Below are 57049 nucleotides of genomic sequence, written 5' to 3' on the forward strand. Positions count from 1 at the left end.
GTCGGACGCGAAGATCAGCAGGCTGCCGAGCAGGTAGAGCACGCCGACCACGAAGAGCCCGGGCCGGCCCAGCCACGGCCGGAGCCGGCGGTCCGCACCGAGGAACGACTCGACGAGCACGATCGGCGCGCAGATGGTCAGCACGATGTGGTTGCCCACGTAGTCGAACGCCTGCCGGAGGCTGAAGTCGAGCCCCGGCACCAGCGTCGCCTCGGCGGCAGCGCGGGTGTCGGCGTACTGGGTGTCGTCGAGGTAGTCAGGGTTGAACAGCGACTGGTCGACCAGCCCGGCTTGGAGTACCCCGAACGCGCCGGCGAGTAGCACGATCGTCGGCCACCCCGCGCCGAGGTGCCGGGCGGTCTCCCGGATCAGGATCGCCGCGCCGCCGTACATCGGGCCCAGGAAGATCAGCACCGGGAGGAAGTCGTCGATGGCGAAGCCACCCCACGAGCACTCGGCCGCCCACGGCGCGAGCAGCAGCAACGCGACCACCGGCAGGAGCCGGCGGCGCAGCGGCAGCCGGCCAGCGGCGACGGGGCGGCGGCGGCGGGATGCTCGGCGGTGACGGGGTCCGGTTCGGTCGGCATCGGCGCTCCTCGGCGGCGTCTCGGGGGTCACCCGCACCGTGCACGGGCCACCCGGTCACCCGATACGGCCATCGGCCGACGACCGGTGCGACCAAAGTCGTTGAGTACTGTGGTGCCGACGTCGACCCCGGGGAGCGTGGAGATGCAGCCCACCGTCACGGCCGACCTCGCGGCCCGACCCGTCGAGGTCGAGCGTCCGCTGCTCAGCTACCGCGACGAGGCGACCGGCGAGCGCGTCGACCTGACCGCCCAGCAGGTCGGTCGGTGGGCGGCGCGCAGCGCGAGCCTGCTGCGGGACGGCTGCGGGCTGGGCCCCGGCAGCCGCGTAGCGGTGCTGCTGCCTCCGCACTGGCGTACCGCCGTGGTGTTGTTGGGCGCGTGGGCTTGCGGCCTGGCGGTGTCGTTCCGGCCGCGCGCCACCGCGGGCCTGGCGGTGCTCGAACCCGGCGGCGACCGTCCGTTCGACGCGGTCTTCGTGACCCCCGAACGGCAGGACGACTGGCTGGAGGACGTGCCGGACGCGACGCACCGCTACCTCGTCGGCACCCGGCCGGGTCGCCTCGCCGACGTGCCTTTGGGCTGGCTGGACTGGTCCGCCGAGGTGCTCCGCCACGGCGACGCCACGCCCGACCACACCGCCATCCGCCCGTCGGACCCGGCCTCCGCGGACGGCACCACCTACGGCCAGTGGGGCGCGCTCGCCCAGGAGTTCGCCACGATGCTGGACCTGCGCGCCGGTGACCGACTGCTGGTGGACGCCGCCGAGACCGAGCAGCCGCTGAAGTGGCTGCTCGCGCCGCTCTCGGCCGGCGCGTCAGTGGTGATCAGCGCCAACCTCGACCCGGCACAGCGGGACGCCATCGTCGCCGCCGAACGGGTGACCCGCGTTCTCTGAACGCTCGACATCCTCGCGCCCGACGTCGTCCTCCTCGGCAACGGCGGCGGCGTCGAACCAGGCCGTCCCGCGGCCCATCCCGGCGCTGACAAGGTGGCCCGCCTGTCGGCGGGCGGGTGGGACAAGGTCCCGGGGCTCACCTCGCTGCGGCCGGCGCAGGTCAACGGCTACCCGGCGTTCATCGTCCACCTCGACGGCGAGCTGGGTACCGTCGTGGCCGTCCGCATCGACGATGGCCTCGTCGCCGGGATCTACGCCGTGCGCAATCCCGCGAAGCTGTCACACATGGAGCGGGAGACCGTCCTGAGCCGCTGACCCCTCGTCGCCCGGTCGCCCAGCGTCGCGGCTGTCTCTACCTTTGGAGTTGATGACGTAGACGATTCAGCGCCGTCGGGCCCACGGCGGGCGTGGCGCGCACGCCGAGGTGTGGTCCGCCGCCAGCGCGCACCGGCCGCGTCCGTGCGGCAGCGGCCGGTCGCAGAAGACCCAGTGTCGTACGCCCTGTTGGTCCTCGGCCGAGACGGTGACCCCGCCGGGCTCGACGTGGGCGCTGAGCCGGGCCAGCACCCGGGTGGCGGTCCGGGCGAAGATCCGGGCCCGGAGCAGGTCAGGTGCGGTCACCGGCAGGTGGATCACCCAGCGCTCGGTCATCGGAAACGGTGGCTCGCCGACTGGGCGCTCTGCCAGGCGCGCAGTGTGTTCTTGATCCGTACGTTCTCCTCCTGCACCGCGACCAGGGCGGTCTGCGCGACGGCAAGTTCGTCGGCCACTCGGTGTAGGAACGCGCGGATCTCGACCGGGTCGAGGCCGCGCCGGCGGACGTTGAAGCACCGCTCCCGGATCTGCCACGGGCGCAGGTTGCGGGGTACTTCGCTCGGCGGCTGTGCTTCCTTGTGCCGGCTCACCAGCCGGTAGATCAGATTTGGCACGAGGTGACCGCCCTTCGTCGGGTCGCCAAGGTGGAAGGGGCGGTCTCCGCCGGTTGCGGGCGGCGGAGACCACCCCGCTCTGCCACCGCAGCCTGGATCGGCGGTACGGCAGCAGGGCCGTTTGTCTGTTGCTGGTGCTGGCACGACTGACCGGGGGTGCCAGCCGTGCCAGCGGTGGTGGATGCCCAACCGGGAGGCCGGCTGCCTACCAGGCGATCCGTTGCCGGGTATCCGTGGAAGCAACCTACAATGCAAAGCATGATAAGTGCAAGTACTGAGCATGCTAAGCAGGCGAAGCCTTGGCCGACGGCGTGTGGGCGTGGGAAGATCTTGGGGCCTACCAGGAGTTGCCATGCCCCGAATCTCAGACCGTCAGCGCATAGCCCAGGACATCCGCGACAAGATCGCGTCCGGGGAGTACGGATCCGGAGCGAAGTTGCCTTCGCTGCGGGAGATGTCTGCGCACTACGGTGTTTCCGCCGAGCCGGTTCGATCCGCGCTACTGATCCTGCAGGCTGAGGGCCTGGTCGAAGGCCACCAAGGCAAGGGCGTGTACGTGACTGGGGCTCGGCCGGCGACCGACTAGCTGACGTTCAACTGCCGACCGGATATCAACGTCTGCTTTCTGCACGGCAGCGATCGACCTCCGATCGCTTGCTGTGTATGGCCGGCTCCAGCCACGACCCCCGCTGGGGGATGCGGTTTCAGCCTGTCGGCTGCTGCCAGCCGGTGTCGGCCAGCGTCAACGAACAGGTGCCGGGCGTCGTCGCTTGAAATTCGGGTCCGGCCCGCATCAAGGCTCGCGCTGCCTTCTTGCTGCCTCACGTGATCGGTCCAGGACCGCGAGTTCGTCGTCGCCTGCGCCGAGTTCCCGTCCCTCTCCTGGCTGGCATCTTCCCAGATCGAGGCTCTGCAGGGGCTCCAGGACCTACTGCGTGAAGTGATCGCGGACATGCAGGAGCAGGGCGAGGCGGTGCCGCAGCCGTTCGCGGAGCGAAGCTACTCAGGCAAGTCGATCTCCGTGTCGGGGAGAGCCTGCATCGCGAACTCGCCATCGAGGCCGCCGAGACCGGGATGAGCCTCAACCAGTACGTCCTCCGCAAGCTCCGCGCCGCCTGAGCAGTCGGACAGCCTCACGGTGTTCCCGTGCCGGCGTAAGGCGCGGTTGATCAACTAACTGTTCACCCCTACAGCGTCCGTCTCTCACCCGGTTTGGCTGGCGAGTTCGCCCAGAGCCGGCAGGGTCAACCAACGGCCGCGCCGCCGGCGTGCCACAGCACCTGTGGACCGGAGCGCTGGCATGGCCCCCACCGCTCGGCCCAGCGGTATCGTGGCGGGTTCCTCCGCGTCGGTGGCGTCCACGTTGACCCATCAACAAGGAGAGACCCCGCCATGACGCACGAGAGACGTGCGCGTAGGAAGCGAACACGCGGAATTTTGTCCGCGGTGGCGCTCATCCTGATCGCCGGACCGGCAACCGCCCTCAACCCCACGCTCGCGGACGCGCAGGCGACCCCGACCAGCGGTAACACCCCACTGATCAACCTCACCAACGGACAGAACGTCGAGGGCAAGCTCCCCGTCGTCGTCGAGCCGGTCACCGAGAACGACTCGGTCACCACCCTCGCGGTCGACGGCGACCGGATCGACGCCGACAAGACCGCCGGCACCGCCCACATTGCCTTCGAGATGGGTGGCAACGGCACCGAGGCCCGCTACCGCAACTACCTCACCGTGAACGACCACACCGCCGAGGCGGACCGGGTCTATCTGCCGGACATTCCAGGCGGGCAGGTCGGCACCCTCGACTTCCCGGGCGACTGGCTGCGCGTCGGCGTGAACACCGTCGCCGTCCACGCCGGAGCGGCCTGGGTCGACACGACCACCAAGACCGCCGTCGGCTACGAGGAGCTGCCGAACGGTGAGGGTGGTCGCTGCCCCAACTACGACGACTACGCGCTGAGCAGCATCAGCCTCAGCCTGCTCGGCGTGGTCGCCGACGGCGAGCAGAACCTGTTCAGCTACAGCTTCGGTGACGGCACCTGCGGCAGCTCAGCGAAGCTGCTCAACCAGGACCTGACCTTCGTGATCTCCGGTGAGCCGGGCGGCACCTCCGGTCTGCGCACCGACCTCGACACCACCAAGCTCAGCAACGGTACGCACACCGTCAGCGCGACGACCCTGTCCGGCGCGAAGACGAGTGTGACGGTCGACGTCAACAACGCACCGGCCGGCGCGGCGGTCGTCACGCCCGGCGACGGCGCTCGCGTACGCGGCACCCAGCCGGTCATCGCCGCGCTCGCATCGGGCGGCAAGGACCGGGTCGAGTCGCTGGCGATCGACGACAAGCCCGCCGAGAACGCGGAGACCCTGGCCGCCGGGACCGCCACCCTCGGCCTCACCGTCGAGGCCGGCAACTCGATCGAGGCGCGGTACCAGAACTACGCGCTGGTCAACGGCCACCGGGTCGACCTCGGCGGGGACTACGGCGCCACCGGCGCGGAGAACGTCACGCTGGCGTTCCCCAACCGGTTCCTGCACCTCGGCGACAACGTGGTCGAGATCCGCACCGGCGACTACAACGGCACGGCGAGCGGGGCGACCTGCGCCAACCACGACGACTTCAAGCTCACCCGGGCCGCGACGAGCCTGACGCTGAGCACGGCGGGCACTGTGACGGCCGGCAGCACGTTCATCGTCACCACCAGCGGAACGACGGTGACGAAGGCGGAGACGACCGCCGCCTCCCTGGCGTTGGGCGACGGCACCTGCGGGCCCAACAAGGAGGCCGAGCTGCACTTCACCATCGCGGACGCGCCGACGACGCGGACCGTCGACACCCTGGCCGCCGGCGGCGACGCGCACCTGAAGATGTTCGTCGGGGGCAACGGCAGCGACAACGGGTACGACAACAAGGTGCTGGTCAACGGCATCCCGCTGGAGATCGGCATGTGGGAGAAGGAGGTCGCCGACCTCAGCTTCCCGAACGAGTGGCTGGTGCCGGGTGTCAACGCGGTCGAGTTCGTGGCGGGCAACGACCGTGGCAGCGCCAAGCCGGGCGGCTGCGACAACTTCGACGACTTCACGCTGCGGGACGTCCAGTTGCTCCCGGCCGGTGCGAAGGCGACGCAGCTGACCCGGTCGATCGCGCAGACGACCGTCACCATCGGTTCGGCCAGCTACCCGGCCGGTTCCCAGGTGACCACGTACGTCGGTGACGGCACCTGTGGCAGCAGCTTCAACGGGGTGCTGACCAAGATGATGATGTTCGACGTCACCGCGCCGGACGGCTCGGCGTTGCCGGCGTTGGGCAGGCGCGCGGACGTCGACACGACGACGATCGCGGACGGCGCCCACACCATCACGGCGGTCGTCGGGGACAAGACGTCGACGCGACGCTTCACCAGCGACAACACCGCCCCGGAGATCGAGAGCAGCGTCCCGGCCGCCGGTCAGCGGCTGACCTCGACGGTTGCGCTCAACGTCAAGATCAAGGACGCCACCGGGTTGGCCGGTACGCCAGTCCTCATGCTGGACGGCGCGGCCGTCAAGCAGGGTGACCAGATCGGCCACGGCCTGCCCGCCGGGGAGCACACGATCGCGGTGACGGCGACCGACGCGCTCGGCAACACCGCCACCCGTGAGGTGCGGTTCAGCAGCGCGAGCATCCCGGACGTCCCGACCGAGCTGAACTCGACCGTCAAGGGCACCGACCCGCTCTCCGCCGAGCTGTCCGCCCGGATTCCCGGCGCGGAGGGTGTCGGGTTGACCGCCACCTTCACCAAGGCCGACGTGGTCCTGCCGACCGCTGGCTACCAGGGCGAGGCGGCCGACGTGCCGACCACGCTCGACGTCCAGCACGACAAGGCCGTCAACGTCGCCTCGCTGCGTCCCCTCGACGGCGCGACGGTCGACAGCGCCTCCGGGCGCGGTGTGGTCTTCCAGCGGTACGACCTGCCGCTGGCCGCGACCAAGCAGGAGCCGACGCTGCGCTGGTCGGGCACCATCGACCCGGCCCGGATCGTGGCGCTGCGGGTCTGGGACCCGGCGGCGAAGCAGTGGGTCGTGCTGACCAGCTCCCGTGGCCAGGCCGGGCAGGACACCGTCCTGACCGCCCAGCTGGAGGCCGGCTACCGCGACGGTGGTGTCGTGCACGTGCTGGTCACCGGTGAGGACCCGTTCGCCGACGACCTGTCCCCGCGCGACTCGACGGCGCAGAACGACAAGGACCGCTTCGAGGACCCCGCGTCGTACGACTTCTCGCTGGCCCACTTCACCGACACCCAGTACGTCACCGAGGGTGCGGCCGGGGGCACGTACGACGACTTCGACGGCAACGCCGAGCCGTCGGACGTCGAGACGGTCGAGGAGCAGGCGATCTGGTCTGCCGCGTACCGCGACCAGGTGCAGTGGATCGCCGACAACGCGGACAGCCGCAAGATTGCGTACACGGCCCACACCGGCGACATCATCGAGAACGACTACTACGACCCGCTGGCGAAGAACCCGGACGGTTCGTTGAAGCGGCCCGGGCTGCACGAGCAGGTGGAGAAGGAACTCGCCGTCGCCTCCGGCTTCCAGAAGATCCTCGACGACAACGGTGTCGTCAACCAGGTCATCGCCGGCAACCACGACGACCAGTTGGGCGCCGAGACCGGCCCGACGTCCCGGTTCAGCCGGACCTTCAGCGCCGACCGGTACTACGGGACGGCGAAGTCCTGGCCGAAGGGCACCGAATACCACGCGTGGGACGAGGTGACCAACGCCGACGGCTCCGTCACGCCCGGCAAGGACAACCAGAACAACTACCTGCTCTTCTCCGCCGGTGGACTGGACTTCGTCGCGGTCGGCCTGTCGTACGGGGTGACGCCGGCCGAGGCCAAGTGGGCTGACTCGATCTTCAAGCGGTACAAGGACCGCAACGGGATCCTGCTCTCCCACGACTACCTGAAGCCGTCGGCCAACCCCGACGGTCGCGGCGCGGACTTCTCCGCACCGGACGGCTCGCCGCTGTTCAAGCAGGTCGTGGAGACCAACCCGAACGTCTTCCTGGTCCTCGCCGGTCACGAGCACGGCGTCGGCACCAACCTGAAGTCGAAGATCGGCGTCACGGTCAGCCACGACGTCGTCGAGCTGCTCGCGGACTACCAGTTCTACACGGTCACCGCCGCCGAACTGTGGCCGCAGCAGGTCGCCGCGGACGGGACCATCGACGTCAACGGGGACGGCACCCCGGACCACAAGGCCACCGACCGGTTGCAGTTCGGCGCGAGCTTCCTGCGCCTGCTGCAGTTCGACGTGGACCGGGCCGAGATGCACATCGACACGTACTCGCCGTTCCTGAAGAACTTCGGGGCGACCGAGTACGACATCCGCCAGGACGGCAGCCAGACCAAGCCGCGCTACAACGGCTCGGAGGACAACCTGACGCTGCCGGTGGACCTCAGCACCCGCAAGACGTCGTTCACCACCGACTCGCTCGCCGCGTACGTGCCGTCCGGCACGATCGGCACCGACGAGGTGACCTCGAACGGGGTGGCCACGACGACCTGGGACAAGCTCCTGCCGGGCACCTCGTACGGCTGGATCGTCTCCGCGAGGAGCGCCGACGGCGGCGAGGCGGTGGCCCAGCCGGCGGTGTTCACGACCGCCAAGCAGGTACCGACGATGACCGTCACCGCCGCTCCCACCGCCTGGGGCACCGCGGCGACGGTGACCGTCAAGGTCGCGGCCGGCAGCACGCCGGTCACCGGCGCGGTGGAGTTGCGCGAGGGTACGACCGTCCGTGGCTCGGCCGCCGTCACCAACGGGGCCGCGACGTTCACCCTCCCGGTGGGCCTGGCGGGCGGCCAGCACACGTTGACCGCGTCGTACCCGGGCAGCGACCAGCTCACCCCGGTCGAGGCCAGCGCCACCCTGACGGTGAACCTGCCGGCGGAGTGGAACCCGTCGACGGTCTACAACGACGGGGACCGCGCCACCTACCAGGGCCGGGTCTTCCGGGCCTCCTGGTACACGAAGAACCAGAAGCCGGGCACCGACCCCAACGGCGCGTGGCAGGAACTCGCCATGACCGAGGACGGCACCTCGATCTGGACCGCGTCGCGGATCTTCAACTCCGGTGACTTCGCCATGTACGACGGCAAGAAGTGGCGGGCCCAGTGGTACACCCGCAACCAGAAGCCGGGTGACCGCAACGGCCCTTGGGAGGAGATCGCGCCCACCCCGCCGGACAACAGCCCGGCGGCCTGGACGCTCACCAAGGTCTACAACGCCGGTGACCGGGTGTCCTTCAAGGGCCACGTGTACGAGGCCAAGTGGTGGACCCGGGGCCAGGAGCCGGGTGACAAGAACGGCCCCTGGAAGCTGATCAAGTAATCAGGTTCGCGTTACGCCGGCCCGGGATCGCATCGGTCCCGGGCCGGTCCCACTCCGGCCCGGCGCCCAGTGAACACTGCGGCCCGGGCCTTGACCGGCTCCGGCCTCGGTGATTGATCGACTCGGTGTTCAGGAAGGCGCGACATCGACGTGCCTCGGATGCCACGACCCTCAGCGAACGGAGTCGATCAGGGCCGGACGGGTGCGTCACTCGTCCGGTGGAGGCCATCCGTTCCACCCGCTCTCACGTTTTTCCTGCTCCTACGCTTCGCCGAAGGCAGGCGCGGCCGGGGTGCCGGCCACTTTCGACACCGGCGGAGGGCAGATGGCATCGAGGCGTACCCGTCGGACTGTTCTTGCGGCGGTGGCCGGTGGGCTGTTCGCCCTCGCGGTGGTCGCGCCCGGCCCGGCGGCGGCGCCACTGCCCCGCGCGGCCCAGGCCGACGGCGACGTGACCCCCGTGTCGAGCGAGCCGCGCCCACCGCAACTCCCGGCGGACTTCCGAGGGGCCGGCCGGTACATCGTGCGGGACCTCGGCATCGACGTGCCGTTCAGCTGGCAGGGCCGTGACGGCAACAGCCAGATGATCGCCGGCGGCCCGGACCACCCGATCTGGTTCACGAACCTGATCTACGAGAACACGCTCTACACGCTCACCTACAAGTGGCCGAACATCCCACTGTTCCCGCCACGCGAGTGCAGCAAGATCCCGGGGTTCTTCAACCGCCAGATCTTCAACGACAAGCTGAAGACGTCTCGTTTCGTCGGGCCGGAGATCCTGCAGGGGGAGAAGGACCGGCACGTCGACCACTGGCGGGTGGGTGTCGTCGGCGGGTCCACAGTGCCGGGGGAGTTCTTCCGGTTCCCGATCGCGCTCGGCGACATCTACGTCGACCAGCGCGACCCGACCCGGTGGTGGCAGGTGTTGCAGTTCGGTCTGCAGAACCTCTTCGACCCCGAGCTGGACGAGTGGTTCACGATGGACACCTTCGAGCACCGCCCCGGTCAGGTGACCCTCCCCGATCGCTGCCCGCCCCCCACGTCCTGACCGGCCGGGCGAGTTGACCAAGAGGTTTGCGTCACCGATCGGCCCGTCGATGACGCAAACCTGTTGAGCACCGCGCGGTCTGGGTGGGGTCAGAGGGCGAAGAGGAGTGCGGCGTTCAGGAGGACGACGACGGCGGTGGCGAAGTGGATGCCGAAGGCGACGGCCTTCGTGCCGCCGTTGCGTAGCACGATGAGGGTGTCACCCAGCGGGACGAGCGCGACGATCAGCATGTACCACGCGACCGCGTCGGCGGTGGTGAAGGCGATCAGGGCGAGGCCGAGCAACCCGAAGGTGAGGTCCTTCAACCCCTTGACCGTCAGGTAGGCGGTGTCGCCATCCGGCTGGGCCGGAACGCCGTACCCCGCAGCGGCGGCCCGGGGCGCCAGCAGGAACCGCGCACCGATGAAGACGACGAAGAGGCTGAGTACGACGGCGAGCCCGTAGGCGAGGGGTGTCAGCACGGATCTGCTCCAATTCCTAGCGCTGCTAGATATATGAGCGACGCTAGCAGATCATCGATAGGAACGCTAGCGGTGCTAGGGTCGCTGTCATGTCGACGCAGGCACGCCGAGAGCGCGAGCGGGCTGATCGGGAACGGGCCATCGTGGCCGCAGCACGCGACCTGGCCCTGGCCGAAGGCTGGGACGCGGTGACCACCCGCCGGCTCGCCGCCGAGATCGAGTACAGCCAGCCCGTCCTCTACAGCCACTTCAAGGGCAAGGACGCCATCATGGCGGCGGTCGCCGTCGAGGGCTTCGCCGACCTGGCAACCGCCCTGGTCTCGGCTCGGGCCTCCGCCGCCGACCCCCGGCAGGCGGTCGCCGACGTGGCAGCCGCGTACGTCGGGTTCGCCCAGCAGCGTCCCGCGATCTACGACGCCATGTTCACCCTCGCCGTGGACCTGCCGTTCGCCAGCCAGGACGTCCCGACCGATCTGGCCCGGGGCTTCGCCGAGTTGGCCGCGACGGTGCGCCCGTTCGCGGGGGACAGCGACCTGGAGGCCATCACCGAGACGTTCTGGGCCGGCCTGCACGGGCTGGTCACACTGATGCGCAGCGGCCGGCTCCGCCGCGCCGACCACGACCGCCGGCTCGCGGTCCTGGTGGACCGCTTCTCCCGGTGAGTGTTGCTGACTACCTGAAGCGCGCTGCGCAGGGCCGCCGGCCAACGTTGCCGGTGGCCGCCGACCACGCCGAACGGCCGATTCGTCTACGACATCAGCTCGATAGTGAGCGCGGAGTGGCCGCTGCGCGGGATCAGTCGACGGTCGGGAGCTTCGGGCCGAGGACGTCGTCGGCGTCGACGATCGTGTACGCGTACCCCTGTTCGGCGAGGAAGCGCTGCCGGTGTGCCGCGTACTCGGTGTCGATCGTGTCCCGGGACACCACGGTGTAGAAGTGCGCCTGCCGGCCGTCGGCCTTCGGCCGGAGCACCCGCCCCAACCGCTGCGCCTCCTCCTGGCGCGACCCGAACGTGCCCGACACCTGGATCGCCACCGCCGCCTCGGGCAGGTCGATGGAGAAGTTGCCGACCTTGGAGATCACCAGTGTGCGCAGCGAGCCGGACCGGAACGCGTCGAACAGCCGCTCCCGCTCCTTGTTGGTGGTCGAACCCTGGATGATCGGCGCGTCCAGATATTCGCCGAGCTGGTGCAACTGGTCGATGTACGCGCCGATCACCAGCACCTGGTCCTCGGGGTGCCGCTCCACGAGCGCGCGAACCACGGGCAGCTTCGTGCGCGCGGTCGCCGCCATCCGGTAACGCTCCTCGGCCTCCGCCGTCGCGTACGACATGCGCTCCGCGTCGGTCAGGGTCACCCGGACCTCGGTGCACTCGGCCGGGGCGATCCAGCCCTGCGACTCGATGTCCTTCCACGGCGCGTCGTACCGCTTCGGGCCGATCAGGCTGAACACGTCACCCTCGCGGCCGTCCTCGCGTACCAGAGTCGCCGTCAGGCCCAGCCGACGGCGGGCCTGGAGGTCCGCGGTGAACCGGAAGATCGGCGCGGGCAGCAGGTGCACCTCGTCGTAGACGACCAGGCCCCAGTCGCGGGCCCCGAACAGGTCCAGGTGGGTGAACGCGCCACCGCGACGCGAGGTGAGCACCTGGTACGTGGCGATGGTGACCGGGCGGATCTCCTTGCGCTCGCCCGAGTACTCGCCGATCTCCTCCTCGGTCAGCGAGGTGCGGGCGATCAGCTCCCGCTTCCACTGCCGGCCGGCCACCGTGTTGGTGACCAGGATCAGCGTGGTCGCCTTCGCCTCGGCCATCGCCGCCGCGCCGACCAGGGTCTTGCCGGCGCCACACGGCAGCACCACCACGCCCGACCCGCCGGCCCAGAACGCCTCCACGGCCTCCCGCTGGTACGACCGCAGCGTCCACGGCCTGCGCCCGTCCTTGCCGGCCTCGGCCAGCTCGATCGGGTGCGCCTCACCGTCGACGTAGCCGGCCAGATCCTCCGCCGGCCAGCCCAGCTTGAGCAACGCCTGCTTGAGCCGGCCACGCTCGGACGGGTGCACCCGGATGGTGTCGTCGTCGATCTTGTCGCCGAGCATCCCGGCGAGCTTCTTGCTCTTCGCCACCTCGATCAGCACCAGCCGGTCCAGCGCGCGCAGCACCAGCCCGTACGCCGGGTCGTTGGCGAGCTGGAGCCGGCCGTACCGGTCCATCGTCTCGGCCACGTCCACCAGCAGCGCGTGCGGCACCGGGTAGCGGGAGTACTTCAGCAGCGAGTCGACCACACCCTCGGCGTCGTGCCCCGCCGCGCGGGCGTTCCACAGCCCCAGCGGCGTCAGCCGGTACGTGTGCACGTGCTCCGGCGAGCGCTCCAACTCGGCGAAGGGCGCGATCGCCATCCGGCAGGCCTGCGCGTCGGGGTGGTCGATCTCCAGCAGCAGGGTCTTGTCCGACTGCACGATCAGTGGTCCACCGCTCACGCCAGCGTCCTCTCCTCGGTTGGTCTTCGGCCCGGGCGGGTGCATTCCCGCAGATGGCCGACCATCCAGTGTTGCACGGGGCGGGATGTCCGAAGAAAGATGCTCACCGGGTGCAACCGTGACGGCACTCACGAACGTCTAGCAAAGGGACGACGGCCTGGGAGGTGCCTCGAAGCGTTTGTGGAGCACCTCCCGGCTTGTCGTCCTGCTGGTGGTCGTGCTGGTCGGTTCCGGTGCGTGCACGTTCGATCCGCAGTCCGGTGGGAGTGGTGGCGGGGGAGCCGCCCCAGCCGGCGCGGCGGGACAGGCAACGGGGGCGAGCGGCCCGCCCGGGCCGGACCAGCACGGCCGCGACACGGCGGCGAATCGGGGGTTTAACCCCTGTCCGACCGGTCCAACGAGTGTCACCCTGGGAGTCCAGGACCAGACCGGGCGGGGAGGCTGGGCATGACGGTCGACCGTGACGTGATCGCGGAACACGAGCAGGCACCACCCGACGAGGTGTCGCGAGCGACGGTGATCGCGTACGCCGTCGCGGCGACACTCCTCCTCGGGTGGTTCCTCTTCGGCTGGCTGGTGCTGCGGCAGGGCTTCGTCGACTCGGTCGGGGAGTCCGCCGGTGCCGGCTTCGCGCTACTTCTGATCATCTCGGTGGTCGGCACCGTGCGCCGGAGTCGCAGCCGCAGTCGCCGCTGACCGACAACGCCCGCGGTGGCGCTGGTGTCAGCCGGCCCGAGCCGGTCAGTCCGCCACCACCGCCGCGGTGATCCGGTGCAGCGCGAACGTGTGCAGCATCTCGGTCCGTTCGTCCTCGGCGCGCAGATAGCCGGCGCCGATCGAGACCGGCTTGACCAGGCGGGACGCGGTCGCCCCGTGAGCGTCGACGTAACCGACCCAGACCAGCGCCTTGTCCCGCACCGCCTGCTGGAGCACCGCCAGGGCCTCGCTGTGCGTGTGCGCCGGCACCGGGCCGCCGCCCAGCCCCGCCGCACCGCCACGCACCACCGCCGGTGCCCGTCGGGCCGCCCGCGCCGCCGCGTCACCCCGCCGGATGTGCTCCACCACACCGAGCAGCCGTGGCATGGGCAGCTTCGGGGTGGCCAACGGGTCGAGCGTCCGGGTGGTCACCGACCCCCGAGCCGGGGCCCGGCGGATCCGTGGCCGGGCCAGCACGGTGCTGCCGCTGCCGTCCTCCTGCACCGGGGCGTACCCGGCGTCGCGCAGCGCACCCAGCAGCCGACCGACCTGGTACTGCGTACACAGCACCGTCGGCGCGAGCCGTCGCAGCGCCAACGACTCCAGCCGACGGTCCGCCAGCACCTCGCTGAGCAGGGCCTCGTCGTCGCTGCGCAGGTACGCCCCGGCCAGGCCGACCCGCAGCCCACCGTGTTTACGGGCCACGTCGTCCACCAAGTAGGTGAGGCCCTGCGGCACCGGAGTACGTGACCGTCGCCGGAACACGTCGTGCAGGTCGTCGGCCGTGTAGCCGGAATCCAGCGCGCGCCGCACGCTCGCCGTGGTCACCCGGTGCACGCTGGCCCCGCCGGCCGACTCGAGTTCGGTCATCGCCTCCAACTCGGCGGAGAGCGCCGGTTCGGGTGGCCCGGGCACCACCACGGTCAGGTCGGCCTGCACCAGGAAGTGGTCGACCGGGGCGGGCAGCAGCGCGTCCAACGCCCGGGCGGTACTGGACGGGTCGCCGCTCTCGACGTCAGCGTGCACGCCCAGCGGGTCCTCGTCGCCCCGCTCGCCGGCCGACGTCAGGTCACCGAGCAGCAGCCGACCGTACGAGGTGAGCGCCCCCAACCCGGTGACGCCCAACTGCGCGGCCTCGGCCAGCACCTCCCGGTGCGCGGCGTCCCGGCCCCGGCTGCGTCGTGGCGCCCGCCAGTCGAGCAGGTCCTGCACCTCGTCGGGGGTGGGCGCGGTCGCCGACTCCAGGTCGGCGAGTACGCCGAGCACGGCCCGCCGGACGGCGGGCACACCCGCCCGTTCGGCCTCGGAGGAGAGCGCGGTGATCGGTCGGTCCCGGTCGTCCCGGCGGCCGACCAGCCCCACCTGCCGAGTCATGGTCAACCAGGCGCGGGCCAACTGCTCCCAGCGTTGGGCCAGTGAGCCGGCCCGCCACACCTCGTACCCGCCGGTCGGCAGCACCTGCTGATCAGCCCCGTACCGGCCGGTGGCCGCACCCGGGATCTCCAACTCGCCGAGGAGCCCCGCCGCGTACGCCACCTCCAGCAGCAACGCGGTCGTCGGTTCGTCCAGCCCGGCGGTGCGCGCCAGCCGCCGCAGGTCCCGTACGCCGATGCCGCCCGAGCGCAGCACCGGCGCGGGCTCGTCAGCGAGCTGCTCCAACAGCCCTTCGGTGTGCCGGACCACCTCCATCGTCTGCCCGGCGCCGGCCGAGTCGACGGCCTTCGGTTCGCGTGGCGCGCCGGCAACCGGCGGTGGGCTGGTGCGCAGTGGGCCGAGGGGGCCGCTGTCGCGCCGCAGCAGCAGACCGACCTCGCGGGGCAGCTCCACCGTGCCGCTGGCCGTCGCCGAGCCGGTCGTCACGGGGACCAGCAGCCGGCTGTCGACCAGCCAGCGCACCGGGGAGCCGGCCGGGGCGCCACCGTTTGTCGGGTCGGAGAGGACCGGGTCCTCCGCGCCGAGTGGTGGCGCCTGCAACGCGCCCGGAGGCACGCTGCCCACCGGGGGGCCGGCAGCCAGGCGGTCCAGGATCGCCCGGGCCGAGGGCGGGGCGGCGAGCAGCGTCCGGCGCAGTTTCGCCGGGTCCGCGCAGAGCGCGGCCGTACGGGGGTCCAGCTCCTCGGCCGGCCGGCCGAGCCCAGCGGGGTACGGGGCGACTTCGTCGACGGCGGGCACCACCTCGAGCGCGTGCTCCGGGCCGTACAGCAGAAAGAGCGCACGCAGTCGACCCACGGCGGCCCGGACGGCGGTCGGAGCCGGCGGGTGCGGCCCGGAGGTCGCCATGGCCAGCACGGCGTCGGTGGCCGTGGTGCCGTCGTCCGGGTTCCGGGTGAGGCGGGCGGCGTCGAGGATCTGGAGGGTGAACTGGTCCAGCCCGTCCAGCGCGCGAGCCACCGAGACCCGGGACTGGGCCCGGATGGCCAGGGCGGAGATGTCGGCTGGCACGGGCACGACGAGGTCGGGCCGCAGCTGCAGGAGTGCGGCCAGTGACTCGTCGGGCAGCGACCGCAGGTGGTCGGCGAGTGAGGTGGTCATCGTCTTTCCACGCTAGCCCGGCACCGGGCTTCCGCGCCCCTCGGACGTTCGGCCGGACGGGAGTCGCCGGGTACGTTTCTCGGCATGCCCGCACTGACCGTCGGATTCGATCTCGACATGACCCTGGTCGACTCCCGCCCCGGCATCGCCGCGACCTTCCGGGCGTTGACCGCGCGGACGGGCGTGCCGGTGGACGCCGAGCTGGCGGTGTCCCGGCTCGGGCCGCCGCTGCGCACCGAGCTGGCGCACTGGTTCCCGCCGGGGCAGCTCGAGTCGGCCGTAGGCGAGTACCGCGAGCTGTACCCGGCGTACGCGATCACCCCGACGGTCCCGATGCCCGGTGCGCGCGAGGCGATCGACGCGGTCCGTGCGCGAGGCGGCCGTGTGCTGGTCGTCACCGCCAAGATGGGCCGTCTGGCCCGGCTGCACCTGGACCACCTCGGTCTTCTGGTCGACGAGCTGGCTGGTGACCTGTTCGCCGAGCAGAAGGCCACCGCCCTGCGCGAGCACGGCGCCACCCACTACGTCGGTGACCATGTCGCGGACATGGTGGCAGCGGGGGTGGCCGGGGTGCCCGGTATCGGCGTAGCGAGCGGCCCCTGCTCCCGGGAAGAGCTGCTCACGGCCGGCGCGAGCGTGGTGCTCGACGATCTTCGCGGATTCCCAGGGGCGCTCGACGGCATGATCCAGCTAGCCTTGGAGCAGTAGCGGCTCAAGTGAAGCAGGGGTTTTCAGGTGCCTACGGGTCGAGTGAAGTGGTACGACACGGCCAAGGGATACGGCTTCGTCACGAGTGACGAGGGCGGCGACGTGTTCCTGCCCAAGGGGGCGCTGCCGGCGGGTGTCACCGACCTCAAGGGTGGCCAGCGGGTCGACTTCAGCGTGGTGGACAGCCGCCGGGGCGCGCAGGCCATGGGCGTCAAGCTGTTGGACGCGCCGCCGTCGATGGCGGAGTTGCGCCGCCGACCGGCCGAGGAGTTGCACGGCCTCGTCGAGGACATGATCAAGGTGCTGGAGGCCAAGGTCCAGCCTGACCTGCGCCGGGGCCGGTACCCGGACAAGAAGACCGCGCAGAAGATCGCTCAGCTGGTCCACGCGGTCGCGCGCGAGCTGGAGGTCTGAGGCACCAGGCCGGCGGTGGCGGCCCGGTCGAGCAGTGCCGCCACCGCGGCGAAACCGGCCTCACCCAGGTCGGCGGTGAACTCGTTGACGTAGAGGCCGATGTGCCGGTCCACCACGTCGAGCTCCATTTCCTGGGCGTGCGCCAACACGTACTCCCGGCTGGCCGCCGGGTCCGCCCAGGCCTGCCGGACGGACTCGCGGACCCAGCCGGCCGCGGCCTCCGGGTCGACGGCGCCGCGACGGGCCAGGATCGCCCCGAGCGGAATGGGTAGGCCGGTGTCGGCCTCCCACCACTCGCCGAGGTCGACCAGCGCGGTCAGGCCGTGCCGGTGGTAGGTGAACCGGGCCTCGTGGATGACCAGCCCAGCGTCGTAACGGCCAGCCGCGATGCCCGGCATGATCTCGTGGAACGGGACCACCTCGATCCGGGCCGGCGGCTGTCCGGCCGACCAGAGTCGGAACAGCAGGTACGCGGTGGTCCGGTCGCCCGGCACCGCCACCGTGGCGCCGGTCAGGTCGGTGCGGTCGCCCCGGGTGAGCACTAGTGGGCCACAGCCGCGACCGAGCGCGCCACCGCAGGGCAGCAGGTGGTAGTCGTCGAGCAGCCAGGGCAGCGCCGCGAAGCTCACCTTGACCAGGTCGAAGGCGCCCTTCTCGGCCGCCGTGTTGGTCACGTCCACGTCCGCGTAGGTCACCTCGACCGGCGGCGCGCCGGGCACCCGACCGTGCACCAGCGCGTGGAAGACGAACGTGTCGTTGGGGCAGGGCGAGATCGCCAGGGAGAGCGCCACGTCCCTCACGGTAGCCCTGCCCCCGCGTCGCGGCCCGTGCCCACCCCCGCCCACTGTGATCCATGACAGCTTGGGGGCTGGCCTGGCCTGGTCGGGCCTGGCCTGGCCTGGTCGGTCGGGTCGGCGGCGAAGGCGGTCGACGACGCCAGCGGGGCACGTGCCTCAGGCGTCCTTTGGAGCTGATGTCGTAAACGAATCGCGTCGGGCGAGATGAGGGTCGTCGCGGTGATGCCTCAAACGCAGGCGGCCGGATGCTGGTCGGCGGATGCCGCAACACGATGGTGATGCCGCAAACGATTCAGCTCCAAAGGGGCGTTGGGAGATGCCGTCCACCGGCTCGAGAACTTTTCCACAGGGTTATCCACAGCTCTGGCGTGGCTGTTGATAGAGCCTCGACCAGCCGGGAGCATCGACCTGTGACCGAGGCGACCGAGCGCATGGATGGGGCCGGCGAGACTGATCTCGGCCGGGCTCTGCGAGCTTTGCGCCGTCGTGCCGATCTCAGCCAGCGGGAGCTGGCCGAGAGGTCGGGAGTGCCGCAGCCGACGCTGGCACGGATCGAGTCGGGGCGCGCAGTGGATCCCCGGTTCAGGACGGTGGAGCGTCTCGTCCGGGCGGCGGGCGGGGAGTTGACCGTCGCGGTGCCGTCGTCAGCCATCGCCATCGTCGAGCCGACGACGGTTCCGCACGACGACATGCGGGACGATGCCGGGCGGCGGTACCCGGCTCACCTGGACGTCTGGCCCGTCCACGAGCCTCGCGACTGGCCGGGTGCCTGGTGGGCGGAGTGGTACCGGTTGCCGCCCGAGCGGTATCCACTACCTCTGCCGCCGGCCGCGTACGAGCTGAACCGGCGCTATCGCGACAACCGGCGGTGGGCTGCCGAGGTCCGCCGGACTGCAGAGGTACGTCGCGTGCACGGTGGCGACCTGCCGGTCACCTGCTGGCGGTACGTCGCCGAGCTTCCCGATGGGAAGCTGGTCGGAGAACTGCGGGCCCATGAGCGGAGCCCGTTCCTGGAGCACGGCGAGTGGCTTCCCGACGACCCGGAGCGGGAGATGGTGCTCGACGGCGTGCTCGTTGATGCTCGGTACCGGCGGTTGGGGCTCGGGCGTCGGCTGGTCACGGCCCTGCTCACCGACATGCGTGAGGCGGGTGTCGAGGACGTGGCCGCGCTCGCCGAGGGTGCGGGCATCGACCTGCTGTTGGCGTGCGGCTTCGAGATCGAGGCCCGCCGGCCCGCCGCACTCCGGTCGGGCCGTCCGCGGCGGCAGAGCTACAAGTGAGCCGGCGGCCGGCTCAGCGCAGCGCTGGCGCTGCCGTGGTCAGGGCGGCGAGGGCCTCGCGCAGCCGCCAGGCGTCGCGGTCGCGCGGGCCGATCGGGTTGGAGATGGTCCGCAGCTCGGCGAAGGGCACCCCGGCCTGGGCGGCGGCGACTGCCACCCCGTACCCCTCCATGGCCTCGGCCACCGCCTCCGGATGCCGTCGGCGCAGCTCCCGGGTGCTGGCTTCGGTGCCGGTGACCGTGCTGACGGTGAGCACCGGCCCGGTCGTCGCCGCCGGGAGGGCGGCCTGCAGGGCCGCCAGCAGGCTCGGGTCGGTCGGCACCGCGCCGCCGACACCGAGCATCGCCGGCGGCATGCCCAACTCGTCGACGGGGATGAACCCGTCCGGTGACTCGGCGCCCAGATCGGCGGCGATGCTGGCGGTGCCGAGCACTGTGTCGCCGACCTTCACCCGCCCGGTGAAGCCGCCGGCCACGCCGGCGCTGACCACCGCACGGTACGGGCGGCCGGCGGCCTCGGCCAGCGCCAGCAGCCGGGCGGTGGCGGCACCGGCGACGGCCGGGCCCACGCCGACCGGCGTGACGGTGACGGTCCTCTCGGTCAGGCCGGCGCGGACCGCGTCCGCCTCGGCGGGTACCGCCGTCACCACCAGCAGACCGGTCATGAGACCGAGCCGGGGGACTCGCGGCGGGTCTCGTCGTCCGCTCCGCCACCCGGGCCGCCGACCGCCGAGGACGGACGGTAGATGTGGTAGCCCGGAGGGGCCAGGCTCGGGTCGTCGTACCGTGGCGAGCCGGCCTGGGCCTGGGCCGGGGCCGGCGAGGTGGGCGCGACATCCCCGGGCCCGTCGGCCGGCTCGTCCTCGGTCAGCTCGTCGTCGCCGAGCGGCCGGCCGGCCAGCTTCTCGCCACGCAGCCGGGCGGAGACCAGCACGCCCCGGACCGCGGCCAGGACGCCGACCCCGGCGGCCACCGCGATGCCCATCCGCCCGTCGAACGGGACCAGCCCCAACCCTCCGCCGGCGACGAAGGCGAGCATCAGCACCGTCTCCGAATGGGCGAACGAACTCGCCCGCAGCCGCTCCGGGATGCGCTCCTGGATCGAGGCGTCCACGGCCAGTTTCGCTATCCCGCTGACCAGGGCCGCGACGAGGCAGAGCAGGGCGACCATCACCAGCGAGAACTGGATGACGGCGAGCACCGCCACGCCAGCCACGATGATCATGCTGCTGGACTGGATCGCGGTCGGCCGGTGGATGCGCAGACGGGTGCCGATGGCGGTGGCCAGGAACGTGCCGACCGCGAGCGCACCGCCGACCACTCCCAACGCCCACTCGGCGCCCAGATCGCGGCCGAACGCCACAGTGGTCAGGTCGCCCTTCTTTATCGCGAAGGCGAGGAAGAGCAGCAGGAAGCCGTACACCGCGCGGAGCGTCGCGGCGCCGATCAGCGTGGCGATCACCAGCCGGCCAGCCGGGCGACCCCGGCCCAGGGGCCGGTCACCACGGTGGCGGCCCAGCGCGCGTATTGGCCGGGGAACCCGCTCCGGTGGCTCCGAGTCGGCCTTCGGTGGCAGACGCAGGGAGATCACCATGCCGACCAGGAAGATCACCGACGCGACGCGCAGCGGCCACTGCGGCCCGAACCAGAACGCGGCCAACCCGATCGGAGCGACCAGCGCGCCCGCGACCGTGCCGTAGACGCTGGCCCGGGCACCCACCTGGGACAGACCGAGGCCCTCCGGCAACAACCGGGGTACGGCTGCGGAACGGGCCACGCCGTACGCCCGGGACAGCGCGAGCACCCCGAACGCAGCGGGGTAGAGCCCGAAGCCGTGGATGTAGTCGGAGATCAACCAGGCCAGGAAGGCGCGGCCCAGCATCGTGGCGGCCAGCGCGTACCGCCGGCCGTGCCGGAAGTGGTCCAGCAGCGGGCCCACCACGGGGGCGAGCATGGCGAACGGCACCATGGTCACCAGCAGGTAGATCGCGACCTTGCTGCGGGCCTCGCCCAGCGGCACGTTGAAGAAGATCGTCCCGGCCAGGCCGATGGCGATCAGGGTGTCACCGGCGCAGGAGAGCGCGTGCAGGTCGAACAGGCGCACCATGCCGACCTCGCCACCGGCGCCCCGGGCCCGGACCCGACCGGCGCGGCGGGTCACCCAGCGGCCGCTGCCCACCGAACCGCGGAACAGCAGCCGAACGGCGCGGATGCCGGTGCCGACGGTCCGCCCGAGGACGGATCGCCCGGAGCGGGAGTACGACGGCATGTGCACCATCCTCGCCCATCTGATCCAGGTACGCCGCACCACTGCGGGGAAAGGTTCCCCGGGAGTCCCTGTCACCCCTGCGGGGCGCATGGGGAACAATGGTGAGGTGACCAGGCCCGCCTCCACCCGTGCCGCCCGTCTCGACCAGGTCTGTGCCGCCGCCGTCGAGGTGGCGCGTGCTGGCATCACCGAGGTCGACGCCGACGATGTCGGCGACCACCTGCAGGTTGTCGCCGAAGGTGAACGGTTGGTCACCCACTACTTCGAATGCCGCCTGGCCGGCTACCGCGGTTGGCGGTGGGCGGTCACCGTCACCCGGGTGTCGCGCAGCAAGACCGTGACCATCTGCGAGACGGTGTTGTTGCCCGGGCCCGACGCGCTGCTCGCGCCCGGCTGGCTGCCCTGGCAGGAACGGCTCAAGCCGGGGGACCTGGGTCCGGGTGATCTGCTGCCGACCTCGCCGGACGACGACCGGCTGGTCCCCGGTTACCTGCTCTCCGACGACCCGGCGGTCGAGGAGACCGCGTGGGAGTTGGGCCTGGGGCGGGCGCGCGTGCTGTCCCGCGAGGGCCGCATGGAGGCGGCGCAGCGCTGGTACGACGGCGACCACGGCCCCGCCGCGCCGATCTCCACCGCCGCGCCGGCCGCCGCCCGCTGCGGCACCTGCGGTTTCTACCTGCCGCTGGCGGGTGCGATGCGGCAGGCCTTCGGGGCGTGCGGCAACTTCTACGCCCCGGACGACGGCCGGGTGGTGAGCGCCGACCACGGTTGCGGTGCGCACTCCGAGACGCTGATCGAGGCGGCCGAGACCGCTGTCGAAGAGCTACCCACGGTGTACGACGACAGCGCCGTGGAGGCCATGTCGGTCAGCCGTGCCCCGGGCTCGGTGGAGACCGCCGAGCCGGCGGAGCCGTACGGGCACCCCTGATCGTTCTGGGTGCTCGGGCGGGGTCAGCTCGCCCGGCGTCGGCGTCGGTTGGCGTCGTGCCGCATCATCACGGCGAGCCCCGGGAAGCCCCACAGGAAACCGGCGAGGCAGGTCCACAGCCAGTTCTGGTGACCGTGGTCGGTCAGCCAACCCCGGAAGAAGATCAGCAGGATCAGCCCGGCCAGCGCCCACGCGATCAGACCGGCGAGGGCGAACGGCACCATCGGCGGGTCCAGTGGTGCGGGCCGCGGTGGCTGCTCGTTCGGCATCTGCCAAGCGTACGCGACCGACTTCCCCTGCCCGTCGCTGATCTGGGACGATGCGCGCGACAACCGGAAGATCACCTGCGAGGACCTGATGGCAGTAGCGCCGCCCGAGAACGGCACACCTCCCAACCCCGCTCACCCGCGTAACGGCTTCGACCGGTTCTTCGAGATCTCCGCCCGTGGCTCGACGATGAGCCGCGAGGTACGCGGTGGCCTGGCGACCTTCTTCACGATGGCGTACATCGTGGTGCTCAACCCGCTGATCCTGGGTGGTGCCGTCGACGGTGACGGCAAGACCCTCCCGATTCCCGCGCTGGCTGCCGCGACCGCGCTGGTCGCCGGCCTGATGACCATCCTGATGGGTGTTGTCGGCCGGTTCCCGTTGGCGCTCGCCGCTGGTCTGGGCGTGAACGCGCTGGTCGCGTACGAGATCGCTCCCGAGATGACCTGGGCCGACGCGATGGGCCTGGTGGTGATCGAGGGTGTGATCATCGCGGTGCTGGTGTTGACCGGTCTGCGGACCGCGGTGTTCCGCGCGGTGCCGACCCAGATGAAGACCGCGATCGGGGTCGGCATCGGTCTGTTCCTGACCATCATCGGCCTGGTGGACGCCGGCTTCGTCCGGCGGATCCCGGACGACGCCAACACCACCGTCCCGGTCGGTCTGGGGATCGGCGGCAAGCTGGTGAGCTGGCCGATGCTGGTCTTCGTGGTGGGCCTGCTGATCACCCTGGTACTGGTGGTCCGCCGGGTGCGGGGCGCGATCCTGATCGGCATCCTCGCCTCGACGGTGCTGGCGGTGATCGTGGAGGCGATCGGCAACATCGGCCCGTCGTTCGTCGACGGTCAACCCAACCCGAAGGGTTGGTCGCTGAACGTGCCGGAGCTGCCGAAGACGGTGGTGGACCTCCCCGACCTGTCGCTGCTCGGCAAGTTCAACGTGCTCGACTCGTGGGGTCGAGCCGGCTGGCTGGTCGTGTTGATGTTCGTCTTCACGCTGTTGATCACGGACTTCTTCGACACCATGGGCACGATGGTGGCCGTCGGCCAGGAGGGTGGTCTGCTCGACGAGAAGGGCACCCCGCCGCGGACCAAGGAGATCCTGCTCGTCGACTCGATCGCCGCGGCGGCCGGTGGCGCGGCCAGCACGTCCAGCAACACGTCGTACATCGAGAGTGCCGCCGGTGTCGCGGAGGGCGCCCGGACCGGTGTGGCCAACCTGGTCACCGGCGTGTTGTTCCTGCTGGCGATGTTCCTGGCGCCACTGGTGGTGATCGTGCCGTTCGAGGCGGCCTCGACGGCCCTGGTGGTGGTCGGTTTCCTGATGATGACCGCGGTGCGGACGATCGACTGGTCCGACTACGAGATCGCCATTCCGGCGTTCCTCACCATCGTGCTGATGCCGTTCACCTACTCGATCTCGAACGGGATCGGCGCCGGTCTGATCACCTTCGTGGTGGTCAAGCTGGCCAAGGGCAAGGCCCGGGAGATCCACCCGCTGCTGTACGGGGTGGCCGCGCTGTTCGTGCTGTACTTCCTGCGCGGACCGATCGAGTCCCTGGTGCTGTGACGCCCGTCCGGGCGGGGAGTCGAACAGGATTCCCCGCCCGGACGGCATCAACGTCCTCGTGAGCCCGGTCATAAGAGATGTCGTTAGCCAGGCTCATTAGTTAAGCTAACTAACGTGATGGAGCGGACGGTGACGGCGGAACGCGTGCCACCGGCGCAACTGGCTCCCCAGTTGCGTGATGCGATCACCCGACTCAACCGACGGGTCCGCCAGGCCCGACCGGTCGGCGACCTGACAGTCACCCAGGTCTCCGCGCTCACCAGCCTCCGGCTGGCCGGCGCGCTGACGCCCAGGGAGCTCGCCGACGTGGAGCGGGTGCAGCCACCGACGATGACCAAGATCGTCGGGAAGTTGGAGGACCGCGGCCTCGTGCGGCGGACACCCCACCCGACCGACGGCCGGCAGGTCATCCTCGCGGCGACCGAAGGGGGGCAGGCCGTGCTCGACCAGTTCGAGCGGGCCCGCGACGAATGGCTGGCCCACCGGCTGGCCGCGCTCGACGAGGACGAACGGGAAACCCTGCAGAGGGCCGCCCAGATTCTCCAGCAGCTCGCTCGCGCCTGAGCCGCACCCGCGCCACCGGGTCCGCGCCGTCACCTGTCGATGACGCGTACGTCCCGGAGGAGGCGCACCAAGAGTGCAGGCCAAGCTGAGCACGATGTTCCAGTCCTTACAGGTCCGCAACTACCGCCTCTTCGCATCCGGGCAGCTGATCAAGCTGATCGGCGTCTGGATGATGTTCATCGCCCAGGACTGGCTCGTCCTCGAGCTCTCCGACAACTCGGCGACCGCGCTCGGTGTGGTCACCGCGTGTCAGTTCACCCCGGTGCTCCTGCTCACGCTGCTCTCCGGCCGGCTCGCCGACCGGTACGACAAGCGGGTGCTGCTCTTCGCCGCCAACACGTTCTGGAGTGTGCTGGCGCTCGGCATGTCCGTGCTGGTCCTCACCGACCTGGTGCAGCTCTGGCACGTCTTCGCCTTCGCCGCGCTGCTCGGCACGGCCAACGCCGTCGAGACCCCGGTCCGGCAGGCGTTCGTCTCCGAACTCGTCGGCACGCCGCTGCTGCCCAACGCGCTGTCGCTGAACGCCGCCGTGTTCAACTCCGCCCGGATCGTCGGCCCGGCCGTCGCCGGCCTGGCCATCGCCGCGTTCGACGTGGGCCCGGTGTTCCTCTTCACCGCCCTCAGCTCCGTAGCGCCCCTGGTCAACGTCGTCCGGATGCGGACGGCCGAGCTGCACCGCGACGCCCTGCTGCCGCGCGACGAGCGGGCGTCCGCACGGGTCGTCGACGGGCTGCGGTACGTGTGGCGGCGCCCCGACCTGCTGCTGCCGATGGCGGTCATGTCGGTGATCGGCATGTCGCTGTTCAACTTCCAGCTCACCCTGGCCGCCCTGGCGAAGACCGTCTTCAACACCGGTGCTGCCTCCTTCGGCCTGTTCAGCACCGCGCTGGCCGTCGGTGCGCTCGGCGGCGCGCTCAGCGGCACCGGTCGGCGGAGCCGCCCGTCGGTCTGGCTGGTGCTGGGCGCGGCGATCGCCTGCGCCAGCTTCGGCACCCTGGTTGGCCTCGCCTCGGCGTACTGGCTGGTAGTCGCCCTGCTGGTGCCGACCGGCTTCTGCATGGTCTTCTTCGCCCAGGCCGCAAACCAGCGCATCCAGATGGGCGTGGACGCGGCCTTCCGGGGTCGGGTGATGGCCCTGTGGGTGCTGGTGTTCCTGGGAACCAACCCGGTCGGCGCGCCGCTGATCGGCTGGGTCGCGGAGACCTACGGCGCCGGTGCCAGCATCTGGATGGGCGGGCTGATCTCGTTGTCCGCCGCGTTGATCGCCCTCACCTGGCAGCTGCGCCGCTCCGGTGCCCGGGTGCGCTTCCGGGTGCTGCCGATGCCCCGCTTCTACGTCACGTCCACCGACTGCTGACGTCTGCGGAAGCGGTTCCGCGCCATCCGCGCCGTCTTCAGCGGATGGCGCGGATGCGCGCAAACCGCTGGCGGGGGGGCACGATGGGGCTTAGCGTCGATGTGTGGGAGTCGGACGTGCGCTCATGCTGGCCCTGGCGCTCCTCGCCGTGGCCAGTCTTCCGGCGGCATTCGCACTGCTCTTCTGCTATGACGAGATCCTCGACCGGGTGGTCTGCGGCTGGTCCGAGTGGCGTGAACGTCGGCGGGAGAAACGAACGATCGCGCGCCTCGACCGGGCCGTCGAGGCCGACGCGTTGACCCGGGACATCGACCTCAGCGCCTTCGACCGCACCGACCGTCGGCCCCTGGAGCAACTCGCCGCAGACCTGCGGCGCCTGGGCGGTCAGCGGCTCGGTGGTGCCGGCCGGCCGATGGTCTGGCACAGCGCGTTGCTCCAGGCGTACGACGATCGGCTTCGTCTCGCCTGTCGAGCCCTCGGCATCACCGAGCATCTCGGTGAGTTGGACGGCGTCGACCAGGAGATCGAGCGGGTCCGGGTGGAGGGTGTGCTGCACGCCGCCGGGCTCAGCCTGCCGGCGGCGAGGGCCGGGCACTGGCAGCGGCACCGCTGAGTGTGCGGCTCTTCGTCGCGGTCTATCCCCGTCCCGAGTCGGTCGACCACCTGGGGGCGCAGGTCGCGCGGCTACGGGTCGCCGCGGCGGCCGCCGCCGGTGTCAACGTCCGGCTCGCCGAACCGGCCCACCTGCATGTCACTCTGGCCTTCCTCGGCGAGGTGGAGGCCGCTCGACTGGTCGAGGTGGAGAGTGCGCTCGGGCTGGCTGTGGAGCGGTTCCGCGACGGCCGCGATGCCTCGCCCCGGCTGAGCCCCGGCGGCGGTGGACGGTTCGGCCAGGGCCGGTCCACGGTGCTCTGGGTGGGCCTCCGGGGCGAGGTCGAGGCACTGCACGTGCTGGCCCGGCTGATCCGGGCCCGGCTGCGGCACGCCCGGCTGCCGTGCGACGACAAGCCGTTCCGCCCGCACCTGACCGTCGCTCGGCCCGCCGATCGGATGGACCCGGCCGACGTCGAGGCCGACCGGGCCGACCTCGACGACTACCAGGGCCCGGAGTGGTTGGTCACCGAGGTGCTGCTGATGCGCAGCCACCTCGACTCCCGACCCTCGCGCTACGACCGGCTCGCCGCCTGGCCGCTCTGACCGCGGCCCCGCTGGCCTGACGAGCCAGAAGACCGTTTCGATCCCCGGTCCGGACGTGGTTGGGCAGCGGTGAAGCCCGTCCGTCTCGCGTTGGGCAGCGGTGAAGCCCGTCCGTCTCGCGTTGACGGGTGGTGGACCACCACCCGTCAGCGCGAAGCGTCAGGAGGACTCGCGCGCCGCCGGGCCGCTGCCGAAGAGCACGTCGTCCCAGCTCGGCAACCGCTTACGCGGCTTGCCGTTCGCGTCGGTGGACTCGCCGCCGCCGGCCGCCGCAGCGCCCGTCCGGCGAGGCCGCAGCACCGCGAGCGACGGCACGGCCGGCACCTCCTTGGGCGCGTCCGAGTCGTCGTCGAAGGCCGACCCCTGGCCGCCGCCGAGCAGCGCGGCAGCACCCCCGGCGACCGGCCGCTGCCGAGGCGCGTCCGACCCGGCAAGAGCAGCCGGAGTGCGCGGCTCCAGCCCACGGCCGGACGAGCCGCCGAGTGGACGGTCCAGTGAGGCGAGCAGCGCATCGCGGCCAGCACGGATCGGATCCCGGCCGGGACGCGGGTGTTCGGACGCCGCCGGCAGCCCGTGCCCGCCACGGCTCGGCTCACCCCGCGACGGACCGGGCAGGGCATGCCCGCCCCGCTCCGGCGCAGGCTCCTGGCCGAGGATCGGCGTGGGCCGTTCGGCGCACAGATATTGCGCCATGTCGTCGTGCGGGGCCACCGACTGCCGGGTCTTGTCCAGATCCCAGATGGCCTGCGCCGTGGCCTTGCCGGACGGCCAGGTGGCGATGATCCGCCAGGTGCCGTCGTCACGCCGGTACGCGTCCCAGGAGATCTTCTCGGTGTCGATCCCGTGCTGGCTCAACCGGCCGTTGACCACCTCGGCGAGCGGGGTGGGCTTCTCCGCTCCCTTGAGCCGCGTGCGGCGGGCGTGCTGCGCGAGCATCGCCCGCTCCTGCAACACCGGGCCGGCATACCGCAGCACCCGGTCGACCGGCACGCCGGCGATCCGGGCGACGTCCTCAGCGGACTCACCGGAGCGGATGCGGGCCTGGATGTCCCGAGGGGACAGTGAGGGAACCGGGTCGGCCGCGGTCGGTGCCGACACGAGCGGCGGCGTGCCCGGCTCGGCGTGCAACGCGCCGGAGATCCGTTCGTCGATCGGCAGCGCGAGCAACCGCCCGACCTCGTCGGCGAGAACCAGGGCATGGCCGTCCTCGGAGAGGGCGACGAAGCGTACTGGGCGCATTGCGTTGCCTCCGTCCCGCTTCGCTGGCCGCACGCCACGAGTCGGCCACCCAGGCGTCTCCGACCACCGTACGCGCATCTGCCTCGGGGTGGGGGAAGCGACACCCCGCATGTCGTGACTGAGCTGCGGCGATGATCACGGTCGGTGTCCGTGGAGGCCCCGACGGACACCGACCGTGACGAAGCTCAGAGTCGCTCGACCACGTAGTCGATGGACGCGGTCAGCGCCTCGACATCGGCCGGCTCGACCGCCGGGAACAACGCCACCCGGAGCTGGTTGCGGCCGAGCTTGCGGTACGGCTCGGTGTCCACGATGCCGTTGGCGCGCAGCGTCTTCGCGATGGCCGTGGCGTCCACCCCGTCGGCGAAGTCGATCGTGGCGACCACGTTGGAGCGCAGTGCCGGGTCGGTGACGAACGGGGTGGCCACCGTGGAACGCTCCGCCCAGCCGTACACCGTGGCGGCGCTCTCGGCGGTGCGCTTGGCCGCCCACGCCAGACCACCCTGCGCGTTCATCCAGTCGGTCTGCTCGGCCGCCAGGAAGATGGTGGCCAGCGCCGGGGTGTTGTAGGTCTGCTCCAGCCGCGAGTTGTCGATCGCGGTGACCAGATCGAGGAAGGCGGGAATGTAGCGCCCGGACGCCTTGATCTCGGCGGCCCGGTCCAGCGCGGCCGGCGACATCAGAGCCAACCAGAGGCCACCGTCGGAGCCGAAACACTTCTGCGGGGCGAAGTAGTAGACGTCGGTCTCACCGACGTTGACCTCCAGACCACCCGCGCCGGAGGTCGCGTCGACCAGCAGCAACGCGCCCTCGTCCGCGCCGGCCACCCGGTTGATCGGAACTGCCACGCCGGTCGAGGTCTCGTTCTGCGGCGTCGCGTACGCGTCCACGCCCGACTCGGCGACCAGGGCCGGCGCGCTGCCCGCGGCGGCCTTGCGGACGGTCGGCTCGCCCAGGAACGGCGCGTCGGTGACCGACTTGGCGAACTTGGCGCCGAACTCGCCGAAGCTGGCGAACTGGGCCCGGTCGCGGATCAGGCCGAAGGTGGCGACCTCCCAGAACGCGGTGGTGCCACCGTTGCCGATGACGACCTCGTAGCCCTCGGGCAGCGAGAAGAACTCGGCAATGCCGGAGCGCAGCCGGGCCACCTGGTCACGGACCGTCTTCTGGCGGTGCGAGGTGCCCAGGAAGCTGGTCGCGACCTCGGCGAGAGCGGACACCGCCGCCGGACGGACCTTGGACGGGCCGCAGCCGAAGCGTCCGTCGGCGGGCTTGATCTCATCGGGAATCCGGATGATCGGTGCGTCAGCCACGGTCTTGAAAATCCTTCCACAAGGGCGAGGGCGGGCCCGGCGACACTGCCGGCCCTCATCCTCGCACCCGGACCCATCAGTGGACGCCGGGCCCCTGCGCGCAGCTCTGAGGCCTTCGCCACACCTCGACGGCACCTGCCCGGCTCGTGTTAGGAAGGGGCCCCTCCTATACGCCAGGCGTTAAGAAGGGGCCCTTCCTTACCGCTCAGACTCCGTGCGGAACGGCGCCCCAACCCTCGACCTCGGACGGCTTGCGGGTCTCCGGGCCGACGTAGCGGGCGGACGGGCGTACCAGCCGCTGCAGGCGCTTCTGCTCCAGGATGTGCGCGCTCCAACCGCCCATCCGCGCGCAGGTGAACATCGAGGTGAACATGTGCGCCGGCACCTCGGCGAAGTCCAGCACCACGGCCGACCAGAACTCGACGTTGGTGGCCAGCACCCGGTCCGGGCGGCGGGCCTGCAACTCGGCGAGGGCGGCCTTCTCCAGCGCCTCGGCGATCTCGAAGCGCGGCGCGCCCAGCTCCTTGGCCGTGCGCCGGAGCACGCGGGCGCGCGGGTCCTCGGCCCGGTAGACACGGTGGCCGAAGCCCATCAACCGCTCACCGCGATCGAGGACGCCCTTGACGTAGCCCTCCGCGTCGCCGCTGCGCTCCACCGCTTCCAACATGCTGAGCACCCGGGACGGGGCCCCGCCGTGCAGCGGACCGGAGAGGGCGCCGATGCCCGACGAGATGCAGGCAGCTGCGTCCGCCCCGGTGGAGGCGACGATGCGAGCGGTGAAGGTGGAGGCGTTCAGGCCGTGCTCGGCGGCCGAGATGAAGTACGCGTCGACGGCCTTGACGTGCCGCGGGTCGGGTTCGCCGCGCCAGCGCTTCATGAACCGCTCGACGATGGTCTGCGCCTTGTCGATCTCCTTCTGCGGCACCGCCGGCAGGCCGAGGCCCCGGGCGGACTGGGCGACGAACGAGAGCGCGGTCACCGAGACCCGGGCGAGGTCCTCACGGGCCTGCTCGTCGGAGATGTCCAACAGTTGGCTGAGCCCCCAGTACGGGGCCAGCATGGCGACCGCGGACTGCACGTCGACGCGGATGTCACCGGAGTGCACCGGCACCGGGAACGGCTCCGCCGGCGGCAGTCCCGGCCCGAACCGGCCGTCGACCAGCAGCGCCCAGACGTTGCCGAACGACACCTGGCCGATCAGATCCTCGATGTCGACCCCGCGATAGCGCAGCGCACCACCCTCACGGTCAGGTTCGGCGATCTCGGTCTCGAAGGCGACGACGCCCTCCAGTCCGGGTTTGAAATCGGCCATGTCGCTCTCCTGGATCTGGTCGGTGCGCCCGAACAGCTCATCCGGCCCGGTCGGCCGAGCGCCTTAGGCGACCCTCAGGGATGTGTTCGGAACATACTGCCTGCTGAGTAAGGGATACGCGACCCGCTGCGACTGTGCTGCACGCGACATCCCCGGGCGCGCATTCTCCGCCCCACTCGGTGAGACTGGGCAGTGCGGGCTGGCCAGCGTGGGAGGGCGCTGGGCGGCGTGCCGAGAAGGAGTGGGGACGTGACGGGTGACACACCCGCCCCGGCTGCGATGCGTAACGAATACGCCGCAGACGTGGGCCTGACCGAGGCTGACCTGGCCGCCGACTGGCACAGCCAGTTCGACAGGTGGTTTACCGACGCGGTGGCCTTCGGGCTGCCCGAACCGAACGCGATGGTGGTGGGCACCGCGGACCCGGCCGGCCGGCCGAGCGGCCGGACGGTGTTGCTGAAGGGGTACGACCCGGAGGGCTTCGTCTTCTTCACCAACCACCTGTCACGCAAGGGTGTCGAGACGTCCGCCAACCCGTACGCCAGCCTGGTCTTTCCGTGGTTTCCGATGCAGCGTCAGGTGGTGGTCGCCGGGCGGGTCGCGCCGGTCGACCGTGCGACCAGCGAGGCGTACTTCGCCAGCCGGCCGCGCGGCTCCCAGCTGGGTGCCTGGGCCAGCCCACAGTCCCAGGTGGTGTCGGGGCGGTCGGCGCTGGAGGAGCGCTACCAGGAGGTGACCGAGCGGTTCGCCGGCGAGGCGGAGATCCCGACCCCTCCGCACTGGGGTGGGTTACGGGTGCGACCCGAGTCGGTGGAGTTCTGGCAGGGCCGGGCCGGTCGGTTGCACGACCGGCTCCGCTTCCGCCGCCCCGACGAGGGTGGCTGGATCGTCGAGCGGTTGGCGCCGTGACGGGTGTGCAGGAGGCCCGGCAGCGCGGAGCGCGCCGCTGGGCGATCGACGTACGTCCGCTGCGCGTGCCCGCGTACCGGCGGCTGTGGCTCGGCAACACCGTGGCGATGTTCGGTTTCCAGTTCACCGCCGTCGCGGTCCCGGTGGAGATGTACGCGCTGACCCGGGACTCGTTCTGGGTGGGTCTGCTGGGCGTGGCGGCCTTCGTACCGCTGCTGGTCTTCGGGCTCTGGGGCGGGGCGGTGGCCGACGCCCGGGATCGCCGGGCGGTGCTGCTCGCCGGCTCATTGTTGCTTTGGGCATCCACCCTCGGTCTGCTCGTCCAGGCGCTGCTGGACGTGGGCAGCCCGGTGCTGCTGTTGGCGTTGATGGCGGTGCAGTCGGTGGCGTTCGCGATCAGCTCGCCGGCCCGCAGCGCCATGCTGCCCCGCCTGGTGCCGGAGGGCCTGGTGGCGTCCGCCACCACCCTGAACTACACGACGTTCACCGCCGCCTCGGTGGCCGGGCCGCTCGCCGCCGGCCTGATCCTCTCCGCTTCGCCGGACACCGCTGTGGTCCTGCCGATCGCGTACGGACTGGACGCGGTGCTGTTCACCGCGATGCTCTGGGCCGCGCTGCGACTGCCCAAGCTGCCACCCGAGCCGGCCGAGGACGGTCAGGTTCGCCGTGCCGGCCTGGCCAGCGTCGTCGACGGGTTCCGTTACCTGGCCAGCACACCCGTACTCCTGCTGTCCTTCGGTGTGGACCTGATCGCGATGATCCTCGCCATGCCGCGGGCGCTCTTCCCGGAGATCGCCCACGAGCGGTTCGGCGGCGGCGGGGCGGTCGGCCTGCTCTACAGCGCCATCGCGATCGGCTCGATGATCGGTGGGCTGACCTCCGGCTGGATCGGCCGACTCCGCCGGCAGGGCGTCGGCCTGGTACTCGCGGTGGTCGGCTGGGGCCTGGCGATCGCCGCGGCCGGTCTCGCCCACCAACTCTGGCTGATGGTGGCCCTGCTCGCCGTGGCCGGTGCCGCCGACCTGATCAGCGCGGTGCTGCGCCAGTCGATGCTGCTGGTCTACGCGCCGGACCGGATGCGCGGTCGACTCCAGGGCGTCAACACCGTGGTGGTGGCCGGCGGACCGCGCCTGGGCGACCTGCGGGCCGGCACGATGGCCGCCGGTTTCGGCGGCGGGGTGGCCTGGGTGGCCGGTGGGCTCGCCTCTGCGGTGCTCGTGGTGGTGCTCGCGGCCGCGTTCCCGGCGTTGCTGCGCTATCGGGCGGTGACGGCGTCGAGCGGCGACCGGACGTGACCGGTTAGGGTCGCCGACATGGAAAGCCCCGATCAGCGCCCGTTCTCCGGCGCCCAGTGGACCATCTCCGCCGCCGGCCACGAGGCCGTCATCGTGGAGGTGGGCGGCGGGCTCCGGACGTACCGGCACGACGGCGTCGACCTGGTCGACGGGTACCGGACCGACGAGGTCAGCCCGGGCTGCGCCGGGCAGGTGCTGGCGCCCTGGCCGAACCGGATCCGCGACGGCCGCTACACGTACGGGGAGCGGACGCACCAGCTCCCGCTGACCGAGCCGGAGCGGCACGTGGCCATCCACGGGCTGGTCAACTGGGTTCCGTGGCGTCTGTTGGAGCAGTCCGAGGACGCCGTTACCGTCGGCTACGACCTTCCGCCGCAGCCCGGCTACCCGTGGCCGTTGCGGCTGCTCAGCCGGTGGAGCGTCGGCGCGGACGGGCTGCGCGTCGAGCACGAGGTGACCAACACCGGCGAGGAGGCCGCGCCGTTCGGCTTCTCCGTGCACCCGTACCTGCAACTGCCGGGGGTCGCGGTCGACGACCTGGTCATGCGGCTGCCCACCCGTACCCGACTGCTGGTGGACGGCCGGTTGCTGCCGGTCGGCGCGACCCCGGTGGCCGGGACCGAGTACGACTGGACCAGCCCGCGCCGGATCGGCGCCGTCGAGCTGGACCTCTGCTTCGGCGAGGTGATCCGCGACGCCGACGGTGGCTCGTCGGTGAGCCTGGCCGCGCCGGACGGTTCGGCGGGCGTCAGCATCTGGGCGGACGCCGAGTTCGGCTGGTGGCAGGTGTTCACCGGGGACTCCCTCGTCGGTGACCGGCATCGCCGCTCGGTGGCGATCGAGCCGATGACCTGCCCGCCGGACGCGTTCCGCTCGGGCCGGGACGTGCTCACGCTGAAGCCCGGTACGACCTGGCGGGGTGCCTGGGGCATCCGGCCCGGGGCCTGATGGAGTTCGCCGAGGTCCTCCGGCGTCGGCGCATGGTGCGCAACTACGACCCGGGCCGCCCGGTCCCGCCCGACGTGGTGGACCGGCTGCTCGACCACGCGGTTCGTGCACCGTCGGCCGGCTTCGCCCAGGGCTGGGGTTTCCTGGTGCTGCAGGAGTCGGCCGACCGGGAGCGGTTCTGGGCCGCCACCACACCGGACGGCGGTGGCCGGGAGCGTTGGCTGGCCGGGATGCGCCGGGCACCGCTGATCGTGGTGCCGCACTCCAACGAGTCGGCGTACCTGCGACGGTACGCCGAGCCGGACAAGGGGTGGACGGATCAGTCGGTGGACCGCTGGCCGGTGCCGTACTGGCATGTCGACACTGGCTTCGCGGCGCTGCTGATGCTGCTCACCGCCGTGGACGAGGGGTTGGGGGCCTGCTTCTTCGGCATTCCGCCGCAGCGGTTGGCCACCTACCGGGACGCGTTCGGCGTGCCGGAGGAGTACCAGCCCATCGGTGCCGTCACAATCGGTTACCGAGCGGCTGACCATAGGTCACCGTCGCTGCGTCGAGGGCGTCGTCCGATGGACGAGGTGGTGCGGCGCGGCCGGTGGAGCTGAGCGCGCCGTCCCGTTTGTCCGCTTGAGGATCGGACGACCGGTAGTGAAACTGACATCAGGGAGCGAAACGCAGCGTGCGCTGGGCGGCTAGGCTGGCACGGTCATCGGTGCCGCGCCGCGCGGTGCCCGCCGCGGCCCGGCTCGGCGCCGTCGGTCGGCCCGGCCACGGGGAGGGGAGCGTGCCGTCGTGATCTTCAGAGCGGTCCGGGACGGGCGTCCCTATCCGGAGCACAATCTGACGCTCAAGCAGTGGGCGGAGATTCCGCCCCGGCCACTGCGCCTGGACCAGATGATCACCACCAAGCGCGAGCTGGCGCTCGACAAGCTGCTCGCCGAGGACTCCACCTTCTACGGTGACCTCTTCCCGCACGTCGTGCAGTGGAACGGCGGGCTCTACCTGGAGGACGGTCTGCACCGTGCGTTGCGCGCCGCCCTGCAGCAGCGCAACCAGATCCACGCCCGGGTGCTGGTGCTCTCCGAACCGATCGAGTGACGAGCCCTTCTTCCACGTCCTGAGCGTTCGTTAGGGTGGCGTCCATGACCGCTCCGCTGGATCTGCTCGACCTGGACCCGTCGCTCACCGACGAAGAGCGACAGATCCGGGACGTCGTCCGCCAACTCGTCGACGACCGGGTACGCCCGCACGTCGCCGACTGGTACGAGCAGGGCCAGGTGCCGGCCCGCGAACTGGCCCGGGAGTTCGGCAAACTCGGCCTGCTCGGCATGCACCTCACGGGTTACGGATGCGCGGGCGCGTCCGCCGTCGCGTACGGGCTGGCCTGTCAGGAACTGGAAGCCGGCGACTCCGGCCTCCGCTCCCTGGTCTCGGTGCAGGGCTCGCTCGCCATGTACGCCATCTGGCGCTACGGCAGCGAGGAGCAGAAGCAACGCTGGCTGCCGTCGATGGCCACCGGTGAGGCGATCGGCTGTTTCGGTCTGACCGAGCCGGACCACGGCTCCGACCCCGCCTCGATGACCACCCGGGCCCGCCGCGACGGCGACGACTGGGTGCTCACCGGTGCAAAGATGTGGATCACCAACGCGCCGATCGCCGACGTCGCGGTGATCTGGGCGCGCACCGACGAGGGAGTGCGTGGCTTCGCCGTACCCATGGACACGCCCGGTGTCACGGCCCGGGAGATCCGTCGCAAGATGTCGCTGCGCGCGTCGGTGACCGGTGAGATCGTGCTCGACGACGTCCGGCTCCCGCCGGACGCCCGACTGCCCGAGGCGGTCGGGCTCAAGGCGCCGCTGAGCTGTCTCACCGAGGCCCGCTACGGCATCGTCTGGGGCGCGGTCGGTGCCGCCCGTGACTGTCTGGAGACCACCCTGGCGTACGCCGGCACCCGTACCCAGTTCGGTCGTCCGCTCGCCGGGTTCCAGCTCACCCAGGCCAAGCTCGCCGACATGGCCGTCGAGCTGGTGAAGGGGCAACTCCTCGCGCTGCACCTGGGTCGGCTCGCCGACGCCCACCGGCTACGACCCGACCAGGTCAGCGTGGGCAAGTTGAACAACGTGCGGGAAGCCCTTGCCATCGCGCGGCAGTGCCGCACCATCCTCGGCGCCAACGGTGTCTCCGGCGAATACCCGATCATGCGGCACGCCAACAACCTGGAGAGCGTGCTGACGTACGAGGGCACGTCCGAGATCCACCAACTGGTCGTGGGGCAGCGGCTCACCGGGCTTCCCGCATTCGCCTGACCTGCCCTTTTGCACTTTCCGGGCGCTCGACGCGCGACTGTCGCACGGGGGCCGTACCGTCATTGACAGACGACGTGTCTGACAAGGACGGTGAGCGTGATGGCCCGCGACGCTGGCACCAACGAGCCCACGAGGGAGTTCCCCGGTTACCGGACCGGTGACGACCTCAAGGAGCGGTCGGCCGCGACACCCGAGCCGACCATTGACACACCGGGCGACGGCTCCGGAGGCCCCGGCAGCCCGGCGCCTGGCGGCGGCGGTGGGGCGGCCCGTGGCCTGCTCCTGCTGCTCGGCGCCGCCGCGCTGGCCGTGGTGGTGCTGCTCGGCATCCAGGCGACCGGCTTCCTGCCGGAGTTCCGCAACCCGTTCGCCAAGGAGCAGACCGACCGCAGTCAGCCACCGCTGCTGAAGTCGATCCAGGACCTCAGCCGCTACGTGGCCGCCGAGGGCAACTTCCAGGTGGTGGTCGACACCCAGAACGACCGGCGCAACGTCCCCGACTTCCTGCTCAACGAGCGCACCCTGTTCGTCGGGGCCGGCAGTGTCGAGGCGTACGTCGACTTCACCAGGATCGGTGACGGTGCCATCGTCCAGTCGGCCGACGGCAAGTCCGTCGAGATCAAGCTGCCGGCGCCGCAGCTCGGCGAGACCAACCTCGACATGGAGAAGAGCTACGTCTTCGCGGAGCAGCGCGGTCTGCTCAACCGGCTCGGTGACCTGGTCGGCAACGACCCCAACCGGCAGCAACAGGTCTACCAGCTCGCCGAAGAGCGGATCACCGCCGCCGCCCGCGACAGTGGTCTCTCCGCCCGAGCCGAGGAAAACACCCGCAAGATGCTGGAGGGGCTGCTCCGCTCCCTCGGCTACCAACAGATCACGGTCACCTACATCGCTGCCTGAGCGGCCCCACCCGCACACAGCGAGCGCCCGCCTCGACCCTCGTCGAGGCGGGCGCTCCCGCATGCTGCCCGTGTCGGCGCGCCGCGCTGCGCCCACGCCGCCGCGCCCGCCCGCCCGTCGCGTCGCCACGCGCCAAGAACCGCGCAACGTCGGGGATGTTGGTGTCTCGGGCGGCCGGGAGGCAGCAACATCCCCGATGTTGCTGCCCGGTCCGGCGCCGGAGCGGTGTGCGGGTCGGGTCAGTGGCCGGTGGAGGCGAGGTAGCGATCCTCGTTCGGCATGAGAATCCACAGGATCAGGTAGACGATCACCTGAGTGCCGGGCAGCAGCAGCGACAGCAGGAACAGCAGCCGAACAATCCCCGCGGACATGCCGAACCGCCGACCGAGGCCAGCGCAGACACCGGCGAGCATGCGCCCCTCGCGGGGCCGGACCAGTTTGCGACTCATCGTCGTACTCCCACTCTGCGGCGGTGCGCCGCGTCTGCAATCCACGGTAGAAGGGGGTGACCACCCCGCCCTCGGTCCCGAGGAGGAGCGGCAACCCGTGGACCCGTAGGTGCTTTACCCGGGCAGCCCTCTCCTGACGCCTCCTCCGAGCGTCCCGCCCTGCGCCGCGCACGGCGCTGCCCATCGCAAGATCGCCCTCGATCCAGGATGTAGTGGCATCGAGGGCTTCAGCAGGCCACTACATCCTGGATTTTGCGCGATCTTGCAGTTGTGGGGGCGGACGTCCGGGCGGCGCCCGACGCGTGGGCGGGCGGGGCTCGGCGCGGCGGGAGTGCGGCCGGCCGAGTGGGTGGGGCAGGGGTGGGGTGGAGTGGCGTGGGGCAGGGATGGGGTGGAGTGTGGCGGGGCCGGGTGGGAGGGCCGGCTGTCGGCCGGTGACGTGGTGGTGGTCGGGTGTTCACGTCCCGGACCGGGTGGGCCGTGAGCTGGGCGGGTAGGCTGACAGATCGGCCATCCACACCCCGGAGGGCCGCAACCCACACCCGGTCGGTCACGAGCGGGGCCGCCTACCGGTGGCCACGACCCGGCCGGTTCCGTACGCCGGGACGACGGCGAGGAAGCGCAGCCATGATCAGTGTTTTCGACCTTTTCAGCGTCGGTATCGGGCCGTCCAGCTCGCACACGGTGGGGCCGATGCGGGCGGCGCGTACCTTCGTCGGCGGGCTCAAGGCCGACGGGTTGCTCAGTGACGTCGCACGGGTGCAGGCCGAGTTGTTCGGCTCGCTGGGCGCCACGGGTCACGGTCACGGCAGTGACCGGGCGGTCCTGCTGGGTCTGGCCGGCGAGTCGCCGGAGACGGTCGACACGGACACCGTTGGTCCTCGCATCGAGCGGATCCGGGCCGAGCGTCGGATCAGCATCCTGGCCGCGCACGAGATCGACTTCGACCCGGACCGGGACCTGACGCTGCACCGCCGCCGATCGCTGCCGTACCACCCGAACGGGATGACCTTCGTGGCGTACGACGGGACCGGTGTCGAGGTGCGCAGCCGCACCTACTACTCCGTCGGCGGCGGTTTCGTGGTGGACGAGGCCGCGGCGGGCGCGGACCGGATCAAGCCGGACAGCACTGTGGTGCGGTACCCGTTCCTGACCGGGGCGCAGCTCCTCGACGTCACCACCGCCACGGGCCTGTCGATCAGCGAGGTGATGCTGGCCAACGAGCGTTCCTGGCGCAGCGAGGCGGACATCCGGGCCGGTCTGCTGGAGATCTGGCGGGTGATGCGGGAGTGCGTGCAGCGCGGCTGCGAGCGCGACGGCGTACTCCCCGGGGGGTTGAAGGTCCGGCGGCGCGCGGCGGAGCTGCGGCGCGGCCTGGAGGCGGACGCCGGGACGCCCGACCCGCTGCACGCGATGGACTGGGTGACGCTGTTCGCCCTCGCGGTCAACGAGGAGAACGCCGCGGGGGGCCGGGTGGTCACCGCGCCGACCAACGGTGCGGCCGGGATCATCCCGGCGGTGCTGCACTACTACACCCGGTTCGTGCCGGGGGCGTCCGAGGACGGGGTGGTGCGGTTCCTGTTGACGGCCGGCGCGATCGGCGTGCTGTTCAAGGAGAACGCCTCGATCTCCGGCGCGGAGGTCGGGTGTCAGGGTGAGGTCGGTTCGGCCTGCTCGATGGCGGCGGCGGGGTTGGCCGAGGCGCTCGGCGGCACCCCGGAGCAGGTGGAGAACGCGGCCGAGATCGGGATGGAGCACAACCTCGGGTTGACCTGCGACCCGGTGGGTGGCCTGGTGCAGATCCCCTGCATCGAGCGGAACGCGGTGGCTAGCATCAAGGCGATCACGGCCGCCCGGCTGGCGCTGCGCGGCGACGGTGTGCACAAGGTGTCGCTGGACAAGGTCATCAAGACCATGCGGGAGACGGGCGCCGACATGAAGGTCAAGTACAAGGAGACGGCGCGTGGCGGTCTGGCCGTCAACGTGATCGAGTGCTGAGCCCGGTCGATTCGGGGCATTCGTTCACCGACTGCTAACCTGGCGTCCGTTTCAGGAGGCGGGAGGCTGCGGTGACCTCTGGCGTCGCGGCCCTGTGGTCGCACCGCAACTCGCTGCGCATCCTGGTCAGGCGGGACCTGGCAGTCAAGTACCAGCAGTCGGTGCTGGGATACTTCTGGTCGTTGATCGAGCCGCTCGGCATGGGGGCCATCTACTGGTTCGTGTTCGGGGTGCTCTACTCCCGCGACACCGGACGGCACCTCGGCGAGGCCGCCGAGTCGTACCCGTTGTTCCTGATCACCGGGATTTTCGCCTGGATGTGGACCAGTTCGGCGTTGAGTGAGGCGACCAACGCGCTGACCGGGCAGTCCCGGCTGATCACCACGATGAACGTGCCTCGTCAGGTCTTCCCGATCGGTCGGGTCACCGGCCGGTTCGCCGAGTACGCGGCCGGCCTTCCGATCCTGATCGCCATCGCGGTGATCTACGCGGCGCACGGTCGGATCCATCCCGGCTGGTCGTTGCTCTCCCTTCCGCTGGCGGTGCTGGTCCAGGCCGTCCTGTTGACCGGGCTCGCCCTGCTGCTGTCGGCGTGGAACGTGCTGATGCGCGACGTCGAGCGGTTGATGCGGTTGATCATCCGGGTGCTCTTCTACGCCACGCCGATCATCTATCCGCTCAGCCTGGTCCGGGAATCCGGCCTGCCCGACTGGCTGAAGGTGGTGTACGAGCTGAACCCACTGGTCGGGATCTTCCAGCTGCACCACGCGATCTGGTACCCGGACGAGTTCCCGGACGCCCGGCTGCTCGCCACCACCGTCGTCGGCAGCGTGCTGGTGCTGGCCGCCGGCTGGTGGTCGTTCCGTCGGCTGGAACCCGCCGTGCTCAAGGAACTCTGACATGGCCGCGCCGATCATCGAGGCCGACGGACTGGGCATCCGGTTCGTCCGTAACCGTCGCCGTCAACTGCGGCTGCGGGAGCTGTTCATCCACCGCGGCGCACGCGGTGCCCTGCCCGGCCAGTTCTGGCCGCTGCGGGACGTGTCGTTCGCCGTCGAACCCGGCGAGACCGTCGGGGTGATCGGCCGCAACGGCACCGGCAAGAGCACCCTGCTGCGGCTGATCGCCGGGGTGCTCATCCCGGACGAGGGCAGCATCCGGGTGCACGGGGCGGTGGCACCGTTGCTGGAGTTGTCCGCCGGTTTCTCCAACGACCTGACCGGGCGGGAGAACCTGCACCTGGTCGGCGGGCTGCACGGGCTGTCGACGAGCTACCTGAAGCGGCACTTCGACGAGATCGTCGAGTTCGCCGGTGAGCAGGTGGAACGGGCCATCGACACGTCGGTGCGGCACTACTCGTCGGGCATGAAGGTGCGGCTCGGCTTCGCGATCATCTCGCACCTGCCGCACCCGATCCTGCTGATGGACGAGGTGACCGCGGTCGGAGACGCGGAGTTCCGCAAGAAGTGTTACGCGACGATTGATCGTCTGCTCGGGGAGGGGCGCACGCTGGTGTTGGTGTCACACAACGAAAAGGACCTGACCCGGTTCTGTCGTCGGGGGTTGTACCTCGACGGGGGCCGGTTGACGCTCGACGGCACCATCGCCGAGGCGCTCGACGCGTACCACGCCGCGGTCCAGCGGTGACGCTCGCGATCGTGCTCGCCGCCGGGTCCACGGCGGCGGGCCGGACCACCGCGACCGGTGAGTCGCTGGCCGACCGCCTGGCCGCCCAGCTGCGCCAGGCCGGGGCGGACGACGTACGCTTCGCCGCCACCCTCGACGAGGTGACCGCGCTGGTCGCCACCGCCACCGCCCCCGTGCTGGTCACCGGCACCGACCTGGTGGCGCACACCGCCGTACTGCGGCACCTGGCCACCAGCCCGGTGGGGCCCACGGTGGCGCTGGTGCTCGGCGACCCGCCGGTGCCCGGGCGGGCGGCCGTGCGGGAGGAACGTGGCCAGGTGGTCGACGCCGGTCCGCTGGACGCCCTCGACGGGGACGCCACCGGCGTGTTCGGCGGCGCGCTGCGGGTCGGTGTGGACGACCTGCCGACCCTGGCCGCCGCCGCCCGGGCCGCGGCGGACGGCCCCGGGTCCGCGGTGGACCGGCTCTTCGCGGGTCTCGCGGCGCTCGGCACCCTGGTCTTCGCCCAGCGGGTACGCCTGCTCGTCGCCCGCCGGGTCGAGAGCGCCGACGAGCTGACCGCTGCCGAGGCGGCGGTGACGGCCGTGGACGAGGACCGGGCCGAGCTGCGGCTGTCGGTGAAGGAGAAGGACGACTTCTTCTCCACCTACTTCGTCAGTACCTGGTCGCCGTACCTGGTCCGGTTGGCGGCCCGGCTCCGGCTCACGCCGACCGGGGTGACGGTGATCTCGGTACTGTTCGCGCTGGCCGCGGCGGTGCTGTTCGGGGTCGGTGGGCGGCCCGCGCTGGTCGGTGGCGCGGTGCTGCTCTACCTCGGTTTCGTGCTGGACTGCGTGGACGGCCAGTTGGCCCGCTACACCCGGCACTTCAGCGCCTGGGGCGGCTGGCTGGACACGATGGCGGACCGGGCGAAGGAGTACCTGGTCTACGCCGGGCTCGGCTTCGGGGTCAGCCACGCCGGGCTGGGCAACGGCTGGGCGCTCGCGATCGCCGCGATGACCTTGCAGACCGTCCGGCACATGACCGACACCTGGTACGGGGTGCTGCACGACGAGGCGGCCCGCCGACCCCGCGCGACCACGGGTACCAGCGGCGGGATCGGTGACCGGCTCAACGCGGCGTCGACCCGGGTGCAGGCGGACACCGGGTCGGTGTCGTACTGGCTGAAGCGGACCGTGGTCTTCCCGATCGGTGAACGCTGGGCGCTGATCGCGCTGACCGTGGCGCTGTTCAACCCGCTGGTCAGCCTGATCGCGGTGCTCGTGTGGGGGGTTCTGGCGTTCGCGTACACCGGGGCGCTGCGCACGTTGCGGGCCCGCTGGATGTGGGTGCCGGTGCTGGACACGGTCGACACCACCCTGCACCGGGACGACGGCCCGTTGGCCCGTTGGCTGCCGGTGGTCCGCCCGATGGGGCCGCTCACCCTGGCGGTGATCGCCGCGCTCGGCCCGGCGGTGCTGCTGATCGCGGCGCTGTGGGGCGGTTCGCCCGACGGGCTGCGCTGGGCGGTGCCGGTGGCGCTGCTGGTGCTGCTGGTCGGAGGCCTGGGCGCGGGGGCCGCGCACAACGGGCCACTGGACTGGCTGGTCCCCGCCGCGTTGCGGGCCGCCGAGTACCTGTTCGCCATCGCGGTCGGGGTGGTCGGCGGAGTGCCGGGTTGGCTGATCTTCGGGTACGTCTTCGTGCTCACCGTGCACCACTACGACCTGACCGCCCGGCTGGAGAAGCGGCAGGCGGCACCGCCGTTGCACGCGGCCACGTTGGGCTGGGAGGGGCGCTCGGCGCTGCTGGCCCTCACGGCGATTGTCGGCGTGGCGGGTAGCGGGCTGGCTACACTCGGTGCGTACCTTCTCGTGATTTTCGTGGTGAGCGTCGTCCTGGCCTGGTTCGTGCGACCGGCCCGTAGCGCGCGGGCGTCGGTCGCGCCGGTGGGCGCTGGAGGTGCCGCGCCGCGCTGATGGAGGGACGGCCGGATGACCCTGATCAGCTTCGTGGTGCCGGCCTTCCGCGTGCAGGGATACCTGCGTGAGTGTCTGGACTCCGTCCTCGGCCAGCCGGAGACCGACATCGAGGTGATCGCCGTCGACGACTGCTCGCCGGACGCCAGCGGCGACATCATCGACGAGTACGCGGCCCGCGACCAGCGGGTCCGCTCGGTTCGGCTGCCGGAGAACGTCGGCCTCGGTCCAGCCCGCAACATCGGGCTGGACCGGGCCGTCGGCGAGTACGTGTGGTTCCTCGACGGCGACGACTGGCTGACCCCGGAGTGCCTGACCGAGGTCGCCGAGCGGTTACGGGCGACCCGCCCGGACGTGCTGCTGGTCGACCACGTGCGCACCCACTGGAACGACAGCGCCACCCGCAGCGCGATGGCCGAGGTGTTTCCGGAATCGCCCGGCGCGGAGACCTTCCGGCTGCGGGACCGGCCGGAGGCGATGCACCTGCTGCACACCGCGTGGAACCGCCTGGTCCGCCGGGACTTCCTGGTCGACCTGGGCCTGCGCTTCGCCCCGGGCTGGTACGAGGACGTCTCGTTCAGCTACCCGGTGCTGATGGCGGCGCAGCGGATCGGCGTACTCGATCGGGTCTGCGTCAACTACCGGCAACGCCGCGCCGGCGCGATCACCCGGACCCGGGGCGACCGCCACTTCGAGGTCTTCCCACAGTGGCATCGGGTCTTCCACCTGATCGACGAGTGGGGGCCGGCGACGGAAGCGTTGCGGCCGGCGGTCTTCGAGCGGATGATCTGGCACTACCTGACCGTGCTCGGCAACGGCCAGCGGATCGCCCCGGAGCTGCGGCCGGCGTTCTTCGCGCAGATCACCGCCGACTACGAGCGTTGGCTGCCGCCCGGCGGCTATCCCGTGCCGGACGGGGTGGAGGGGGTCAAGCACCGGCTCGTCGCCTCCGGCCGCTGGCGCACCTTCAGCGCGTTGCGGGCCGCCAGCCGGGCCCGCGACGTCGCCCGGCGGCAGGCGCGCACCGCTCGGCGCACTGTCGGCCCGGTCGCCCGCCGCGGTGCCCGGCTGACCCGCGACGGGTTGTTGCGCGAGTACTACCGGGCCGAGTTGCGGCGACCGGTCGACCCGACGCTCGCGGTGTACGCCGCGTACTGGTACCGGGGATACTCCTGCAACCCGGCGGCCATCTACGAGGTGGCCCGCCGGTTGGCGCCCGGAGTGCGCGGGGTGTGGGTCGTGCGCCGGGACCGGGTGGACTCCGTGCCGGACGGGGTGGAGTACGTGGTGGCCGGCACGCCGGCGTACTACCGGGTGCTGGCCCGCGCCCGGTGGCTGGTCAACAACGTCAATTTCCCGGACTTCGTGCGCAAGCGGCCGGAGCAGGTGCACCTGCAGACCCACCACGGCACCCCGGTCAAGGTGATGGGGCTGGACCAGCAGCGCTACCCGATCGGCGCGGGCCGGATGGACTTCGCCGGGCTGCTGCGCCGGGTGGACCGGTGGGACTACAGCGTCAGCGCGAACAGCTTCTCCACCCAGATGTGGGACCGGGCGTACCCGGCCACGTACACGACCCTGGAGGTGGGCTACCCGCGCAACGACCGCCTGGTCACGGCCGGCCCGGAGGAGGTGCGCCGACTTCGCGTGGAGTTCGGCCTCCACCCCGACGAGCAGGTCGTCCTGTACGCCCCGACGCACCGGGAACACCTACCCGGCTACCGGCCGCCGTTCGACCCGGACCGGTTCGTGCGGGCGCTCGGTGACTCCGGTCGGCTGCTGATGCGCAGCCACTACTTCCATGACCGGGACCGGCGTCCCGGTCGGCCGGTGGACTGGGAGCGGGTCCGCGATGTCAGCGGCTACCAGCGGGTGGAGGACCTCTACCTGGTCGCCGACGTGTTGATCACCGACTACTCGTCGGCGATGTTCGACTATGCGGTACTGGACCGGCCGATCGTGCTCTACGCCCCGGACTGGGAGGCGTACCGGTTGGCTCGGGGGGTCTACTTCGACGTGACGGCCGAACCGCCCGGCGCGGTGGCCACCACCTTCGCCGATCTGGTCGACCTGTTCCGCACCGACGAGGTGCGCTCGGACACCGCGGCCGACGCCCGTGCACGTTTTCGACGCCGGTTCTGCACATTGGACGACGGGCACGCGGCGGAACGGGTGGTGCGTCAGGTTTTCCTGGGGGAGCCGAGCGGGCGCTCTTCGCGCTGCTGATCGCATGTGTCGTGTAATGGCAGCGTCATCCGTCAAACACGAGACGTTTACCCGATGTGCGAAACGCATGATCCTGGTCACAGTCTCTGGGTCGGCAGAGACGAGCTGGGGGGGACGACGGTGAGCACCGTCACGCTCAAGGATGTCAGCAAGGTGTTCAGGGACGGCACACTGGCCGTCGACAGCATCAACCTCGATGTGAACGACGGCGAGTTCATGGTGCTCCTCGGGCCGTCCGGCTGTGGCAAGTCGACAGTGCTGCGGATGATCGCCGGGTTGGAGGACCCGACCCAGGGTGCGGTCATGCTCGACGGGGAGTTGGCGAACGACCTGCCCCCACGGGACCGCAAGATCGCCATGGTCTTCCAGGACTTCGCGCTCTACCCGCACATGACCGTCGGCGACAACATCGCCTTTCCGCTCCGGTTGGCCGGGGTGGAGCCAGAACCGAGGGGCGAGCGGGTCAGCGACGTGGCGAGCGCCCTGGGCATCGGTGACGTGCTGGCCCGCAAGCCGGGTCAGCTCTCCGGCGGTCAACGGCAGCGGGTGGCGATGGGCCGGGCCATCGTCCGCCGGCCCGGCCTGTTCCTGATGGACGAGCCGCTCTCGAACCTGGACAGCGGCCTGCGCGCGGAGCTGCGCGCGGAGATCTCGGGCCTGACCCGGGAGTTGGGCGTCACCACCGTCTACGTCACCCACGACCAGGCCGAGGCGCTCACCATGGCCGACCGGGTGGCCATCATGCGCCGCGGCGTGCTCCAGGACGTGGGTACACCCACCCAGGTGTACGGCCGGCCGGCGACGCTCTACGTGGCCGCCTTCCTGGGCAGCCCGCGGATGAACCTGTTGGAGGCGTCGGTCTACGTCCACCTCGACCGCTACGTGACGCTGAACCTCGGTGACCAGTCGCTCTACCTGCCTTGGAACGACATTCGCAGTCGGGCGGTGGCGCACTACCACGGTGAGCGGATCGTGGTCGGGATGCGAGCCGAGGCGCTCACCCCGGTCGCTCCGGACAGCCCTGGCGACGTGCTGCGAGGGCGGATCCGCTACCTGGAGCACCACGGGCACGAGTCGTTGGCGTTCCTCGACATCGGGGCGACCGCGATCATGGTCGACGAGATGGGTGCCCCACTCGACCCGCCGCCGGTCGGCCAGCGTGGCCTGCGTCGGTTCGGCTCGGTGATGCAGCGGCTCACCGGCAAGCCGGTGGAGCCGCAGGCGCCTCCGGTTGCCGGCACCCAGACCAGCGTGCTTCCCGATCCGGGCCGGCACCACCGTCGCCCGGCGGAGTTGGCGGTGCGGCTGGCACCGTATCCGGCGGTCAGCGCCGGTCACCCGCTCGCCGTCTCGGTCCGGATGGACGCGCTGCACTTCTTCGACGAGCGCGGTGCCCGGATCGACGTGGGTTGGCGCTGACGACTCGCCGTAGCGGGGTGGCGGGCCGGCCGCCCGGTGTCCTACCGTCTGCGCACCCAGTCCACTGTGAAAGACCACCGAGAGGGGTGCATCCGTGTCGGGTGACCGTCCCAGTCCGCTCGTCATCGAGCGCATCCTGCGAGATCGCGCGGGCATCTGGCAGCAGATCGTGGCCGAGGGCGACCTCAACGCGCTGACCGGGCGGATGCTGGCCAGTTCCGCCATCGCGCTGGCCTGCTACGGGGCGGTGCTGGGTGCCTTCCACAGCCCGCTGATGGCGCTGACCTCGGCGCTGAAGCTGCCACTGCTGTTCCTGGTCACGTTGGCCATCTGCCTGCCCACGCTCTACCTGTTCAACCTGGTCTTCGGCGCCCGGCTGTCGGTGCGTCAGTCGTTGGCGCTGGTGATGGTCGCGATCACGGTCACCTCGATGCTCGCGGTGGCCTTCGCGCCGATCAGCCTCTTCTTCCTGATCACCGCGCCTGACTACGGGTTCTTCAAGCTGCTCAACGTGGCGATCCTGACCCTGTCGGCGCTGGTCGGGCTGCGCTTCCTGACCGGCGGGATGCAGGTGCTCAACGACCACGGCCTGCTCGCGCCGGAGCCCGCCCGGGCCCAGGCCGACGCGCACGCCCCGGCGCCTGTCAACGCCCCGGCCCCCGCCGTGCCCGCTGCCGACCCGGCCCCGACTGCCGCGCCGGTCGGCGGTCAGGCTGCCGAGCCGGTGGCTGTGCCGGCCGGAGCTGCGGTGGCCGTGCCGGCCGGAGCCGCTGTTGCCGGGTCGACCTCGAACGGCGCCGCGACCACCCCGCCGGCGCCGGCGCACGTTCCGGCGCAGTGGAGCGGCCAGCCGGCCGCCGCGTTCCCGCCCGGCGCGGTGCCCCCCGGCTACGGCCCGGGCCAACGTCCGTGGGATCGGCCGCCGGTGCGGCGCGGCGAGCCGACGCAGCGCCCGGCCAGCATGACCCTGCTCTACATCTGGATCCTGCTCTTCGGCTTCGTCGGCACCCAGTTGGCGTGGACGCTGCGCCCGTTCTTCGGCGACCCGGGCCAGGACTTCTCCTTCTTCCGGAGCATCGACGGCAACTTCTACGCGGAGATCCTGCGCACGATCGCCAACCTCTGACGTCGGTCATGCTGTCGTGGCGGGCCTACTGCTGGGTGCGGCCGGCGTCTTGATCTTCAGGCGGCGGTTGACGAACCGCTGAGCCGGTCGCTCCCAGAGAAAGTGGCACGCGGCCGCGACGGCGACGATGAAGACCACGAGCAGGGTCATCTTGGTGAAGTAGGCCATGAAGCTGTCATCCGTCCAGGAGGTGGCCCCGAACACCTGCATCAGTGGTCGATGCACCAGGTAGAAGGCGAAGGAGACCTCGCCGAGAAAGACGACAACTCGGGTGGCGAGAAAGCGGCCGAGCGTGGCCTGCGGATACTGCCCCAGGCCGAAGAAGAGTAGGGCCGCAGGGAGCATCCACATCGCGTCGTAGCTGGCGTAGTAGTGGGTCCGCTCCGGCCACGCCATCAGCAGCAGGGTCGCCACCAGGGGCAGCCACGTGAGCAACGGCATCAACATCCGGTCCCGGGTGGCCGATGCCGGCCACGACAGTCTGGCCTGGCGGAGGAGCAGTGCCGTCACCATCCCGAGGGTGAAGTCTCCCAGGCGGGTTGCCGGTGTTCGATAGAGCCAGCGGTGGGCGCTGAACGGGTTGGTGCCGGGCAGCCCGTTGCGGAAGTGCTGGAACAGCGCCGCGAGGACGAACGCCGCGACTATCGTCGCCGCCGCCACGACCAGAAGGGCTTTGGCGTTGTTGGCGATCGGGCGCAGCGCCAGCACCAGCAGCGGAAAGCAGGCATAGAGGAAGAACTCGACGCCGATCGACCAGCCTGGCGCGTTGATTCCGTAGGCGACGACGAGCGACGGATGCCAGGACTGCAGTGCGAGAACCTGGATGAGGAATCGGCTCGCATTGGAATGGTGGTCCACGGCCAGCCAGACGACGACGAGCACCAGCAGGTACAGGGGATAGACCCGGGCCAGTCGGCCGACCAGATAGTTCCACGTCCCGCGCGGCGTCGGACGTGCGGCGCCGTCGAAGTAGTTCAGCGCGATGACGAACCCCGACAGGAGAAAGAAGAAGGTGACGCCGTTGCTGCCCGCACCCATGATCCGTCTGACCGGTTCCGGCAGCGCCTCGTGCGGTGCCGAATGATGAAAGAAGACAGCGAGAGCGGCGAACCAGCGCAATCCAGTCAAGGCGGGAATGCTTATCTTCTGGGTGGGGGATACGGTCGGCGTCGTCATTGATTCCTCCAGTTCGGCGTCAGGCTATAGCAACTCGCGTTGTTGCAGTCGCCCGCGCTGACCGGGCAAATTGCCATTGCCGCGCCGCCCGGATTCCAGATGTTCGTCGAATGTTCACGGGATTCCACCTGCTGCCTTCGGCAATTCTGTCCGATCTCGAATCAGCTAGCGCGAATCGATGATCGGGTGGCGGATGGCGATTGTCGGAGGGGTGAACACCACGTGACGCCGGAGTTCCGCTCGATCGACCTTGCCTCGTAACTTACCGACGAGTAACGTCAGGTCGTGACCATCGACTCCCGCCAGGTGGCGGCCGGCATGCTGGAAGCGGTGCCCTTCGCCCGTACGCTCGGCCTCGAGTTCGTCGAGGTGGCACCCGAGGCCGAGGGCGGCGTACGAGCAGTCGTCCGGCTGCCCGACTCGCCCACCACCCACAACCACATCGGCGGCCCCCACGCCGGTGCCATGTTCACCCTCGGTGAGACGGCTTCCGGCGCGGTCGTCATGGCCGCGTTCGGGCAGTTGCTCGACCGGGCCGTACCGCTCGCCGTCCAGGCTGACATCGCCTACCGGAAGCTCGCCATGGGTCCGGTGCTGGCCACCGCCCGCCTCGGTCGGCCGGCGCTTGAGGTGATCGAGGAGCTGGAGTCCGGCCGTCGGCCGGAGTTCCCCGTGCAGGTGGAGATCGCGACCGAGGACGGCAAGCCGACCTCGGCGATGACCGTGATCTGGACGCTGCGACCGAACTGAACCGGACCGGGCCCGGCGAAACAGGTTTGCGGCCCCAGCGGGGTGGATAGATTCGTACCGTGCTGGGCCTACCTGCTCACGTGACCGCCTGTCTCTTCGATCTGGACGGTGTGCTGACGCAGACCGCCCGTGTGCACAACGCCGCCTGGAAGCAGACGTTCGACGAGTTCCTCCGACAGCGGGCCACCCGATCCGGTGAACCGTTCCAGCCGTTCGACCCGGGCCCGGACTACAACCGCTACGTCGACGGGCGGCCCCGCGCCGACGGCGTCCGGTCGTTCCTTGCCTCCCGCGGGATCGTGCTGCCCGATGGCACCCCGGACGACCCCCCGGACGCCGACACCGTCAACGGCGTGGGCAACCGCAAGAACGTCCTGCTGCTGCAGCACCTGCGCACCGACGGGGTCGAGGTCTACCCGGGCTCGGTGCACTACCTGAAGGCCGCGAGCGAAGCCGGGCTGCGCCGTGCCGTGGTGACCGCGAGCGCCAACGGTGCTGAGGTGGTCGCCGCCGCCGGGCTGGAACCGCTGCTGGAGGCTCGGGTCGACGGGCTGGTCGCCCGCGCCCAGGCGCTGCGGGGCAAGCCCCACCCGGACACCTTCCTCGCCGGGGCCAAGCTGCTCGGCGTCGACCCGACGCAGGCCGCCGTCTTCGAGGATGCGCTCTCCGGGGTGGCCGCCGGCCGCGCCGGTGGCTTCGGTTACGTGGTCGGCGTCGACCGGGTCGGGCAGGCCGACGAGTTGCTCGCGCACGGCGCCGACATCGTGGTGAAGGACCTGGCCGACCTGCTCACCGTCGGCGACCCGCCGTCGCCGGCCCGCACCGCCGCCCACCGGTCGACCGGCGAACGAGGTCCCGCGTGATCCGGGAGCGGGCCTATCCGGTCGAGCCCTGGCACGTCCGGGAGACCCGGCTGGACATGGACGTGCTGGCCCAGTCCGAGTCGGTCTTCGCCCTCTCCAACGGGCACGTCGGCCTGCGGGGCAACCTCGACGAGGGTGAGCCACACGGTCTGCCCGGCACCTACCTCAACTCGTTCTACGAGCTGCGTCCGCTGCCGTACGCGGAGGCGGGCTACGGCTTCCCCGAGTCCGGGCAGACGATCGTCAACGTCACCAACGGCAAACTGCTCCGGCTGCTCGTCGACGACGAGCCGTTGGACGTGCGCTACGGGGAGCTGCTGTCCCACGAGCGGATCCTCGACCTGCGGGCCGGCACCCTGCACCGGGAGCTGCACTGGCGTTCGCCCGCCGGTCGGGAGGTCAAGGTCCGCAGCACCCGGCTGGTCTCGTTCACCCAACGGTCGGTCGCCGCCATCAGCTACGAGGTGGAGGCCGTCGACGGCCCATTGCGGCTGATCGTGCAGTCCGAGTTGGTGGCCAACGAGTCGCTGCCCGCGCAGAGCAAGGACCCCCGGGTCGCCGCGGTGCTGGAGTCGCCCCTGCAGGCCGAGGAGGAGCTGACCACTCCGGACGGCGGGCAGTTGATCCACCGCACCAAGGTCTCCGGGCTGCGGGTCGCCGCCGCGATGGAGCACGAGGTGCACGGCCCGGACCACACCACCATCGAGTCCGAGGGATACCAGGACTGGGTACGCACGACGATCGCCTGTGTGCTCAAGCCCGGTGAGAAGCTGCGGGTGATCAAGTACCTGACGTACAGCTGGTCGAGTCGTCGGTCGCTGCCGGCGCTGCGTGACCAGGTCGGTGCGGCGCTGGCCGGCGCCCGGCTGGACGGGTGGGACGGCCTCCACCGGGAGCAGCGCAACTACCTCGACGAGTTCTGGGACGCGTCCGACGTGCTGGTCGAGGGCGACCCGGAGGTGCAGCAGGCGGTCCGGTTCGGCCTCTTCCACGTGCTCCAGGCCGGAGCGCGGGCCGAGCAGCGACCGATCTCCGCGAAAGGGCTCACCGGTCCCGGTTACGACGGGCACGCGTTCTGGGACACCGAGATGTTCGTCCTGCCGGTGCTCACCTACACCCAGCCGAGCGCGGTGCGCAGCGCGCTGCAGTGGCGGCACAGCACGTTGGATTCGGCGAGGGAGCGTGCCGAGACGCTCAACCTCAGGGGTGCGGCCTTTCCCTGGCGGACGATCGAGGGGCCGGAATCGTCCGGGTACTGGCCGGCCGGCACCGCGGCGTTCCACATCGCCGCCGACATCGCCGACGCCATGCGGCGTTACGTGATGGTCACCGGGGACACCCAGTCGGAACGGGAGATCGGCCTGGAGTTGCTGGTGGAGACCGCCCGACTGTGGCGCTCGATCGGCCACCACGACCGGCATGGCCAGTTCCACATCGACGGTGTCACCGGCCCGGACGAGTACACCGCCGTGAAGAACGACAACGTGTACACCAACCTGATGGCGCAGCGGAACCTGCTCACCGCCGCCGACGTGGTGATGCGTTACCGGGACGAGGCGTTCCACCTCGGGGTCACCGACGAGGAGGCCGCGAGCTGGCGGGACGCCGCCACCTCCATCCACGTCCCGTACGACGAGGAACTCGACGTCCACCAGCAGGTGGAGGGCTTCACCCGGCTCCAGGAATGGGACTTCGAGCACACGCCGGCGGAGAAGTACCCGTTGCTGCTGCACTACCCGTACTTCGAGCTGTACCGCAAACAGGTGGTCAAGCAGGCCGACCTGGTCCTCGCGATGCACTGGCGGGGGGACGCGTTCACCCCCGAGGAGAAGCTGCGCAACTTCCTCTACTACGAGCGCCGTACCGTCCGCGACTCGTCGTTGTCGGCCTGCACCCAGGCGGTGCTCGCGGCCGAGGTGGGCCACCCGGAGTTGGCGCACACCTACCTGCGCGAGGCCGCGCTGATGGACCTGCACGACCTCAACGAGAACACCCGCGACGGCGTACACATGGCGTCGTTGGCCGGTGCGTGGCTCGCCCTGGTCAGTGGGTTCGGCGGCCTGCGCGACCATGACGGGGAGCTCTCCTTCGCCCCCCGGCTCTCCAGCCGACTCAACCGGTTGGAGTTCTCCCTGCAGTGGCGGGGGCTGGCGCTGCGGGTGGATGTCCGCCCGCACCAGACGACGTACTCGCTGCGCCACGGCGGCCCGGACGACGTGGTGGAGCTGCGCCACCACGGTCAGCTGCTGCGGGTGACCTGTGACGAGCCGGTGACGGTGCCGGTGCCACCGGCTGAGTCGTCCGGCCCGCCGCCCGAGCAGCCACCGGGCCGGTCTCCACTGCTGCGCCTGCCTGAGCGCGAACAGTGACGGTCGGGGCGACATGCCCCGACCGCCTCGCACCACTGTCGGACCGGCTCAGCGGCGTCAGACCGGTTCGCCGGTGGACGGGCGTCCGATCGCGTCCCGGGGCGCTGCCGCCTTGGGATCGTCGGGCAGCCGCGCCGAAGCGGCCTGGTCCCCGAAGTCCTGGTTGCGCTCGGTGTCCTGTTCCCGCCGGGCCCGCTCGGTCTGCTGCTGCTGCTCGGAGATCTGCTGCTTGGCCATGACGATCCTCGCGATCCGTCGGGGCGCGGTTGCGCCGACACGGTCTGCGGTCGCTCGTCGCGTACCCGAAGCCCCATCGGGCAAACGCAGCGGCCGGCGGCGTGCGTGCGGTGCGGCCGGCGGGGTACCCCGGGCCGAAGGCGATCACGCGGAGGTGGGGCATGGACGAGCAGGACAGCGCGGTAACCATTCCGGTCGGGGACGCTCACCTGCCCGCTGACCTGATGGTGCCGGCCCAACCGGTCGGTGTCGTCCTCTTCGCGCACGGCAGCGGCAGCTCCCGCCACAGCCCTCGCAACGTGGCGGTGGCCCGTGCGCTGAACGGTCGAGGGCTCGGCACGGTGCTGGTGGACCTGCTCACGCCGGCCGAGGACGAGGTGGACGCGCGTACCGCCGAACTCCGGTTCGACATCGGACTGCTGGCCAGTCGGCTGGCCGGGATCGTCGACTGGTTGGCGGTGGAGCGGCCCGCCGGTGACGTGTCGATCGGTCTGTTCGGGGCCAGCACGGGGGCGGCCGCCGCACTTGTCGCGGCATCGTCCCGCGCGGACCGGGTGGGTGCGGTGGTCAGTCGGGGCGGTCGACCGGACCTGGCCGGGGTCGCGCTGGCCCAGGTGCGTACCCCGACATTGCTGCTGGTCGGTGGTCTGGACGAGGAGGTGATCACGCTCAACGAGCGGGCGTTGGCCGAGTTGGGCGAGGTCGGCGAGCTCCGGGTGATCCCGGGTGCCACCCACCTCTTCGAGGAACCCGGGACTCTTGAGCAGGTCGCCGACCAGGCCGGCGCCTGGTTCGCCAACCACCTCAACTGGTGATCACTTCGTCGGCACGAGGGCCGAGGCCGACCGTCGCTGCTGGACGGTGTCGATGACGCGCCAGAGGACGGCGGTGATCGGAACGCTGACGAAGGCGCCCGCGATCCCCGCGATCAGCGTGCCGGCGGTGACCGCCACCAGGATCACCGCCGGGTGCAGTCGTACCTGCCTCTTCATGATCAATGGTTCCAGCAGGTTGCCCTCGATCTGCTGCACGGCGATCACCGCGGCGAGGGTGAGCAGTGCGGTGGTGGGGCCGTTCGCGGCCAGTGCCACAAGCACCGCCACCGCGCCGGCCACCGTCGCCCCGATGATCGGCACGAACCCGCCGAGGAAGGTGATCAGTGCCAGCGGCAGGGCCAGCGGCACCCGCAGCACCACCAGCGCCAGGCCGATGCCGATCGCGTCGATCGCGGCGATCGCCATGGTGCCCCGGCTGTACCCGCCCAACGTCTGCCAACCGGCTCGGCCGGCCTCGGCCATCACCGGCTGGTTCGCGCCGGACACCCGCGACAGCACCCAGTGCCACATCGACCGGCCGTCCTTGAGCAGGAAGAAGAGCAGCACCAGGGCGAGCAGCGCGGAACCGAACACCTCGGTGGCCGTCCGGGCGCCCGCCACCGGGTCCGGTGAGCTGCCGCTCAACCCTTCCCTGGCCTGGTCGACCAGCTTGTCCAGCTGTGCTTCGCTGACCGGCAGCGTCGACGTCACGAAGTCCCGACTGCGCTCGACCCCCTGCGTCAACTCCTGGCTGAGCTGGTCGAACTGGCTCGCGGTCAGGTTCCACACCAATGCGCCGACACCGACCAGGATGCCGATCAGCAGCAGCACGGAGCACAGTGCGGCCAGTGCCGCCGGCAGACGCAGCCGGCGCAGCAGGAGCAGCACCGGGTCCAGCAGCGCGGTGAGGAAGACGGTGGCGGCCAGCGCGATGGCCAGCGGTGCCAACAGGACGGCGATCTTGCCCAGCAGGTAGAGCCCGGCGACGACCACCACCAGGCACGCGCTCCACAACACCGCGGTCCGGACCAACCAGGGCAGCGCCGCCCAACTCTGCCGCGGGCCGGGGGCACCGGTGGTCGTCCCGGGTTCCTCTGCCGCCATGTCGGTCCTCCTCGATCTCGCCGAGGTCGGTACCCAGCCGGTAGTGCGCCGACACCCGTTTCGCTTCGACTCCCGTTCGCCGCCGCCCGCGCGGATCGTACGCCGGTTCCCGATCCAGGGAGTGGGTGTTCGCGGACCGCGACCCCGAGGGCGTTTGCGCTGCCGGCGCGAGGGAACGCAATTCGCAGAGCCGGACTGGAGGGCAATTCGCAGAGCCGGACTGGAGGGGGAGTGCCGTGGGTGACTTCATGGACAGGGCCAAGGACTTCGCGAACAAGCACGACGAGCAGGTCGACCAGGGCATGGAGAAGGCCGGTGCGATGGCCGACGAGCGCACTGGCGGCAAGTACACCGACAAGATCGACAAGGGCGTCGACCAGGCGCAGGCGCGTACCGGTGAGGGCGACCAGGCGCGCTGACCACCGGAAGGTTCCCGGGCCGCCGCGCCGTCGGCGGCCCGGTGCGCACTGCTCGGGAAGCGGCGACGCTCAGCCCTGCTGCCGCTCGCGCAGCTCGTCAGTCGAGGTGGGCCGCCCCGTGAGGGCGTCGCGCAGCCGGTCGACCAGCCCGATGCCAGGAGCGAGCAGCTTGTTCGCCGGCGGGTGGTCAGGGGCGCCCGGGTGTGGCCGAGTCGGACCGATCTCCTTGACCGCCGTCACCTTGGCGGCGACGTCAACCAGTTCCTCCCGGGCCGTCGCCGCGCGAAGCCGGGGAAAGAGTTCGTTCTCCTCCTCCCGCACGTGGTCCCGAACCATTCTCGCCAGGTGGGCGACCAACTCGTCGAAGCGGGGGTCGGACGGGTCGTAGGACTCCAACTCCTTCATGGTCTGCTCGGCCTCGGCGTGTTCCGCGATCTCGCGGTCGGCGATCTCGTCACCGTCGGGCAGTGCCTTACGCGCGACGGGATAGACGTACGCCTCCTCCGCGACCGAATGGCGGACGAGTTCGGCGATCACCACGTCGACGAGGTGGCGTCGGTGTTCGACGGCGCCCTGTCGGGTCTCCAACTCGACGAACAGTGCCTCGACCTCACGATGGTCGGCGACCAGGATGTCGACGACGTCATGGTCGTCGGTGGTGTTCGGGTTGGTCATTTCACGGCCCCTTACCGGTTGCGGATCGGTGGGAGGTGTGAGGCACTGGTACCCCCACGGGGCTGCACAAACCTACGGATGCCGATGGGTTCGACGATGCCGGTGGTGCCCGGAGGACCCGCTGGTTTCCGGACCGGCACGATTGCCCCGTCCACGCCGGGGTAACCGCCGCCATGGCCGACGTCCGCCCACCCGCCGACCGCGATCGGTCACGCCTCGACGAGGCTGCGGAGCGGAGCGGCCAGGCAG

The 57049-nt window shown here is 70.9% G+C and carries 55 protein-coding genes (2 of these 55 only partly in view); 37 read left to right on the top strand and 18 right to left on the bottom strand.

Features of this window, described 5'->3' with window-relative positions:
- Positions 1-618, bottom strand: the 5' portion of a protein-coding gene (locus O7614_RS03770; protein WP_278137096.1) for a hypothetical protein. 555 nt of this gene lie to the left of the window's left edge; only the first 618 of its 1173 coding nucleotides appear in the window; the start codon lies at positions 616-618; its stop codon lies off the left edge, out of view.
- 111 nt (positions 619-729) lie between these two features.
- Between O7614_RS03770 and O7614_RS03775 the strand changes: the two genes are divergently transcribed.
- Both O7614_RS03775 and O7614_RS03780 read left to right on the top strand, forming a co-directional pair.
- Complete coding sequence (locus tag O7614_RS03775) at positions 730-1482, top strand: TIGR03089 family protein (RefSeq protein WP_278137097.1); 753 nt, start codon at positions 730-732, stop codon at positions 1480-1482.
- Positions 1483-1575: 93 nt separating this feature from the next.
- On the top strand, positions 1576-1797 hold the full coding sequence (locus tag O7614_RS03780) for a hypothetical protein (protein ID WP_278137098.1): 222 nt from the start codon (positions 1576-1578) through the stop codon (positions 1795-1797).
- A 66-nt stretch (positions 1798-1863) separates the two neighbouring features.
- On the opposite strand, the gene O7614_RS03785 is transcribed toward O7614_RS03780, so the two are convergent.
- Together O7614_RS03785 and O7614_RS03790 are read right to left on the bottom strand one after the other, a co-directional pair.
- Positions 1864-2133, bottom strand: a complete 270-nt coding sequence (locus O7614_RS03785; RefSeq protein WP_278137099.1) for a hypothetical protein — start codon at positions 2131-2133, stop codon at positions 1864-1866.
- Positions 2130-2399: a DivIVA domain-containing protein gene (locus O7614_RS03790; protein WP_278142138.1), complete on the bottom strand. Its 270-nt coding sequence runs from the start codon at positions 2397-2399 to the stop codon at positions 2130-2132. The genes O7614_RS03785 and O7614_RS03790 overlap by 4 nt, the downstream gene beginning before the upstream one ends.
- 364 nt (positions 2400-2763) lie before the next feature.
- On the opposite strand from O7614_RS03790, the gene O7614_RS03795 reads away from it, so the two are divergent.
- From O7614_RS03795 to O7614_RS03810, 4 genes are all read left to right on the top strand, one after another.
- Entirely contained in the window at positions 2764-2997 is a 234-nt protein-coding gene (locus tag O7614_RS03795) for a winged helix-turn-helix domain-containing protein (RefSeq protein ID WP_278137100.1), read from the top strand.
- Between the two features lie 467 nt (positions 2998-3464).
- A complete protein-coding gene (locus O7614_RS03800) occupies positions 3465-3530 on the top strand; it encodes a hypothetical protein (RefSeq protein WP_278142139.1) in 66 nt (21 codons plus the stop codon).
- A gap of 327 nt (positions 3531-3857) precedes the next feature.
- On the top strand, positions 3858-8789 hold the full coding sequence (locus O7614_RS03805; protein WP_278137101.1) for a carbohydrate-binding protein: 4932 nt from the start codon (positions 3858-3860) through the stop codon (positions 8787-8789).
- A gap of 325 nt (positions 8790-9114) precedes the next feature.
- A complete protein-coding gene (locus O7614_RS03810; RefSeq protein WP_278137102.1) occupies positions 9115-9837 on the top strand; it encodes a hypothetical protein in 723 nt (240 codons plus the stop codon).
- Between the two features lie 89 nt (positions 9838-9926).
- Here the strand turns inward: O7614_RS03810 and O7614_RS03815 are convergent, their stop codons facing one another.
- The gene (locus O7614_RS03815; RefSeq protein WP_278137103.1) at positions 9927-10298 is read right to left on the bottom strand and encodes a DUF4267 domain-containing protein; all 372 of its coding nucleotides are present in this window, start codon (positions 10296-10298) and stop codon (positions 9927-9929) included.
- 89 nt (positions 10299-10387) lie between these two features.
- Between O7614_RS03815 and O7614_RS03820 the strand changes: the two genes are divergently transcribed.
- Complete coding sequence (locus O7614_RS03820) at positions 10388-10960, top strand: TetR/AcrR family transcriptional regulator (RefSeq protein ID WP_278137104.1); 573 nt, start codon at positions 10388-10390, stop codon at positions 10958-10960.
- Between the two features lie 133 nt (positions 10961-11093).
- Here O7614_RS03820 and O7614_RS03825 read toward each other — a convergent pair whose 3' ends face one another.
- On the bottom strand, positions 11094-12773 hold the full coding sequence (locus O7614_RS03825; protein WP_278137105.1) for a DNA repair helicase XPB: 1680 nt from the start codon (positions 12771-12773) through the stop codon (positions 11094-11096).
- Between the two features lie 447 nt (positions 12774-13220).
- Between O7614_RS03825 and O7614_RS03830 the strand changes: the two genes are divergently transcribed.
- Positions 13221-13469: a hypothetical protein gene (locus O7614_RS03830; RefSeq protein ID WP_278137106.1), complete on the top strand. Its 249-nt coding sequence runs from the start codon at positions 13221-13223 to the stop codon at positions 13467-13469.
- Between the two features lie 45 nt (positions 13470-13514).
- Here O7614_RS03830 and O7614_RS03835 read toward each other — a convergent pair whose 3' ends face one another.
- Complete coding sequence (locus O7614_RS03835; protein ID WP_278137107.1) at positions 13515-16001, bottom strand: helicase-associated domain-containing protein; 2487 nt, start codon at positions 15999-16001, stop codon at positions 13515-13517.
- An 84-nt stretch (positions 16002-16085) separates the two neighbouring features.
- On the opposite strand from O7614_RS03835, the gene O7614_RS03840 reads away from it, so the two are divergent.
- On the top strand, positions 16086-16709 hold the full coding sequence (locus tag O7614_RS03840) for an HAD family hydrolase (RefSeq protein WP_278137108.1): 624 nt from the start codon (positions 16086-16088) through the stop codon (positions 16707-16709).
- 27 nt (positions 16710-16736) lie between these two features.
- Positions 16737-17123: a cold shock domain-containing protein gene (locus O7614_RS03845; protein ID WP_088986676.1), complete on the top strand. Its 387-nt coding sequence runs from the start codon at positions 16737-16739 to the stop codon at positions 17121-17123.
- Here the strand turns inward: O7614_RS03845 and O7614_RS03850 are convergent.
- Entirely contained in the window at positions 17084-17914 is an 831-nt protein-coding gene (locus O7614_RS03850; protein WP_278137109.1) for a 1,4-dihydroxy-6-naphthoate synthase, read from the bottom strand. The two genes, O7614_RS03845 and O7614_RS03850, sit on opposite strands and share 40 nt — an antisense overlap.
- A gap of 416 nt (positions 17915-18330) precedes the next feature.
- Between O7614_RS03850 and O7614_RS03855 the strand changes: the two genes are divergently transcribed.
- Complete coding sequence (locus O7614_RS03855; protein ID WP_278137110.1) at positions 18331-19200, top strand: GNAT family N-acetyltransferase; 870 nt, start codon at positions 18331-18333, stop codon at positions 19198-19200.
- A 13-nt stretch (positions 19201-19213) separates the two neighbouring features.
- Here the strand turns inward: O7614_RS03855 and O7614_RS03860 are convergent, their stop codons facing one another.
- Together O7614_RS03860 and O7614_RS03865 are read right to left on the bottom strand one after the other, a co-directional pair.
- Positions 19214-19864 (bottom strand): futalosine hydrolase, encoded by a 651-nt coding sequence (locus O7614_RS03860; protein WP_278137111.1) that lies wholly within the window; start codon positions 19862-19864, stop codon positions 19214-19216.
- Positions 19861-21468 (bottom strand): MFS transporter, encoded by a 1608-nt coding sequence (locus tag O7614_RS03865; protein WP_278137112.1) that lies wholly within the window; start codon positions 21466-21468, stop codon positions 19861-19863. Before O7614_RS03865 ends, O7614_RS03860 begins: the two co-directional genes overlap by 4 nt.
- Here O7614_RS03865 and O7614_RS03870 point away from each other — a divergent pair.
- A complete protein-coding gene (locus O7614_RS03870) occupies positions 21467-22396 on the top strand; it encodes a DUF3027 domain-containing protein (protein ID WP_278137113.1) in 930 nt (309 codons plus the stop codon). The two genes, O7614_RS03865 and O7614_RS03870, sit on opposite strands and share 2 nt — an antisense overlap.
- 23 nt (positions 22397-22419) lie before the next feature.
- Here the strand turns inward: O7614_RS03870 and O7614_RS03875 are convergent, their stop codons facing one another.
- The gene (locus O7614_RS03875) at positions 22420-22665 is read right to left on the bottom strand and encodes a DUF2530 domain-containing protein (RefSeq protein ID WP_278137114.1); all 246 of its coding nucleotides are present in this window, start codon (positions 22663-22665) and stop codon (positions 22420-22422) included.
- An 88-nt stretch (positions 22666-22753) separates the two neighbouring features.
- Between O7614_RS03875 and O7614_RS03880 the strand changes: the two genes are divergently transcribed.
- From O7614_RS03880 to thpR, 5 genes are all read left to right on the top strand, one after another.
- Complete coding sequence (locus O7614_RS03880; RefSeq protein WP_278137115.1) at positions 22754-24232, top strand: NCS2 family permease; 1479 nt, start codon at positions 22754-22756, stop codon at positions 24230-24232.
- Between the two features lie 114 nt (positions 24233-24346).
- On the top strand, positions 24347-24796 hold the full coding sequence (locus tag O7614_RS03885) for a MarR family transcriptional regulator (RefSeq protein WP_172862146.1): 450 nt from the start codon (positions 24347-24349) through the stop codon (positions 24794-24796).
- A gap of 73 nt (positions 24797-24869) precedes the next feature.
- The gene (locus O7614_RS03890; protein ID WP_278137116.1) at positions 24870-26153 is read left to right on the top strand and encodes an MFS transporter; all 1284 of its coding nucleotides are present in this window, start codon (positions 24870-24872) and stop codon (positions 26151-26153) included.
- 103 nt (positions 26154-26256) lie between these two features.
- The gene (locus tag O7614_RS03895; RefSeq protein WP_278137117.1) at positions 26257-26766 is read left to right on the top strand and encodes a hypothetical protein; all 510 of its coding nucleotides are present in this window, start codon (positions 26257-26259) and stop codon (positions 26764-26766) included.
- 2 nt (positions 26767-26768) lie between these two features.
- Positions 26769-27350 (top strand): RNA 2',3'-cyclic phosphodiesterase, encoded by a 582-nt coding sequence (gene thpR / locus O7614_RS03900; RefSeq protein ID WP_278137118.1) that lies wholly within the window; start codon positions 26769-26771, stop codon positions 27348-27350.
- 159 nt (positions 27351-27509) lie between these two features.
- Here the strand turns inward: thpR and sepH are convergent, their stop codons facing one another.
- The 3 genes from sepH to O7614_RS03915 form a co-directional block, all read right to left on the bottom strand.
- Positions 27510-28589, bottom strand: a complete 1080-nt coding sequence (gene sepH / locus O7614_RS03905; protein ID WP_278137119.1) for a septation protein SepH — start codon at positions 28587-28589, stop codon at positions 27510-27512.
- A 185-nt stretch (positions 28590-28774) separates the two neighbouring features.
- Positions 28775-29902, bottom strand: a complete 1128-nt coding sequence (gene serC, locus O7614_RS03910) for a phosphoserine transaminase (protein ID WP_278137120.1) — start codon at positions 29900-29902, stop codon at positions 28775-28777.
- A 205-nt stretch (positions 29903-30107) separates the two neighbouring features.
- Entirely contained in the window at positions 30108-31214 is a 1107-nt protein-coding gene (locus O7614_RS03915) for a citrate synthase 2 (protein WP_278137121.1), read from the bottom strand.
- Between the two features lie 279 nt (positions 31215-31493).
- Between O7614_RS03915 and pdxH the strand changes: the two genes are divergently transcribed.
- From pdxH to O7614_RS03950, 7 genes are all read left to right on the top strand, one after another.
- Positions 31494-32123 (top strand): pyridoxamine 5'-phosphate oxidase, encoded by a 630-nt coding sequence (gene pdxH, locus O7614_RS03920; protein WP_278142140.1) that lies wholly within the window; start codon positions 31494-31496, stop codon positions 32121-32123.
- A complete protein-coding gene (locus O7614_RS03925) occupies positions 32120-33418 on the top strand; it encodes an MFS transporter (RefSeq protein ID WP_278137122.1) in 1299 nt (432 codons plus the stop codon). Before pdxH ends, O7614_RS03925 begins: the two co-directional genes overlap by 4 nt.
- 18 nt (positions 33419-33436) lie before the next feature.
- A complete protein-coding gene (locus tag O7614_RS03930) occupies positions 33437-34366 on the top strand; it encodes an aldose 1-epimerase family protein (RefSeq protein ID WP_278137123.1) in 930 nt (309 codons plus the stop codon).
- The gene (locus O7614_RS03935) at positions 34366-34968 is read left to right on the top strand and encodes a nitroreductase family protein (protein ID WP_278137124.1); all 603 of its coding nucleotides are present in this window, start codon (positions 34366-34368) and stop codon (positions 34966-34968) included. Before O7614_RS03930 ends, O7614_RS03935 begins: the two co-directional genes overlap by 1 nt.
- Before the next feature lie 187 nt (positions 34969-35155).
- Positions 35156-35461 carry a type II toxin-antitoxin system VapB family antitoxin gene (locus tag O7614_RS03940; RefSeq protein ID WP_030329612.1) on the top strand — a complete coding sequence of 102 codons (306 nt, stop codon included), beginning with the start codon at positions 35156-35158 and terminating at the stop codon, positions 35459-35461.
- A gap of 44 nt (positions 35462-35505) precedes the next feature.
- Positions 35506-36669: an acyl-CoA dehydrogenase family protein gene (locus O7614_RS03945; RefSeq protein WP_278137125.1), complete on the top strand. Its 1164-nt coding sequence runs from the start codon at positions 35506-35508 to the stop codon at positions 36667-36669.
- 99 nt (positions 36670-36768) lie between these two features.
- Positions 36769-37569, top strand: a complete 801-nt coding sequence (locus O7614_RS03950) for a DUF4230 domain-containing protein (protein WP_278137127.1) — start codon at positions 36769-36771, stop codon at positions 37567-37569.
- 239 nt (positions 37570-37808) lie between these two features.
- Here the strand turns inward: O7614_RS03950 and O7614_RS03955 are convergent, their stop codons facing one another.
- Positions 37809-38018, bottom strand: coding sequence for a PspC domain-containing protein (locus O7614_RS03955; RefSeq protein ID WP_278137128.1), 210 nt, complete (start codon positions 38016-38018; stop codon positions 37809-37811).
- A gap of 627 nt (positions 38019-38645) precedes the next feature.
- Between O7614_RS03955 and O7614_RS03960 the strand changes: the two genes are divergently transcribed.
- From O7614_RS03960 to O7614_RS03990, 7 genes are all read left to right on the top strand, one after another.
- Positions 38646-40016 (top strand): L-serine ammonia-lyase, encoded by a 1371-nt coding sequence (locus tag O7614_RS03960; RefSeq protein WP_278137129.1) that lies wholly within the window; start codon positions 38646-38648, stop codon positions 40014-40016.
- 71 nt (positions 40017-40087) lie between these two features.
- Complete coding sequence (locus O7614_RS03965; protein ID WP_278137130.1) at positions 40088-40915, top strand: ABC transporter permease; 828 nt, start codon at positions 40088-40090, stop codon at positions 40913-40915.
- A 1-nt stretch (position 40916) separates the two neighbouring features.
- Positions 40917-41663, top strand: a complete 747-nt coding sequence (locus tag O7614_RS03970; RefSeq protein WP_278137131.1) for an ABC transporter ATP-binding protein — start codon at positions 40917-40919, stop codon at positions 41661-41663.
- Positions 41664-41674: 11 nt separating this feature from the next.
- Positions 41675-43621, top strand: coding sequence for a DUF5941 domain-containing protein (locus O7614_RS03975; protein WP_278142141.1), 1947 nt, complete (start codon positions 41675-41677; stop codon positions 43619-43621).
- A 15-nt stretch (positions 43622-43636) separates the two neighbouring features.
- Positions 43637-45847: a bifunctional glycosyltransferase family 2 protein/CDP-glycerol:glycerophosphate glycerophosphotransferase gene (locus O7614_RS03980; RefSeq protein WP_278137132.1), complete on the top strand. Its 2211-nt coding sequence runs from the start codon at positions 43637-43639 to the stop codon at positions 45845-45847.
- 120 nt (positions 45848-45967) lie between these two features.
- Positions 45968-47266 (top strand): ABC transporter ATP-binding protein, encoded by a 1299-nt coding sequence (locus O7614_RS03985; protein WP_278137133.1) that lies wholly within the window; start codon positions 45968-45970, stop codon positions 47264-47266.
- A gap of 94 nt (positions 47267-47360) precedes the next feature.
- Positions 47361-48392, top strand: coding sequence for a hypothetical protein (locus O7614_RS03990; protein ID WP_278137134.1), 1032 nt, complete (start codon positions 47361-47363; stop codon positions 48390-48392).
- 6 nt (positions 48393-48398) lie between these two features.
- On the opposite strand, the gene O7614_RS03995 is transcribed toward O7614_RS03990, so the two are convergent.
- The gene (locus tag O7614_RS03995) at positions 48399-49568 is read right to left on the bottom strand and encodes an acyltransferase (RefSeq protein ID WP_278137135.1); all 1170 of its coding nucleotides are present in this window, start codon (positions 49566-49568) and stop codon (positions 48399-48401) included.
- 285 nt (positions 49569-49853) lie between these two features.
- Here O7614_RS03995 and O7614_RS04000 point away from each other — a divergent pair, with 285 nt between their 5' ends.
- From O7614_RS04000 to O7614_RS04010, 3 genes are read left to right on the top strand one after another with little or no spacing between them, the layout of a single operon-like run.
- Complete coding sequence (locus O7614_RS04000; RefSeq protein ID WP_278137136.1) at positions 49854-50318, top strand: DUF4442 domain-containing protein; 465 nt, start codon at positions 49854-49856, stop codon at positions 50316-50318.
- Positions 50319-50377: 59 nt separating this feature from the next.
- Positions 50378-51181, top strand: a complete 804-nt coding sequence (locus O7614_RS04005) for a beta-phosphoglucomutase family hydrolase (RefSeq protein WP_278137137.1) — start codon at positions 50378-50380, stop codon at positions 51179-51181.
- Positions 51178-53550: a glycoside hydrolase family 65 protein gene (locus O7614_RS04010; RefSeq protein ID WP_278137138.1), complete on the top strand. Its 2373-nt coding sequence runs from the start codon at positions 51178-51180 to the stop codon at positions 53548-53550. Before O7614_RS04005 ends, O7614_RS04010 begins: the two co-directional genes overlap by 4 nt.
- Positions 53551-53607: 57 nt before the next feature.
- On the opposite strand, the gene O7614_RS04015 is transcribed toward O7614_RS04010, so the two are convergent.
- Positions 53608-53787, bottom strand: coding sequence for a hypothetical protein (locus O7614_RS04015; RefSeq protein ID WP_278137139.1), 180 nt, complete (start codon positions 53785-53787; stop codon positions 53608-53610).
- 161 nt (positions 53788-53948) lie between these two features.
- Between O7614_RS04015 and O7614_RS04020 the strand changes: the two genes are divergently transcribed.
- Entirely contained in the window at positions 53949-54602 is a 654-nt protein-coding gene (locus O7614_RS04020) for a dienelactone hydrolase family protein (RefSeq protein WP_278137140.1), read from the top strand.
- Here O7614_RS04020 and O7614_RS04025 read toward each other — a convergent pair whose 3' ends face one another.
- Complete coding sequence (locus O7614_RS04025; protein ID WP_278137141.1) at positions 54603-55706, bottom strand: AI-2E family transporter; 1104 nt, start codon at positions 55704-55706, stop codon at positions 54603-54605.
- 236 nt (positions 55707-55942) lie between these two features.
- Between O7614_RS04025 and O7614_RS04030 the strand changes: the two genes are divergently transcribed.
- Complete coding sequence (locus O7614_RS04030) at positions 55943-56125, top strand: antitoxin (protein WP_278137142.1); 183 nt, start codon at positions 55943-55945, stop codon at positions 56123-56125.
- Between the two features lie 69 nt (positions 56126-56194).
- Here the strand turns inward: O7614_RS04030 and O7614_RS04035 are convergent, their stop codons facing one another.
- Positions 56195-56800, bottom strand: coding sequence for a hemerythrin domain-containing protein (locus tag O7614_RS04035; protein WP_278137143.1), 606 nt, complete (start codon positions 56798-56800; stop codon positions 56195-56197).
- Between the two features lie 173 nt (positions 56801-56973).
- Between O7614_RS04035 and O7614_RS04040 the strand changes: the two genes are divergently transcribed.
- Positions 56974-57049, top strand: partial view of an FUSC family protein gene (locus O7614_RS04040; protein WP_278137144.1) — the 5' portion only. The gene runs 1250 nt beyond the window's last position; only the first 76 of its 1326 coding nucleotides appear in the window; its start codon is at positions 56974-56976; its stop codon lies off the right edge, out of view.

Origin of the sequence: Micromonospora sp. WMMD961, assembly GCF_029626145.1 — a bacterium.
GTDB lineage: Bacteria > Actinomycetota > Actinomycetes > Mycobacteriales > Micromonosporaceae > Micromonospora.

Coding starts and splice junctions, on each gene's coding strand:
- O7614_RS03795 (WP_278137100.1), top strand. CDS start 2,764: ATGCCCCGAATCTCAGACCGTCAGCGCATAGCCCAGGACATCCGCGAC.
- O7614_RS03785 (WP_278137099.1), bottom strand. CDS start 2,133: ATGACCGAGCGCTGGGTGATCCACCTGCCGGTGACCGCACCTGACCTG.
- O7614_RS03935 (WP_278137124.1), top strand. CDS start 34,366: ATGGAGTTCGCCGAGGTCCTCCGGCGTCGGCGCATGGTGCGCAACTAC.
- O7614_RS03915 (WP_278137121.1), bottom strand. CDS start 31,214: ATGGCCGATTTCAAACCCGGACTGGAGGGCGTCGTCGCCTTCGAGACC.
- sepH (WP_278137119.1), bottom strand. CDS start 28,589: ATGCGCCCAGTACGCTTCGTCGCCCTCTCCGAGGACGGCCATGCCCTG.
- O7614_RS03840 (WP_278137108.1), top strand. CDS start 16,086: ATGCCCGCACTGACCGTCGGATTCGATCTCGACATGACCCTGGTCGAC.
- O7614_RS04015 (WP_278137139.1), bottom strand. CDS start 53,787: ATGGCCAAGCAGCAGATCTCCGAGCAGCAGCAGCAGACCGAGCGGGCC.
- O7614_RS04020 (WP_278137140.1), top strand. CDS start 53,949: ATGGACGAGCAGGACAGCGCGGTAACCATTCCGGTCGGGGACGCTCAC.
- O7614_RS03830 (WP_278137106.1), top strand. CDS start 13,221: ATGACGGTCGACCGTGACGTGATCGCGGAACACGAGCAGGCACCACCC.
- O7614_RS03960 (WP_278137129.1), top strand. CDS start 38,646: ATGATCAGTGTTTTCGACCTTTTCAGCGTCGGTATCGGGCCGTCCAGC.
- O7614_RS04035 (WP_278137143.1), bottom strand. CDS start 56,800: ATGACCAACCCGAACACCACCGACGACCATGACGTCGTCGACATCCTG.
- O7614_RS03775 (WP_278137097.1), top strand. CDS start 730: ATGCAGCCCACCGTCACGGCCGACCTCGCGGCCCGACCCGTCGAGGTC.
- O7614_RS03950 (WP_278137127.1), top strand. CDS start 36,769: ATGGCCCGCGACGCTGGCACCAACGAGCCCACGAGGGAGTTCCCCGGT.
- O7614_RS03875 (WP_278137114.1), bottom strand. CDS start 22,665: ATGCCGAACGAGCAGCCACCGCGGCCCGCACCACTGGACCCGCCGATG.
- O7614_RS03865 (WP_278137112.1), bottom strand. CDS start 21,468: ATGCCGTCGTACTCCCGCTCCGGGCGATCCGTCCTCGGGCGGACCGTC.
- O7614_RS04025 (WP_278137141.1), bottom strand. CDS start 55,706: ATGGCGGCAGAGGAACCCGGGACGACCACCGGTGCCCCCGGCCCGCGG.
- pdxH (WP_278142140.1), top strand. CDS start 31,494: ATGCGTAACGAATACGCCGCAGACGTGGGCCTGACCGAGGCTGACCTG.
- O7614_RS03995 (WP_278137135.1), bottom strand. CDS start 49,568: ATGACGACGCCGACCGTATCCCCCACCCAGAAGATAAGCATTCCCGCC.
- O7614_RS03955 (WP_278137128.1), bottom strand. CDS start 38,018: ATGAGTCGCAAACTGGTCCGGCCCCGCGAGGGGCGCATGCTCGCCGGT.
- O7614_RS03930 (WP_278137123.1), top strand. CDS start 33,437: ATGGAAAGCCCCGATCAGCGCCCGTTCTCCGGCGCCCAGTGGACCATC.
- O7614_RS03945 (WP_278137125.1), top strand. CDS start 35,506: ATGACCGCTCCGCTGGATCTGCTCGACCTGGACCCGTCGCTCACCGAC.
- O7614_RS03820 (WP_278137104.1), top strand. CDS start 10,388: ATGTCGACGCAGGCACGCCGAGAGCGCGAGCGGGCTGATCGGGAACGG.
- O7614_RS03880 (WP_278137115.1), top strand. CDS start 22,754: ATGGCAGTAGCGCCGCCCGAGAACGGCACACCTCCCAACCCCGCTCAC.
- O7614_RS03860 (WP_278137111.1), bottom strand. CDS start 19,864: ATGACCGGTCTGCTGGTGGTGACGGCGGTACCCGCCGAGGCGGACGCG.
- O7614_RS03810 (WP_278137102.1), top strand. CDS start 9,115: ATGGCATCGAGGCGTACCCGTCGGACTGTTCTTGCGGCGGTGGCCGGT.
- O7614_RS03835 (WP_278137107.1), bottom strand. CDS start 16,001: ATGACCACCTCACTCGCCGACCACCTGCGGTCGCTGCCCGACGAGTCA.
- O7614_RS03970 (WP_278137131.1), top strand. CDS start 40,917: ATGGCCGCGCCGATCATCGAGGCCGACGGACTGGGCATCCGGTTCGTC.
- O7614_RS03870 (WP_278137113.1), top strand. CDS start 21,467: ATGTGCACCATCCTCGCCCATCTGATCCAGGTACGCCGCACCACTGCG.
- O7614_RS03980 (WP_278137132.1), top strand. CDS start 43,637: ATGACCCTGATCAGCTTCGTGGTGCCGGCCTTCCGCGTGCAGGGATAC.